The organism is Actinorhabdospora filicis, assembly GCF_030269765.1.
GTDB lineage: Bacteria > Actinomycetota > Actinomycetes > Mycobacteriales > Micromonosporaceae > Actinorhabdospora > Actinorhabdospora filicis.
Window position 1 is genome coordinate 736,018 of the sequence record NZ_BSTX01000003.1, and the last position, 57,671, is coordinate 793,688.

48 protein-coding genes and 1 pseudogene (2 of these 49 only partly in view) are annotated in these 57,671 nt (G+C 71.9%); 31 read left to right on the plus strand and 18 right to left on the minus strand.

The annotated features are described in order from the left end of the window. On the minus strand, nt 1-321 hold the 5' portion of the coding sequence (nadA, locus tag QSK10_RS23715) for a quinolinate synthase NadA (RefSeq protein ID WP_285665143.1). 849 nt of this gene lie to the left of the window's left edge; 321 of the gene's 1,170 nt are visible here — the first part of the coding sequence; it begins with the start codon at nt 319-321; its stop codon lies off the left edge, out of view. A gap of 104 nt (nt 322-425) precedes the next feature. On the opposite strand from nadA, the gene QSK10_RS23720 reads away from it, so the two are divergent. From QSK10_RS23720 to QSK10_RS23730, 3 genes are all read left to right on the plus strand, one after another. Beyond that, nucleotides 426-1,535, plus strand: coding sequence for a glycerate kinase family protein (locus QSK10_RS23720; RefSeq protein WP_285665144.1), 1,110 nt, complete (start codon nt 426-428; stop codon nt 1,533-1,535). 132 nt (nt 1,536-1,667) lie between these two features. Next, complete coding sequence (gene erpA, locus QSK10_RS23725; RefSeq protein WP_285665145.1) at nt 1,668-2,042, plus strand: iron-sulfur cluster insertion protein ErpA; 375 nt, start codon at nt 1,668-1,670, stop codon at nt 2,040-2,042. Nucleotides 2,043-2,367: 325 nt separating this feature from the next. Next, nucleotides 2,368-3,345, plus strand: coding sequence for a carbohydrate kinase family protein (locus QSK10_RS23730; protein WP_285665146.1), 978 nt, complete (start codon nt 2,368-2,370; stop codon nt 3,343-3,345). Nucleotides 3,346-3,415: 70 nt separating this feature from the next. Here QSK10_RS23730 and QSK10_RS23735 read toward each other — a convergent pair whose 3' ends face one another. Continuing rightward, nucleotides 3,416-3,631 carry a sulfurtransferase TusA family protein gene (locus tag QSK10_RS23735; RefSeq protein WP_285665147.1) on the minus strand — a complete coding sequence of 72 codons (216 nt, stop codon included), beginning with the start codon at nt 3,629-3,631 and terminating at the stop codon, nt 3,416-3,418. Between the two features lie 182 nt (nt 3,632-3,813). Between QSK10_RS23735 and QSK10_RS23740 the strand changes: the two genes are divergently transcribed. The 9 genes from QSK10_RS23740 to QSK10_RS23780 all read left to right on the plus strand — a co-directional run bounded on the left by QSK10_RS23740 (nt 3,814) and on the right by QSK10_RS23780 (nt 21,494). Beyond that, entirely contained in the window at nt 3,814-5,448 is a 1,635-nt protein-coding gene (locus QSK10_RS23740) for a peptide ABC transporter substrate-binding protein (RefSeq protein ID WP_285665148.1), read from the plus strand. A gap of 92 nt (nt 5,449-5,540) precedes the next feature. Then, nucleotides 5,541-6,548, plus strand: a complete 1,008-nt coding sequence (locus tag QSK10_RS23745) for an ABC transporter permease (protein WP_285665149.1) — start codon at nt 5,541-5,543, stop codon at nt 6,546-6,548. Beyond that, on the plus strand, nt 6,541-7,458 hold the full coding sequence (locus tag QSK10_RS23750) for an ABC transporter permease (protein ID WP_285665150.1): 918 nt from the start codon (nt 6,541-6,543) through the stop codon (nt 7,456-7,458). The genes QSK10_RS23745 and QSK10_RS23750 overlap by 8 nt, the downstream gene beginning before the upstream one ends. A 2-nt stretch (nt 7,459-7,460) precedes the next feature. Further along, nucleotides 7,461-8,495 (plus strand): ABC transporter ATP-binding protein, encoded by a 1,035-nt coding sequence (locus QSK10_RS23755; RefSeq protein WP_285665151.1) that lies wholly within the window; start codon nt 7,461-7,463, stop codon nt 8,493-8,495. Beyond that, complete coding sequence (locus QSK10_RS23760) at nt 8,488-9,531, plus strand: ABC transporter ATP-binding protein (protein WP_285665152.1); 1,044 nt, start codon at nt 8,488-8,490, stop codon at nt 9,529-9,531. The genes QSK10_RS23755 and QSK10_RS23760 overlap by 8 nt, the downstream gene beginning before the upstream one ends. A gap of 115 nt (nt 9,532-9,646) precedes the next feature. Then, a complete protein-coding gene (locus tag QSK10_RS23765; protein ID WP_285665153.1) occupies nt 9,647-12,616 on the plus strand; it encodes an AfsR/SARP family transcriptional regulator in 2,970 nt (989 codons plus the stop codon). Continuing rightward, complete coding sequence (locus QSK10_RS23770) at nt 12,613-15,594, plus strand: AfsR/SARP family transcriptional regulator (protein WP_285665154.1); 2,982 nt, start codon at nt 12,613-12,615, stop codon at nt 15,592-15,594. The genes QSK10_RS23765 and QSK10_RS23770 overlap by 4 nt, the downstream gene beginning before the upstream one ends. A 9-nt stretch (nt 15,595-15,603) precedes the next feature. Then, entirely contained in the window at nt 15,604-18,540 is a 2,937-nt protein-coding gene (locus QSK10_RS23775; protein ID WP_285665155.1) for an AfsR/SARP family transcriptional regulator, read from the plus strand. Nucleotides 18,541-18,575: 35 nt separating this feature from the next. Further along, nucleotides 18,576-21,494: an AfsR/SARP family transcriptional regulator gene (locus QSK10_RS23780; protein WP_285665156.1), complete on the plus strand. Its 2,919-nt coding sequence runs from the start codon at nt 18,576-18,578 to the stop codon at nt 21,492-21,494. Nucleotides 21,495-21,738: 244 nt separating this feature from the next. On the opposite strand, the gene QSK10_RS23785 is transcribed toward QSK10_RS23780, so the two are convergent. Continuing rightward, nucleotides 21,739-22,866 (minus strand): cysteine desulfurase family protein, encoded by a 1,128-nt coding sequence (locus tag QSK10_RS23785; RefSeq protein ID WP_285665157.1) that lies wholly within the window; start codon nt 22,864-22,866, stop codon nt 21,739-21,741. Nucleotides 22,867-23,036: 170 nt separating this feature from the next. Between QSK10_RS23785 and ctaC the strand changes: the two genes are divergently transcribed. From ctaC to QSK10_RS23810, 5 genes are all read left to right on the plus strand, one after another. Beyond that, nucleotides 23,037-23,927 (plus strand): aa3-type cytochrome oxidase subunit II, encoded by an 891-nt coding sequence (gene ctaC, locus QSK10_RS23790; protein WP_285665158.1) that lies wholly within the window; start codon nt 23,037-23,039, stop codon nt 23,925-23,927. Nucleotides 23,928-23,938: 11 nt separating this feature from the next. After that, the gene (locus QSK10_RS23795; RefSeq protein ID WP_285665159.1) at nt 23,939-24,364 is read left to right on the plus strand and encodes a cytochrome c oxidase subunit 4; all 426 of its coding nucleotides are present in this window, start codon (nt 23,939-23,941) and stop codon (nt 24,362-24,364) included. A gap of 21 nt (nt 24,365-24,385) precedes the next feature. Further along, complete coding sequence (locus QSK10_RS23800) at nt 24,386-25,249, plus strand: DMT family transporter (protein WP_285665160.1); 864 nt, start codon at nt 24,386-24,388, stop codon at nt 25,247-25,249. Between the two features lie 51 nt (nt 25,250-25,300). After that, the gene (locus tag QSK10_RS23805) at nt 25,301-26,140 is read left to right on the plus strand and encodes a hypothetical protein (protein WP_285665161.1); all 840 of its coding nucleotides are present in this window, start codon (nt 25,301-25,303) and stop codon (nt 26,138-26,140) included. Nucleotides 26,141-26,325: 185 nt separating this feature from the next. Further along, on the plus strand, nt 26,326-26,799 hold the full coding sequence (locus QSK10_RS23810) for an Rv0361 family membrane protein (RefSeq protein WP_285665162.1): 474 nt from the start codon (nt 26,326-26,328) through the stop codon (nt 26,797-26,799). Between the two features lie 2 nt (nt 26,800-26,801). Here QSK10_RS23810 and QSK10_RS23815 read toward each other — a convergent pair whose 3' ends face one another. The 5 genes and pseudogenes from QSK10_RS23815 to QSK10_RS23835 form a co-directional block, all read right to left on the minus strand. Next, nucleotides 26,802-27,086 carry an Lrp/AsnC family transcriptional regulator gene (locus QSK10_RS23815; protein WP_285665163.1) on the minus strand — a complete coding sequence of 95 codons (285 nt, stop codon included), beginning with the start codon at nt 27,084-27,086 and terminating at the stop codon, nt 26,802-26,804. 20 nt (nt 27,087-27,106) lie between these two features. After that, nucleotides 27,107-27,736: pseudogene (locus QSK10_RS23820) on the minus strand (nucleotidyltransferase family protein); the annotation flags it as partial. After that, nucleotides 27,729-28,250: an NUDIX hydrolase gene (locus QSK10_RS23825; protein ID WP_285665164.1), complete on the minus strand. Its 522-nt coding sequence runs from the start codon at nt 28,248-28,250 to the stop codon at nt 27,729-27,731. The gene QSK10_RS23825 and the pseudogene QSK10_RS23820, both read right to left, overlap by 8 nt. 32 nt (nt 28,251-28,282) lie before the next feature. Next, nucleotides 28,283-29,338 (minus strand): anthranilate phosphoribosyltransferase, encoded by a 1,056-nt coding sequence (gene trpD / locus QSK10_RS23830; RefSeq protein ID WP_285665165.1) that lies wholly within the window; start codon nt 29,336-29,338, stop codon nt 28,283-28,285. Nucleotides 29,339-29,352: 14 nt separating this feature from the next. Continuing rightward, the gene (locus QSK10_RS23835) at nt 29,353-29,754 is read right to left on the minus strand and encodes a response regulator (RefSeq protein WP_285665166.1); all 402 of its coding nucleotides are present in this window, start codon (nt 29,752-29,754) and stop codon (nt 29,353-29,355) included. Nucleotides 29,755-31,422: 1,668 nt separating this feature from the next. Between QSK10_RS23835 and ctaE the strand changes: the two genes are divergently transcribed. From ctaE to QSK10_RS23860, 5 genes are all read left to right on the plus strand, one after another. Beyond that, the gene (ctaE, locus tag QSK10_RS23840; RefSeq protein WP_285665415.1) at nt 31,423-32,034 is read left to right on the plus strand and encodes an aa3-type cytochrome oxidase subunit III; all 612 of its coding nucleotides are present in this window, start codon (nt 31,423-31,425) and stop codon (nt 32,032-32,034) included. A gap of 8 nt (nt 32,035-32,042) precedes the next feature. Continuing rightward, nucleotides 32,043-32,849, plus strand: a complete 807-nt coding sequence (gene qcrC / locus QSK10_RS23845; protein WP_285665167.1) for a cytochrome bc1 complex diheme cytochrome c subunit — start codon at nt 32,043-32,045, stop codon at nt 32,847-32,849. Continuing rightward, the gene (gene qcrA, locus QSK10_RS23850; protein ID WP_285665168.1) at nt 32,846-33,928 is read left to right on the plus strand and encodes a cytochrome bc1 complex Rieske iron-sulfur subunit; all 1,083 of its coding nucleotides are present in this window, start codon (nt 32,846-32,848) and stop codon (nt 33,926-33,928) included. Before qcrC ends, qcrA begins: the two co-directional genes overlap by 4 nt. Next, complete coding sequence (gene qcrB / locus QSK10_RS23855; protein WP_285665169.1) at nt 33,925-35,517, plus strand: cytochrome bc1 complex cytochrome b subunit; 1,593 nt, start codon at nt 33,925-33,927, stop codon at nt 35,515-35,517. Before qcrA ends, qcrB begins: the two co-directional genes overlap by 4 nt. A 357-nt stretch (nt 35,518-35,874) precedes the next feature. Continuing rightward, nucleotides 35,875-37,602, plus strand: coding sequence for a RelA/SpoT family protein (locus QSK10_RS23860; protein ID WP_285665170.1), 1,728 nt, complete (start codon nt 35,875-35,877; stop codon nt 37,600-37,602). Between the two features lie 170 nt (nt 37,603-37,772). Here the strand turns inward: QSK10_RS23860 and QSK10_RS23865 are convergent, their stop codons facing one another. From QSK10_RS23865 to QSK10_RS23875, 3 genes are all read right to left on the minus strand, one after another. Next, entirely contained in the window at nt 37,773-39,548 is a 1,776-nt protein-coding gene (locus tag QSK10_RS23865) for a DEDD exonuclease domain-containing protein (RefSeq protein WP_285665171.1), read from the minus strand. Between the two features lie 66 nt (nt 39,549-39,614). Beyond that, on the minus strand, nt 39,615-40,157 hold the full coding sequence (locus QSK10_RS23870; protein WP_285665172.1) for a hypothetical protein: 543 nt from the start codon (nt 40,155-40,157) through the stop codon (nt 39,615-39,617). Nucleotides 40,158-40,497: 340 nt separating this feature from the next. Next, entirely contained in the window at nt 40,498-42,117 is a 1,620-nt protein-coding gene (locus QSK10_RS23875) for an NYN domain-containing protein (RefSeq protein WP_432705359.1), read from the minus strand. Here QSK10_RS23875 and QSK10_RS23880 point away from each other — a divergent pair. Together QSK10_RS23880 and QSK10_RS23885 are read left to right on the plus strand one after the other, a co-directional pair. After that, on the plus strand, nt 42,116-43,381 hold the full coding sequence (locus tag QSK10_RS23880; protein WP_285665173.1) for a M48 family metallopeptidase: 1,266 nt from the start codon (nt 42,116-42,118) through the stop codon (nt 43,379-43,381). The two genes, QSK10_RS23875 and QSK10_RS23880, sit on opposite strands and share 2 nt — an antisense overlap. Nucleotides 43,382-43,395: 14 nt before the next feature. Beyond that, nucleotides 43,396-44,520, plus strand: coding sequence for a glycosyltransferase family 4 protein (locus QSK10_RS23885; RefSeq protein WP_285665174.1), 1,125 nt, complete (start codon nt 43,396-43,398; stop codon nt 44,518-44,520). Between the two features lie 6 nt (nt 44,521-44,526). On the opposite strand, the gene QSK10_RS23890 is transcribed toward QSK10_RS23885, so the two are convergent. Then, nucleotides 44,527-46,389 (minus strand): M48 family metallopeptidase, encoded by a 1,863-nt coding sequence (locus QSK10_RS23890; protein WP_285665175.1) that lies wholly within the window; start codon nt 46,387-46,389, stop codon nt 44,527-44,529. A 640-nt stretch (nt 46,390-47,029) separates the two neighbouring features. Here QSK10_RS23890 and QSK10_RS23895 point away from each other — a divergent pair. Then, nucleotides 47,030-47,356, plus strand: a complete 327-nt coding sequence (locus QSK10_RS23895) for a hypothetical protein (RefSeq protein WP_285665176.1) — start codon at nt 47,030-47,032, stop codon at nt 47,354-47,356. 113 nt (nt 47,357-47,469) lie between these two features. Here the strand turns inward: QSK10_RS23895 and QSK10_RS23900 are convergent, their stop codons facing one another. The 3 genes from QSK10_RS23900 to QSK10_RS23910 form a co-directional block, all read right to left on the minus strand. Beyond that, nucleotides 47,470-48,108: a response regulator transcription factor gene (locus QSK10_RS23900; RefSeq protein ID WP_184787918.1), complete on the minus strand. Its 639-nt coding sequence runs from the start codon at nt 48,106-48,108 to the stop codon at nt 47,470-47,472. A 53-nt stretch (nt 48,109-48,161) separates the two neighbouring features. Further along, nucleotides 48,162-49,751 carry a sensor histidine kinase gene (locus QSK10_RS23905; RefSeq protein WP_432705366.1) on the minus strand — a complete coding sequence of 530 codons (1,590 nt, stop codon included), beginning with the start codon at nt 49,749-49,751 and terminating at the stop codon, nt 48,162-48,164. A 146-nt stretch (nt 49,752-49,897) separates the two neighbouring features. Beyond that, nucleotides 49,898-51,703, minus strand: a complete 1,806-nt coding sequence (locus tag QSK10_RS23910; protein ID WP_285665178.1) for an AMP-dependent synthetase/ligase — start codon at nt 51,701-51,703, stop codon at nt 49,898-49,900. Between the two features lie 94 nt (nt 51,704-51,797). Between QSK10_RS23910 and QSK10_RS23915 the strand changes: the two genes are divergently transcribed. Genes QSK10_RS23915 through QSK10_RS23930 form a run of 4 tightly spaced genes read left to right on the plus strand, consistent with a single transcriptional unit; the run spans nt 51,798 to nt 54,256 of the window. Then, entirely contained in the window at nt 51,798-52,190 is a 393-nt protein-coding gene (locus QSK10_RS23915; protein WP_285665179.1) for a hypothetical protein, read from the plus strand. Between the two features lie 11 nt (nt 52,191-52,201). Further along, complete coding sequence (locus tag QSK10_RS23920; RefSeq protein WP_285665180.1) at nt 52,202-52,648, plus strand: SRPBCC family protein; 447 nt, start codon at nt 52,202-52,204, stop codon at nt 52,646-52,648. Nucleotides 52,649-52,652: 4 nt separating this feature from the next. Further along, nucleotides 52,653-53,597 (plus strand): ROK family glucokinase, encoded by a 945-nt coding sequence (locus QSK10_RS23925; protein WP_285665181.1) that lies wholly within the window; start codon nt 52,653-52,655, stop codon nt 53,595-53,597. Between the two features lie 56 nt (nt 53,598-53,653). Continuing rightward, on the plus strand, nt 53,654-54,256 hold the full coding sequence (locus tag QSK10_RS23930; protein WP_285665182.1) for a hypothetical protein: 603 nt from the start codon (nt 53,654-53,656) through the stop codon (nt 54,254-54,256). Here QSK10_RS23930 and QSK10_RS23935 read toward each other — a convergent pair. The 3 genes from QSK10_RS23935 to QSK10_RS23945 are packed head-to-tail and all read right to left on the minus strand — an operon-like array spanning nt 54,253 to nt 56,443. Beyond that, nucleotides 54,253-54,627 (minus strand): VOC family protein, encoded by a 375-nt coding sequence (locus QSK10_RS23935; protein WP_285665183.1) that lies wholly within the window; start codon nt 54,625-54,627, stop codon nt 54,253-54,255. The genes QSK10_RS23930 and QSK10_RS23935 overlap by 4 nt on opposite strands. Beyond that, nucleotides 54,624-55,214 carry a TetR/AcrR family transcriptional regulator gene (locus tag QSK10_RS23940; protein ID WP_285665184.1) on the minus strand — a complete coding sequence of 197 codons (591 nt, stop codon included), beginning with the start codon at nt 55,212-55,214 and terminating at the stop codon, nt 54,624-54,626. Before QSK10_RS23940 ends, QSK10_RS23935 begins: the two co-directional genes overlap by 4 nt. A gap of 32 nt (nt 55,215-55,246) precedes the next feature. After that, a complete protein-coding gene (locus tag QSK10_RS23945; protein WP_285665185.1) occupies nt 55,247-56,443 on the minus strand; it encodes an FAD-dependent monooxygenase in 1,197 nt (398 codons plus the stop codon). A gap of 113 nt (nt 56,444-56,556) precedes the next feature. On the opposite strand from QSK10_RS23945, the gene QSK10_RS23950 reads away from it, so the two are divergent. Together QSK10_RS23950 and QSK10_RS23955 are read left to right on the plus strand one after the other, a co-directional pair. Continuing rightward, entirely contained in the window at nt 56,557-57,264 is a 708-nt protein-coding gene (locus QSK10_RS23950) for a TetR/AcrR family transcriptional regulator (protein ID WP_285665186.1), read from the plus strand. Between the two features lie 295 nt (nt 57,265-57,559). Next, nucleotides 57,560-57,671, plus strand: partial view of an iron-dependent transcriptional repressor DtxR gene (locus QSK10_RS23955; protein ID WP_285665187.1) — the 5' portion only. It continues 572 nt past the right edge of the window; only the first 112 of its 684 coding nucleotides appear in the window; the start codon lies at nt 57,560-57,562; its stop codon lies beyond the right edge, outside the window.

Consider the following 57,671-nt stretch of genomic DNA (forward strand, 5'->3'; position numbering starts at 1 on the left):
CTCGGCCATGAAGTGCACGCCGCAGAACACGATGTGCTCGGCGTCGGGCCGCGCCGCGGCCTGCTGCGCCAGCTTGAAGGAGTCGCCGGTCACGTCGGCGAACTGGATGACCTCGTCGCGCTGGTAGTGGTGGCCGAGGATGAAGACGGAGGAACCGAGCTTCTCCTTCGCCACGCGGGCCCGCTCGACCAGGTCGGGGTCACTCGCCTCGGGCAGCTCGCCGGGGCAGTCGACGCCCTTTTCCGAACCCGCGTCGGTTCCCCGCCCGAGCAGCAGCAACGCCGTCGCGGTGGGGCCCGGCTCGGCCCAGGTGTCGCTCATCGCCTGTCAGCTCCGATCGGTAGGCACATGACAACCGCAATAATGCTGCCACCCGGACCGGGGTGGCGGGCCGTGCTTCTCACCTCACGCGTAGCCTGCGCCACATGCGCGTGCTGATCTGCCCCGACAAGTTCGCAGGTACCTTGACCGCCCCGCAGGTGGCCCGGGAGGTGGCCGCCGGATGGCTGGCCGGTTCGCCTGAGAGTGAGATCACCCTGCGTCCCCTCGCCGACGGCGGGCCCGGGTTCGTGGAGGTCCTGGCGACGGCCCTGGGCGGGCGGCGCATCCCCGTGCCGACCGTCGACCCGCTCGGGCGGCCGGTGACCGGCGAGGTCCTGCTCGTGGGCGACACCGCCTACGTGGAGAGCGCGCAGGCCTGCGGGCTGCACCTGGTCGCCGCCGGTGAGCGGGACGTGCGCCGGGCGACGTCCTACGGGCTCGGCGTGCTGATCACCGCCGCGGTGGAGGCGGGCGCGCGGACCGTCGTCGTCGGCCTCGGCGGCTCGGCGACCAACGACGGCGGCGCGGGCATGCTCACCGCGCTCGGCGTGACACCGGTCGCCGGGGACGGGCAGGTCCTGCCCTACGGCGGCATCGCGCTGGCCTCGTGCGAGCGGGTCACCGGGACCGCGCAGCTGCGCGGGGCGGCCCTGGTCGCCGCCACCGACGTGGACAACCCGCTGCTCGGGCTGCATGGGGCGTCCAGCGTGTTCGGGCCGCAGAAGGGCGCCGACCGCGCCGACGTCCTGGCCCTCGACGCGGCCCTGGAGACCTTCGCCGGCGCGCTGGAACGCGACCTGGGCGTCGCGGTCCGCGACCTGCCGGGCGCGGGGGCCGCCGGGGGGATCGGCGCGGCGATGTTCGCGCTGGGGGCGCGACGGGAGTCCGGCATCGACCTCGTGCGCGCCGCCACCGGCCTGGACGCCGCCCTGGACGCCGCCGACCTCGTCATCACCGGCGAGGGCTCCTTCGACTTCCAGAGCCTGCGCGGCAAGCTCGTCTCCGGCGTCGCCGAGGCCGCCGCCGAGCGGGGCGTGCCCTGCGTCGTGGTCGCCGGTCAGGTCGCCGTCGGGCGCCGCGAGGCCGCCGCCGTCGGCGTCCAGGAGACCCACTCGCTCGTGGAGCACTTCGGCTCGGTGGACAAGGCCATGGCCGAGCCCGCCGAGGGCCTGCGCGCCATCGCCGAACGGCTCGCCCGGCAGTGGGCGCGCTGACCGCGTTCCCCCAGCTCGTGACCCACCACACACCCGGGGCGGTCATCCGTGCCACCCCAGGCGGGAATGTGGCCACCCCCGCCGGTGGTTCGTTACGGTGGGACATAGCAACCGTCGACAGGGAGCAACCACGTGACTAGTACAGAGACCACGCCGACCGAGGCCACCGAGGCCCCGGTCGCGACCGGCGCCGCCCTCACCGCGAACGCCGCCGAGAAGGTGAAGAACCTGCTCGCGCAGGAAGAGCGCGACGATCTGCGCCTGCGCGTGGCCGTCCAGCCCGGCGGATGCTCGGGCATGCGGTACCAGCTCTTCTTCGACGAGCGCTCCCTCGACGGAGATGTTGTGACCGCCTACGACGGCTTCGAGCTGGTCGTGGACCGCATGAGCGTGCCCTACCTCCTGGGCGCGTCCATCGACTTCGTGGACCGCATCGACGCGCAGGGCTTCACCATCGACAACCCCAACGCGCAGGGCTCCTGCGCGTGCGGCGACTCCTTCCACTAGGAAGGGCCTCCCTCCACTAAAGGGGGAGTCTCCGCCGAGTCGACCGGCTTGGGCGCACGCGCGGTGCGAACCGTTCGTCCGCGCGGCGCCGCGAAGTGCACGCAGGTGACAGGCCCCACCCGGGCGACCGGGTGGGGCCTGTCCGCGTTCGGGTGACCCTCCGACACCCCGTGCCGGGTCGATGACCCGGGGGTCGCCGGCGGCTATATTGTTCGGCGGCTTCGGTACCACCAGTACCGGCGCGCTCACCCGGAAAACCGGGTGGCCCGACACCGTCCGACCCGTGCCGTCCCATCAGCCGTCTCCTCCGTTTGGACCTCCCTTCATGAAGATCGCCGTCACCGGCTCGATCGCCACCGACCACCTGATGCACTTCCCCGGACGGTTCTCCGGCCAGCTCATCGCCGACAAGCTCGACAAGGTCTCGCTGTCCTTCCTCGTCGACGACCTCGTCCTGCGGCGCGGCGGCATCGCGGCCAACATCTGCTACGGCATGGCGCAGCTGGGCCTCAGCCCCGTGCTGGTCGGCGCGGTCGGCGCCGACTTCGACGAGTACCGCGCCCACCTCAAGGGCCACGGCGTCGACTGCGACTCCGTCTACGTCAGCGACACCGCCCACACCGCCCGCTTCGTCTGCACCACCGACGAGGACATGTGCCAGATCGCGTCCTTCTACGCCGGCGCGATGGCCGAGGCCGGCAACATCGAGCTCGCGCCCATCCACGAGCGCGCCGGCGGCCTCGACCTGGTCCTGGTGTGCGCCAACGACCCCGCCGCGATGCTCCGGCACAGCGCCGAGTGCCGCGACCTGGGCCTGCGCTTCGCCGCCGACCCCTCCCAGCAGCTCGCCCGCCTCGACGGGCAGGGCGTGGTCGACATGATCACCGGCGCGGAGTTCCTGCTCACCAACGAGTACGAGCGCGAGCTCCTGGAGTCCAAGACCGGGCTGAGCGACACCGACGTCCTGGACCTGGTGCGCGTCCGCGTCACCACCCTCGGCAAGGACGGCGTGGAGATCACCGGCCGCGGCATGGACCCGATCCACGTCCCCGTCGCCCGCGAGATCAAGGCCTACGACCCCACCGGCGTCGGCGACGGCTTCCGCGCCGGGTTCTTCGCCGCCCTGTCGTGGGGAATGCCGCTGCGCCGGGCCGCCGAGGTCGGCAGCCTGCTGGCCACCCTCGTCCTGGAGACCGTCGGGACGCAGGAGTACGCCGTCGACCGCGCCGACTTCGTCAAGCGGCTCGCCGAGTCCTACGGCCCGGCCAGCGCCGCCGAGACCGCCGGATACCTCGGCGTGTGACGCCCTAGACCGTCCACAAAGGACGCCACGGCCTTGTGCCGGGGCGTCCTTTTTTCACGCCCTGAAGAGGTCAAACCCGCACGTCGAAGGCCGGTACACCGTCCACTTCGGACGCCCCCACGAACTCCTTGCCGCGCATCCGGCACCACGCCGGGATGTCCACCGCCGCCGCCGGATCCTCCGCCAGCACGCGGACCACCGAGCCCGCCTTCGCCGAACGGCTCCACTTCGCCAGCTCGATCACCGGGATCGGGCAGCGCTTCCCCCGGCAGTCAAGGATCTCCACGCCACCACTCTAAGCGAACCGAACGGAATCGCCTGTCCGGGCACGACTTGATCTCTCATACATAACGGTCCGGTGAAACATCTTCCAATCTGGAACGCACTCCGCCACTGTGTGGTCACGGCCATAGTCCACCCAGGACCATGCCGACCGTGCCGCTGACCAACCAAATAGGAGGCTTGAGGATGCGCATCAGGCGTGTCATGGCACTCGCCGTGGCCACCGCGCTGGCGACCACTGCCTGTTCGACAGGCGGAGGCTCCGACAGCGAAGGTGCCACCGACGGCACCATTAACCTCGCCCAGGGCACCGACCCGGCCCACATGATCACCACCGACGCGACCGAGACGGTCAGCTCCTCGGTGCTCCGGATGATGTACGACGGGCTCTTCAGCTACAGCAACACCGGTGACCTCGTGCCGGTGCTGGCCGAGGCCGTGCCCACCAGCACCGACAACATCCACTGGACCATCAAGGTCAAGCAGGGCACCAAGTTCCAGAACGGCGAGGCCGTCGACGCCAACGCCTTCGTGCGCGCCTGGAACTACGGCGCCTACGGCCCCCACGCCCAGGGCGGCGCGTCGTTCTTCTCCCGCATCAAGGGATACGACGACGTCAAGGCCACCGAGGACCCCGACGGCGACGGCCCGAACAAGGCGCCCGACCCCAAGGCCAAGGAGCTGTCCGGCCTCAAGGCCACCGACGCCAGCACCATCAGCGTCGAGCTGACCGCGCCGTTCGCGGGCTTCCCGACGATGCTCGGCTACACCGTCTTCTGGCCGATGGCCGACGAGTGCATGCAGAAGATCGACGCCTGCAAGGAGAAGCCGATCGGCAACGGGCCGTTCGCTCTCAAGGAATGGCAGCACGACATCGCCCTCACCATCGAGCGGTGGGACGCCTACCAGGGGAACAAGCCCGCCTACAAGACCATCAAGTGGCGGATCTTCCCCGACGGCGCGCCGACCTGGACCGACTTCGAGGCGAACCAGCTCGACATCGACGCGCCCCCGACCGAGCAGTACCAGGACGCCAAGGCCAAGTACGGCGAGCGGATGCTTGAGGTCAAGTCGCCGTCCCTGAGCTACATCGGCCTCCCGCTCTACGACCCCACCTTCGCCAAGAAGGAGATCCGTCAGGCGCTGTCCCTGGCGATCGACCGGGACCTGCTCAACCAGGCCCTCTACCAGGGCCGCTACACCCCGGCCGACTCCTTCGCCCCGCCCGGGATCATCTTCGGCGCCACGGCCGGCACCTGCGCCTACTGCAAGCTGGACGTCGCCAAGGCCAAGGAACTGCTGGCCAAGGCCGGCGGCTGGCCCGCGGGCAAGAAGCTCCAGCTGTGGATCAACACCGCGGCCTCCGGCGCCAACGAGAAGTGGGTCAAGGCCGTCGGTGACCAGATCAAGCAGAACCTGGGCATCGAGTACGAGTACCACCTGGAGGAGTGGAACAAGATCCTCCAGCTGACCCAGGACCACAAGATCGACGGCCCGTTCCGCATGGGCTGGTCTCCGGACTACAACTACGTCGAGAACTACCTGGTCCCGATCTACGGCGGCGGCGCCAAGGTCACCCGCACCGGCTACGAGAGCGAGGCCTTCACCAAGGCCGTCGCCGAGGCCGACGCGGCCCCGAACCTGCAGGACTCCGTCGCGAAGTACCAGGCGGCCGAGCGGATCCTCGGTGAGGACATGCCGGGCATCCCGGTCTTCTTCTCCAAGTCCGCCACCGTCTACAGCGACCGGTTCGACCCGGCCAGCGTCGTGGTCAACCCGGTCATGGGCGCCATCGACCTGCGCCTGGTCAAGCTCAAGTAGTCCCCCCACGGACGATTCCGCTCTGACGCGACGGTGACCGGTGGCCACGCCGCCGGTCACCGTCGCGCGACATCATTAGGAAAGGAGCGACCGTGGGGCGTTACGTCATCCGCCGCCTGCTCCAGGCGGTGCTGACCATCTTTCTCGCGCTGTTCCTGCTGCACTACCTGACCTCACTGTCCATCCAGATCAACGGCAACCCCGCCTACGCCTTCTTCGGCGGCCAGATCACGCCGACCCAGGAGCAGCTGCGGGTGGTGGCCGAGCGCTACCACACCGACCACCCCTGCCTGAAGCGCGTCGGCGACCCCTGCCTGTCCAACTTCATGGACACCCTCGGCCGCTACGCCAACGGCGACTTCGGCCAGGACCTGCGCTTCCGCCCGGTCAGCGACCAGGTGGTGATGCGCGTCCCCAATACCTTGAGAGTCTTCGCGATCAACATCGCCACCTGGGCCATCGCCGGCATCGGGCTGGGCATGCTCGCGGCGGTCCGCCGGGAGAAGTTCTCCGACTACCTGATCCGGGCCGGGACGATCATCTCCGGCGCGGTCCCGACGTTCTTGTTCGTGCTCGCCTTGAAATATCTGGCCGGGGTGTGGATCGGCGGCTGGCTGCGCGACCACCTCGGCGACGACAACGTGCTGTCCATCATCTTCCGCCCGTCCTGGGACGAGGCGCATCCCTGGCTGACGGTGATCCTGCCCGGCATCGCGCTCGCCGTGATCGGCACCGCGGGCATCACCCGCCTCATGCGCACGAGCATGCTGGAGAACATCCGGTCCGACCACGTCAGGACCGCCAAGGCGAAGGGCCTCACCGGCGGGCGCGTCCTGCTCGCGCACACCCTGCGCAACTCCCTGATCCCCGTGGTGACGCTCATCGGCCTGTCCCTGGGCGGCGCCCTCGGCGGCGCGGTCATCACCGAGGGACTGTGGAACATCCGCGGCGTCGGCCAGTTCGTGTTCAACGCGGTACGGCAGAACGACACCCCCATCGTCGTCGGCGTGGTCTCGCTGGTCGTCATCTGCTACCTGCTCTTCAGCCTGCTGATCGACCTTCTCTACGCCGTCCTGGACCCGAGGATCCGCTATGAGTGACACCCAGACCATCGAGGCGACCCCGCCGACGGCGCCGGTGAAGGCCGGGCCGGAGAAGGTCCGCGGCCTGTGGAGCGACGCCTTCCACGACCTGCGCAAGCGCCCGCAGGTACTGGTCTGCTCGGCCGTCATCCTGCTGCTCATCCTGATCGCGGCGTTCCCGAGCCTGTTCACCGGCAAGGACCCGCGCGACTGCCAGCTGGAGCGGTTCTTCGGCGCCCCGTCGGCCGACGCCTGGTTCGGCTACGACCAGTACGGCTGCGACTACTTCGCGATGACGATCTACGGCGCGCGGCCGTCCATCGTGGTCGGTCTGCTGGCCACCGCCACCACCTTCATCCTGGGCGCGGTCATCGGCTCCATCGCCGGCTACTTCGGCGGCTGGGTCGACGCGGTCATCTCCCGCACCATCGACGTGTTCAACAGCATCCCGTTCGTCCTGGGCGCCATCCTGATCCTGGCGATCTGGCGCTCGGCCGGTGACACGGTCTGGCCGCTGATCCTGGCGCTGACGGTGTTCGGCTGGACCGGCGGCGCCCGCATCCTCCGCGGCAGCTTCATCGAGGCGCGGGGACTGGACTACGTGAAGGCCGCGAAGTCCCTGGGCGCCTCCGACTCCCGGGTGATGTTCCGGCACATCTTCCCCAACGCGATGGCCCCGATCGTCTCGCTGGTGCCGCTGGCCATCGGCGCCTACATCGAGGCCGAGGCCTCGCTCTCGTTCCTCGGTCTCGGCCTGAAGCCGCCCGCGGTGACCTGGGGCAGCATGATCTCGAACAACGTGCCGGAGGTGCTCGCCGGGCATCCGCGGCTGCTGATCATCCCCGCCCTGTTCCTGCTGTCGGCGACGATCTCCTTCGCCCTCCTCGGCGACGCCGTGCGCGACGCCCTCGACCCGAAGCTGAAGTGACCATGGCGACCAAGGTGCAGACGAGATCGAACATCCTCGACGGGCTGGACACCTCCCGCCCGCTGCTGGAGGTCCGCGACCTCCAGGTGGAGTTCCACACCCGTGACGGCGTCGCCAAGGCCGTCAACGGCGCCAACTTCTCCGTCGAGCGGGGCGAGACCCTGGCGATCGTGGGCGAGTCGGGTTGCGGCAAGTCGGTGACCTCGCAGGCGATCATGGGCATCCTGGAGACGCCGCCGGCGAAGGTGGCCGGTGGCCAGGTGTTCTTCCACGGCGTGGATCTGCTGACCCTGCCCAAGGACACCCGCCGCCGCACCCGCGCCAATCACGTGGCGATGGTGTTCCAGGACGCGCTCTCGGCCCTCAACCCCGTGTGGACGATCGGCTACCAGCTCGGTGAGCTGTTCCGCAAGCACCGGGGCATGTCCAAGGCCGAGGCGAAGAAGAAGTCGCTGGAACTGCTGGACCTGGTGAAGATCCCGGCGGCGAAGCAGCGCATCGACGAGTACCCGCACCAGTTCTCCGGCGGTATGCGCCAGCGCGTCATGATCGCCATGGCGCTGGCGCTCGACCCGGACCTGCTGATCGCCGACGAGCCCACCACCGCGCTCGACGTGACCGTCCAGGCCCAGATCATGCGGCTGCTGGCCGAGATCCAGGCCGAGCGGCAGATGGGGCTCATCCTCATCACCCACGACCTGGGCGTCGTGGCGGACGTGGCCGACAAGATCTCGGTCATGTACGCCGGCCGCATCGTCGAGCAGGCCGGTGTCCTGGACATCTTCGCCCGTCCGGCGCATCCCTACACCCAGGCGCTCCTGCGCTCCATTCCCCGCGTCGACGGCAAGGGGCGCAAGCTTGAGGTCATCGAGGGCCTGCCGCCGGTGCTGACGCGCATCCCGCCGGGCTGCGCGTTCGCTCCCCGCTGCCATTACGCGAAACCGGCCTGCCGCGAGCGGGTCCCGTCCCTGGAGGTCGTGGAGAACGGCCGCCGGGCGGCCTGCCTCTACACCGCGGAGGTGCTGGCCAATGACTGACCACAATGGATTCGCGGCGGGCGGGCACGGCGCGCCCGCGCTAGAGGTGACCGACCTGGTCAAGCACTTCCCGATCAGGCAGGGCATCGTCTTCAAGTCCACCGTCGGCCAGGTCAAGGCCGTCGACGGCGTCAGCCTCACCCTCCGCAAGGGCGAGACCCTCGGCGTGGTCGGCGAGTCCGGTTGCGGCAAGTCCACATTGGCCAAACTCCTGGTCGGCCTGGAGACGCCCACCTCGGGCGGCATCTCCGTGCGCGGCGAGGACGTGACCCGCCTCGGCCGGTCCGGGATGCGGCGGCTGCGGCGGAACGTGCAGATGGTCTTCCAGGACCCCTACACCTCCCTGAACCCCCGCATGACGGTCGGCGACATCGTCGGCGAGCCCTTCGCGATCCACCCCGACGTGGTCCCCTCCGGAGGACGGCGCAAGGCGGTCCAGGACCTCCTCGACGTCGTGGGCCTCAACCCCGACCACATCAACCGCTACCCGCACCAGTTCTCCGGCGGCCAGCGCCAGCGCATCGGCATCGCCCGCGCGCTCGCGCTCAAACCGGAGATCCTGATCTGCGACGAACCCGTGTCGGCGCTGGACGTGTCGATCCAGGGCCAGGTCATCAACCTCCTGGAGCAGCTCCAGGACGAGCTCGGCCTGTCCTACATCTTCATCGCCCACGACCTGTCGGTCGTGCGCCACATCGCCGACCGCGTCGCGGTCATGTACCTCGGCAAGGTCGTCGAGATCGGCACCGAGACCGAGATCTACGACTCGCCGATGCACCCCTACACCCAGGCGCTGCTCTCGGCCGTCCCCGTCCCGGACCCGACCCTGCGCGGTCACCGCGACGAGATCACGCTCGAAGGCGACGTACCCTCACCCGCCAACCCGCCCTCCGGCTGCCGGTTCCGCACCCGCTGCTGGAAGGCCACCGACCGGTGCGCGTCGGAGGAGCCGCTGCTGCAGATCCGGCACGGCGCCCAGCACGCCAACGCGTGCCACTTCGCCGCGCCGCGCGACGTCGTCCACGCCGTCGACTGACCGGTCACCGTCCCGTTGCGCCATATGAAGAGCCCGCCCGATGGCGGGCTCTTCTGGTACCCGGGGGTAGCGCTTATGCTCGATGCCCGCGCCCGTGCCATGTGAAGGTCCCGCCATGCCCCGCGTCCACCTCCTCGGCCCCGTCGCCCTCACCCACGACGACATCCCGGCCGACCTCGGCGGCTCCCGCTCCCGCGCGGTCTTCGCCGTTCTCGCGCTGCACGCCGGACGCGCGGTGCAGCGCCACGAGCTCATCGACGCCGTGTGGGGCGCCGACGCGCCGAAGACCGCGGCGAACCAGTTGCAGATCGCCGTGCACCGGGTCCGGGCGGCTCTGGGCGAGGCGGGGCACCGGCTGCTGCGTCTGGAACCGGGTGGTTACGTGCTCGATCTCGCCGACACCGATCTCGCCGTGTTCCGCCGGTACGCCGCCGAGGGGGCCGCCGCCGCGCGGCACGGCGACTGGCCGGGGGCGAGGGAGTGCTTCCACGCGGCGCTGGCGGGGTGGCGGGGTGCGCTGGCCGCCGATGTGGACGCGCCGGGGCTCGTGGCGGCCAGGGCCGCGGTGGACGAGGAGCGGCTCACCGTCCTCGAACACCGCATGGTCGCCGACCTGGTCACCGGCCACGCGGCCCCGGTCCTGGCCGGCACCGCCGCTCCGGGGCTGCGGGAACGGCTGTGGCACCTGCGGGTGCTGGCCGTGGCGATGGAGTCGGGGACGGCCGCCGCCCGCGACGAGCACGCGCGCGCCACCGCCGTCCTCACCGGGGCCACGGGGCTGGATCCGGGGCACGGTTTCCGGGCACTGGGTGAGAGCCTGGGCGATACCACGAGGGCCGTCGGCGCCGTGCGCTCCTGGATCGTGGGGGACGCCGCCGCGTTGCGGCCGCGGCCGATGGAGCTCCCGGCCGGGATCCGCGACTTCGTCGGGCGGCGCGACGAGCTGGCGCGGCTGGCGGAGGTTCTCGCCGAGGGCGGGACGGCCGTCGTGGTCGGCATGGGCGGCGCGGGCAAGACCTCGCTGGCGGTGCGGGCGGCGCGGGAGGCCGCCGCGCTGTACCCGGACGGCTGCCTGTTCACCGACCTGCGCGGCGCCGACGACGAGCCGCGCGAGCCGCACGCCGTCCTCGGGTCGTTCCTGCGGTCCCTGGGCGTCCCGAACGACGCGATCCCGGCGACGCTCGCCGAACGCGCCGCCCTGTACCGCTCGATGGCGGCGCGGCGGCGGCTGCTGGTGGTCCTGGACAACGCGCTGAACGCCGCGCAGCTCACCGATCTCCTCCCCGGCACCGCCGTGATCGTCACCAGCCGCAACGCCCTCGACGTCGGCGGTACCTCCCTGACCCTCGGGATGCTCTCCGAGGGCGAGGCCGCCGACCTCGTCGGCCGCTTCGTCGAGGACGCCGGTTCGGCCGCCGACGTCGGCGCGCTGGTCGCCTTCACCGGGCGGCTGCCGCTCGCGCTGCGCATCGTCGCCGTCCGCATGTCGCGCCGCCGCGACCTGGGCGTCTCGCGGATGCTGGCGCGCCTGGCCGACGAGAGCAGCCGCCTCGACGAGCTCGCCGACGGCGACCGGCAGGTCCGCTCCTGCATCGCCATCGGCTACCGGCGGCTGTCGGAGCCCGCGCGGGCGATGCTGCGCGCGGCGGGCCGCCTGCCGGTGGGGGAGTTCTCCCTTGGCGTCCTCATGGGACTCACCGGCCTCCCGCTGACCTTGGCCGCCGACGTGGCCGGCGAGCTGGAGGCGGCGCAGCTGCTCGGGTGCGCCACCGACGAACCCGGGGTGACGCGCCGGTTCGTCCTGCACGACCTGGTGAAGGTCTTCGCGCGTGAGGAGAGCGGCGACGGCGAGCGCCGCGCGGTCCTCACGCGGGGGCTGCGCGCGCTGCACGCCGCCGCGGTGTGCGCCAACGAGGCCCTGGCCTACTGGAAGTACTTCCCGCAGCCCGCTCGGGACGCCCCCGACCCCGACATCGGCGACTCGGTGAGCGCGGCGCCGGACGCCTGGTTCGCCGCGCACCGCGAGCTGCTGGTGACGGCGGTGGGGGTCGCGGCCGAACTCGGCGAGGCCGAACTGGCATGGGGACTCACCGGGGCCACCACCAGCCACCTCGACAAGACCGCCGCACTGGAGGACCGGCGCGCGATGGTCGCGGCGGCGCTGCCGCTGCGGTCGCGGCTGACCGGCGTCCGCCTCGCCGACGCACTGCTGATCAGCGCGAAGGCGCTCGTGGGCACCGAACGCGAGGCCGAGGCGCGAGCGCTGCTGCGCCGCGCCCGGATCGGCTTCCGCGATGCCGGGGACCGGCTGCGCGCGGCCTCGGTGGCCTGCGAGATCGCGTTCCTGGAGCGGCGGCTCACCCGGCAGCGCGTGGCCCGCGCGGCGGCGGAGTGGGGGCTGGCGCGGCTGGACGGCGGTGCCCGCCATGTCCGGGGCGCGCGGGGCTGGCTGCTGCTCACCCTCGCCGACATCTCCTACCTGGACCGGCCCGAGCGGGGCTTCGACCTCGCCGAGGGCGCGATCGCCGAGATGATCTCCTCCGGCGACCGTGTCGGGCGGGCCATGGCCATGACCATCAAGGGCATGGCCGAGGTGTGGATGCGACGTCATGACGACGCCGTGGCGGACCTGACCGGGGCGGCCGAGCGCCACCTCGCCGAAGGCGATCTCTCCGGCTGGATGACCGCGCGTCGCGGCACCGGCGACGCCCTGGCCAACGCCGGGCGCTTCGATGAGGCCATCGCCGTCCTGTCCCGCCTGGTCACCGACGCCGCGGCGGTCGGCGCGAAGGAGCAGGAGCTGCGGGCCAAGCGCCTCATCGCCAGCGTTCAGATCGTGATGGGACACCATCAGGACGCCCTCCCGCTCGCCGAGGAGGCCCTCGCGGGAATGCGCGACCGGACCGCCCCGCTGCTCACCGTCCTATGCCTGCGCACCGTCGCCCGCGCCGCCCTCGGCCTCGGCGACCTCGCCCGCGTCCGTTCCGCCCACGCCGAGGCCATGACCCTCATGCCGCACGACCACCCTTACGCCGACCAGATGCGCGCCCTCCTCACTGAGGCCGACGCCGGGGAGCCCGCTTGATCCGCGCCGAACTTCTCGGACCCGTCCGCCTCCTCACCGGGGACACCCCCGTCGACATCGGGGGAGTCCGCGCCCGCGCGGTCTTCGCCGTGCTCGCCGTCCACAGCGGACGCCCCGTCGCCCGCGACCAGCTCATCGACGCCGTCTGGGGCGCCCACACCCCGAAGACCGTCGCCAACCAGCTCCAGATCGCCGTGCACCGGGTGCGCGCCGCCCTGGGCGGGGACGGCCACCGCCTGCTGCGCCTGGAGCCCGCCGGTTACGTCCTCGGCCTGCCGCGCACCGACCTGGCCGACTTCCGGCGGCACGCCGCCGAGGGCACCGCCGCCGCCCGGCGCGGCGACTGGCACGGCGCGCGCGAATCCTTCCACGCCGCCGCCGCGCTGTGGCGGGGCCCGCTCGCCGGCGACCTGGACGCGCCCGGCCTCGACGACGTCCGCGCCACGGTGGACGAGGAACGCCTCACCGTCCTGGAACACCGCATGGTCACCGACATCGCCGCCGGGCACCCGTCGCCCGTCATCGCCGAGACCACCGGGCTACTGGGCCGGTACCCGTTACGCGAGCGCCTGTGGCACCTGCGGGTCCTCGCGCTGGCCATGGCGGGCCGCACCGCCGAGGCCGCCGCCGGGCACGCCCTCGCGGTGCGGACCCTCGCCGAGGCGACCGGACTCGACCCCGGCCGCGAGCTGCGCGACCTCGGCACCGCCCTCGGCACGGACCTCGCCCCCGCCATCGACGGCGTCCGCGCCTGGCTGGCGGGAACACGGCGCCGCGCGCGGCCCATGGAACTGCCCGCCGAGATCCGTGACTTCGTCGGCCGCGAGCGCGAACTGGCAGCGCTCGCCGCGGCCCTGCGCGGCGGCGGCGTCGTGACCGTCACCGGGCTCGGCGGCATCGGCAAGACCGCCCTCGCCGCCCGCGCGGCCCGGACGGTGCTGGACGCGTTCCCCGACGGCTGCCTGTTCACCGACCTGCGCGGCGCCGACGATGAGCCCCGCGACCCGCACGGCGTCCTCGGCGCGTTCCTGCGCTCCCTGGGCGTCTCCGCCGACGCGGTGCCCGCCGGCCTCGACGACCGCGTCGCCCTCTACCGTTCCGTCCTGGCCGGGCGGCGCGTGCTGGTCGTCCTCGACAACGCCGTCGACGCCGCACACGTCACCCCGTTGCTGCCGGGCTCCGGGACGGTGCTGGTGACCAGCCGCAACTCCCTCGCCGGGCTCGACGCCGCCGACCACGTCCTCGGGTCGCTCACCGACGCCGAGGCGGCCGCCCTCGTCACCCGCCTCTCGGGCCGCGTGGCCGACTCCGGCGACATCGCCACCCTCGTCGAACTCACCGGGCGGCTGCCGCTGGCCGTCCGCATCGTCGCCGCGCGCATGTCCCGCCGCCGCGACCTCGACGTCCGGCGCATGCTCGCTCGCCTCGCCGACGAGCAGGGCCGCCTCGACGAACTCGCCGACGGCGACCGCCGCGTCCGTTCCTGCATCGACATCGGCTACCGGCGCCTCGGTGAGGACGCCCGCCGCATGCTGCGGGCCGCGGCGTGGCTGCCGGTCGGCGAGTTCTCCCTGGGCACGCTCATGGGCTTCACCGGCCTGCCGCTGGCCGCCGCCGAGCGGGTGGCGGGCGAACTGGAGGACGCCCAGTTCCTGACCCACGCCGCGCCCGGCGGGGCGACCGCCGCGCGCTACGCCGTCCACGACCTCGTGCGGCTCTTCGCGCGCGGTGAACCCGCCGACGAGGCCGCCCGGGTGCGAGGTTTCCGGGCGCTGCTGGCCTCGGTCATCGCCGCCGACGGGCGACGCACGTCCTGGCAGTTCCTTCCGCCCGACGTGCCACCCGGGCTGCCGGAACCCGATGAGGCCGCCGCGGGCGATCCGCGGGGCTGGTACGACGCGCAGCGCGAGCTGATCGCCGCCGCGCCCGGGGAGATGTGCCGCATCGGTGAGGTGGACGCGGCGTGGCGGCTGGTGGGATTCGCGCTGGACTACTTCGACCGCGCCTACCTGGTGAGCGAGCTGGCGTCCATGAGCGCCCGGCTACAGGCCGCCGGGGACCGGGCCGACGCCTACTCGCGCGTGAACATCGACCACATCCGGGGCACCGTGCTGCGCTTCGAGGTGCGGTTCGCCGAGGCCGTGCCCCTCCTGCGGGCCGCGCGCGCCGGATTCCGCCGCCACGGCGAGCCGCTCCGTGCGCTCGGCACCTGCTTCGAACTCGCCACGACCTACAAGCACCTCGGGAAGGGACGCCTGGCCGAGGCGACCTCGGACTGGGCCGACGCCGTTCTGGCGGGCCTGGAGCCCTCTCCCGTGACGGTGGCGCTGGCGGGCTGGACGGCCCTGGCCCGCGCCAACCGGATGCTCGGCGATCCGGAGCGCGAGTACGCTTTCGCCGGCCGGGCGCTGGCCGCCTTCACCGAGTCCGGGGACCTCGCCGGGCGCGCCAACGCGCTGGCCGGCTGTGGCGCCGGCAACCTCAAACTCGGCCGCTTCGACGCCGCCATCGACCTGTACCTCCAGGCCCAGGACGCCCACGCCGCCATCGGCGAGTGGTACGGCGTCGCCTACTGCTCGATGCTGCTGGCCAACGCGCGGTACCTGTCCGGCGACCTCGACGCCGCCGAGGCCGCGGTGCGCGAGATCCTCGACGAGACGCGCGAGGTGGTGGCGATGCGGGAGCTGCGGCTGCAGGCGATGCGGATCGGCTCGAACGTGATGCGCGCACGCGGCCGCCTCGACGAGGCTTACGCCCAGGCCGAGGAGGCCCTGGCGCTGGCGCGGGAATGGGACCTGCCCCTGCGCGTCCTGGACCTGCTCCTCGTCCTGGGCAAGACCGCGCTCCTGGCCGCCGACTTCGAGCGCGCCCGCTTCCACACGGCCGCCGGGCTGGCGCAGCTGGCCCGCGGCGACCGCGCCGACCGCCGCTTCGGTGAGCTGCTCGCCGCCATCGAGAAGGCCGAGGCTGAAGCCTAGGATTCCCGCATGCCGCGCGCCCTCGTACTCGGCCCCGCCGTCCTCCTCGCCCACGGAGCCCCCGTCGACCTCGGCGGCACCCGCCCCCGCGCGGTCTTCGCCGCCCTCGCCGAACGCGCCGGAACCCCCGTGCCCGCCACCGACCTCATCGCCCACGTCTGGGGCCAGGACCCGCCCAGGACCGTGGCCAACCAGCTGCAGATCGCCGTCCACCGCGTCCGCGCCGCCCTCGGTGCGGACGGTCACCGGCTGCTGCGCCTGGAGCCGGGCGGGTACGTGCTGGAGGTGGGGGAGAGCGACCTGGGGGACTTTCGCCGCCTCACCGCCGAGGGCGAGCGCGCGGCGCGCGCCGGGAACTGGCCCGCCGCCCGCACCGCCTTCCACACGGCCGCCGCCCTCTGGCGCGGCCCGGTGGCGGGGCTGGAGGAGGAACGGCTCGCCGGTATCGAGCGGCGCATGATCGCCGACCTGGTGACGGGCGACCCGCTCGCCGTCCTCGGCCACGCGGACACCGTCACGGAGGTGACCCCGCCGCACGAGCGCCTCTGGTACCTCTACATCCTCGCGCTCGCGCTCAGCGGTGATGAGAAGGGCGCCGAACGCGCCCACGCGCGGATCCGGCGCGAACTCGCCGACACCCTCGGCCTCGATCCGGGACGCGACCTGCGCGACCTCGCCGGGCACCTCGCCCGGCGGGATCCGGCCGCCGCCCTCGCGCCGATCACGGGATGGGTCACCGGGGGAGGACCCGCCAGGCCCCGCCCGATGGAGCTGCCCGCCGAGATCCGCGACTTCGTGGGCCGCGGCGAGGAGCACGCCCATGCGCGCGCACTGCTCACGCCCGGCGCCGTGGTGGCGATCGTCGGGCTGGGCGGCGTCGGCAAGACCGCCCTGGCGTCCCGCGTCGCGCGCGACGCGGGGGAGGACTTCCCCGACGGATGCCTCTTCATCGACCTGCGCGGCGTGGACGAGACGCCCCGCGAGCCGCACGCCGTCCTCGGTACCTTCCTGCGCTCCCTCGGCATCCCCGACGACGTCGTTCCCGACGACCGCGACGCCCGTCTCGCGCTCTACCGGACCCTGACCGCCGAGCGGCGGCTCCTGGTCGTACTGGACAACGCCTATGACGCCGCTCAGGTCCGTGACCTCCTGCCCGCCGGTGACGGATGCGCGGTGATCGTCACCGCCCGCACTGCGCTGCCCGGCCTGGACGCCTCCCGCGTCCCGCTGTCCTCGCTGCCCGCCGGGGACGCCGTGGAGCTGCTGCGGCGGCTCACCGGCGCCGGGGACGACACCCCCGACGTCCACCGCCTCGCCGAACTCGCCGGGCGCCTCCCGCTCGCGCTGCGCATCGTCGGCGCCCGCGTCGCCCGCCGCCGCGACCTCGGCTTCGCCCGCATGGTGGCCCGCCTCACCGACGAACACGCCCGCCTGGATCAGCTCGCCGAGGGCGACCGCATGGTCCGCTCGTGCGTGGAGATCGGTTACCGGCGGCTGAGCGGTGAAGCGGCGGCCGCGCTGCGGGCGGTGGTGTGGCTGCCGGTGGCGGAGTTCACCCTGGAGGTGCTGGCGGGCTTCACCACTGTGAACTCGGCGCGCGTCCGGGAGATCATCGAGGAGCTGGCCGACGCCCAGCTGCTCGTCCTCACCCGGGACACCGGCGACTCTCTGGCCGCATACGTCGCCCACGACCTGGTGCGCCTGTGCATCCGGGACATCGACGAGGACGAAGAGACCCGGAACCTCACCCTGGCGCGTGGCTACCGAGTGCTCCTCACGAAGGCCGTCCGGGCGGCGAACGACCTTCCGTTCACGCAGTTCCCGGTGCTCGATCCGGAGCCCGCCGTCGCCGTCGCCGACCCGCAGGCATGGTTCGCCGCACATCGCGAGCTTCTCGTCGCTGCCCCAGGAGCGGCACAGGCGATCGGGGAGGTGGACACGGCCTGGCGGATCGGTGTTTCCACCGTCGCCCACCTGGATCACACCAGCCGCTGGGACGAACTCGACGTCATCGCGAGCGTGCTCGAAACAGCGGTGGCGAACCTGCCACCTCTGGGGCGGGCAATGACGTGGCACATTCGCGCCAAATGCCTCCGCGAAAGCGGTCGGTACCGTGACGCCATTCGCCACATGCGCCTGGCCCGAGTCGAGTACAGGCGCGTGGGCGACGCCCTGCGTGAGGCGTCGGGGTTGTTCGAGCTAGCGGTCGTGACACGTCACGCGAATCAGCGGAGTCTCGCGGTGGCTGCGACGGACAGGGCACTCACTCTCCTTTCCGGTATCGAGACCGCTGGGCGAAGTGCCGGCGTGCTCGGTTGGGTGCACCTCGTCCGCGCCAACACGCTGGATCCGGCGCCGGAAATGCTGGACCAGGCCGAGCGGGCACTCACCTGCTTCGAGTCGGCCGGCGACCCGGCGGGGGTTGCCAACGCACACGGTGTCCTGGGTGTGGTCCTGCAGAGACGAGGGGAGTTCGACCGTGCGTTCCGCCATTTGGAACACGCGGCCCACGCACACCGTGCCATCGGCGAGGTCAACGGCGCGATCTTCGCCCTATACATGGCCGCCGACGTTCATATCAGCGCCGGAGCCTACGATCGGGCCGCCTACCTGGTCGCCGAGGTGATCGCGGAGGCCGAACGGCTGCAGATGCGCGAGCTGCACGCCCGCGCGGTTCGCTCCATGGCAGTGATCCGCCGCCTTCAGGGTGATCTGGACGGCGCTCTCGAAATCGCCTACACCGCGCTCGCCATGGTCGGAGAGCTGGACGTACCGACCGTGAAGGCGAATGTCCTGCGCACCCTCGCCCAGGTCGCCGCCGACCGCGGCGACCACGACCTCCGCCGCCGCGCCGCGCGCGAAGGACTGGCCCTCGTGCCCGACGACCACCCCTTCGCCGCGACCTTCCACGCCCTCATGGCCATCGACGAGGCCGACGCCGGATAGGCTCACCCCCTCCCCCTACCCCGAGGTCCACCGTCATGCCCGTCCGCGTCATCGTGCTCGGTCCCACCGAGCTCCACCGCGACGGCGTCCCCATCGACCTCGGGGGCACCCGCCCGCGTGCCGTCCTCACCGTTCTCGCGCGCAGCGCCGGGCGGGTCGTGGGCCGCGACGAGATCATCGCCCACACGTGGGGCCACGCTCCGCCCAGGACCGCCGTGAACCAGGTCCAGATCGCCGTGCACCGGCTGCGCAAGGCGCTCACCGCGGCGGGCCTGGACGCCGCCACGGCGCTGCGGAGGCAGGGCGGGGGCTACGTCCTGGACGTCGGCACCGACCTCGCCGAGTTCCGCGCGCACCTGGGCGCCGGGCGCGCCGCCGCCGCAAGGTGCCAGTGGCGGGCCGCCAGGGACGCCTTCGACGCCGCCGCCGGACTGTGGCGCCCGGGCGGGGAGCTCGCCGAGGACCACTTCACCGCGCGGCTGCACCGCATGGTCGCCGCGCTGCACACCGGCGGCCACGCCGAGACGGCCCGAGAGGCCGCCGCGCTGCTCGACGGGCATCCGCTTCGCGAACGCGTGTGGTACCTGCTGGTCCTCGCCCACATCGCCGCGGGGGAGCACGGGCGGGCCGCCGAGGCGCTGCGGCGGGCGCGGGCCACCCTCGCCGAGGCCCTCGGCATCGACCCCGGACGCGAGCTGCGCTCACTCGACGGCCTCACCGAGCCCGCCGCCGGGCTCGCACACGCCGCCACCTGGATCACCGGGGCACCCGCCGCGCCCGTCGCGCGCCCCATGGGGCTGCCCGCCGAGCCGCGCGAGTTCGTCGGGCGCGACGGCGAGCTGCGCGAGATCCTCGCCGCCCTCGGCGAGCACGGGGCCGTGGCCGTGACGGGGCTCGGCGGCGTCGGCAAGACCGCGCTGGCCACCCGCGCCGCGAGGGCCGCCGACGCCCCCGGCGGATGCCTGTTCACCGACCTGCGCGGCGCCGACGACCAACCGCGCGCCGCCCACGACGTCATGGGCTCGCTGCTGCGCTCGCTGGGGATCACCGACGGCGCGGTCCCCGACGACCCGCCCGCCCGCGCCGAGCTCTACCACCGGGCCCTCACCGGACGCGGCGTCCTGCTGGTCCTGGACAACGCCGCCGGGCCCGAGCAGATCGAGCCGCTGCTGTCGCGCGAGGTCCCCGTCATCGTCACCGCCCGCCGCGCCCTCACCGGCCTGCCGCACGTCCACCTCGACGCGCTCCCCGCCGACGACGCCACCACGCTCCTCTCCCGCCTCTCCGGACGCCCGCAGGACGACGACCTGCGTGACCTCGCCGCCCTCGCCGGGCGTCTCCCGCTCGCCCTGCGCGTCGTCGGCGCGCGCCTGGCGCTGCGGCGCGGCCTCGACCCCGGGCGCATGGTCGCCCGCCTCACCGACGAACACGCCCGCCTGGACGCCCTCAGCGACGGCGACCGGCGCGTCCGTTCCTGCATCGAGTTCGGCTACCGCCTCCTCAGTCCCAGCGCCGCCGCCGCGCTGCGCGCCGTCGCCCGGCTGCCCGTCGCCGAATTCGGCCACTGGGTCCTCACCGCCCTCGCCGGGGACGCCACGCCCGCCATCACCGCCGAACTCACCGCCGCGCAACTCCTCCGCCCCGCCCCGCCCACACGCGGCGGAGGCCCCCGCCACCGCCTCCACGACCTCGTCCGCGTCTACGCCGCCACCGAACCCGACCCGGACGCCACCGGACGCCTCCACGCCGTCTGCGCCGCCCTCCTCTCCCTCGCCCACGCCGCCGACGACCACCTCCCCTACGCCCGCCACGCCACACCCGAACGCCCACCCGGCCTGCCCGCCCCCGACCCCGGCGCCCTCACGGCCCTCGCCGCCGACCCCATGGGCTGGTTCGCCGCCGAACGCGACCTCCTCCTCACCGCCCCCGGCATCGCCGCCGAGATCGGCGACGCCGACCTGACCCGCCGCCTGGCCACCGTCGTCACCAACTACCTCGAACTCCACGGCCACGGCGACGCCCTCGACACCGTCCTCGCCCACGCCCGCCGCCTCGCCCACGACGCCGAAGGCGACGCCGCCCTGCGCTTCACCACCACCAAACGGCTCCGCCTCGACGGGCGCTTCACCGAGACCGTCCCCGTCCTGCGCGCCCTCCGCCGCGACCACCTCCGCCTCGGCGACCCCCTGCGCGCCGCCGCGGCCGCCACCGACCTCGCCGTCGCCCTCCGCCAGGCCGGCGCGCCCCAAGCCGTCCGCGAAGCCCACCTGCGCTGGGCCCTCACCACCCTCGACGGGCTCCCCGGCGAACTCGCCCGCGCCCAGCGCGGCTGGACCACGATCATCCTCGGCAACACCATCGCCCCCACCGACCCCGCCGGCTCCGAACGCGCCTACGCCACCGCCCTGCGCGTCTTCCGCGCCGGACGCGACCGCGTCGGCGAGGCCACCGCGCTGGCCATGCTCGGCGCCGTCCACCACCGCCGCGGCGACCACGACCGCGCCATCGCCCTCTATCAGCGCGCCCACGACCTGCACGCCGCCCTCGAAGACGACCCGGGACGCCGCTTCGCCGCCCTCTACATCGTCACCGGCCTCCTCGCCGCCGGGCGCCTCGTCGAAGCCGCCACCCGCGCCGACGCGCTCCTGGCCGAACTCGTCACCGCCCCCATGCCCGCCCTGGACGCCGGGGCGCTGCGCGTACGCGGCGCCATCCACCTGCGCGCCGGGGAGCTCGCCGCCGCCACCGGCCCGCTGACCCGGTCCCTGGCCCTGTCGGCGGGCATGCCGGACGTCGAGGCGCGCACCGCCCGCGTGCTGCTCGCCGTCCACGAGGCCGCCGGGGACGCCGAGGCCGCCCGGGCCGTCCGCGACCGGCTTTACGCACTGGTCCCCGAAGGCCATCCGCTGCGGTCCCGCGAAGGCCTCGACATGGCCCTTGACGTGGTGTTCTAGTCCCGAAAGCGGCTATAAAGCCCGCGTAAAGCGAGCCCTCTTAACGTTCACCGAGTCACGAAGCCACGAGAGGGCCGACCACCCGGTCGCCGGACCCGAGAGGGACCGGCGCGGCACGGGGGCCGTACACGGTCCACTGGGGACGGGTTCGTGACCGCCGGACCCGGTTATGACGGGCCGAGTCCGGGAACAGGTGGCCGCCGGTCAGGACTAGTGCCCGGGTTCTGACCGGCCGGCCGCCCGCTCACAGGCCCGTCACCCCCGCCTCCTCGCGCAGGCGCTCCACCGTCTCCGGCAGCACCGCCAGGAACCGCTCCACGTCCTCCTCCTCGACGTCGCGGTGCAGCGACACCCGCACGTTCCCGTGCGAGAGCACCCCCATCGCCTCCAGCACGTGCGAGGGCCGCAGCGTCGAGGACGTGCACGACGAACCCGAGGACACCGCGAAACCCGCCCGGTCCAGCGCCGTCAGGATCGCCTCCCCGTCGACGTACAGGCACGAAAAGGTCACCAGGTGCGGCAGCCGGACCTCCGGGTCGCCCACCACCTCCACGTCGGCCACCAGCGCCGGAACCCGCTCGCGGATCCGCGCGGTCAGCCCCCGCAGCCGCGGCCCCAGCTCCGCCGCCTCACCCACCGCCGCCCGCAGCCCCGCCGCCGCGGCGACCACGCCAGGCAGGTTCACCGCCGCGCCCTCGGCCGCCGGCCACGGCGACTCCCAGCGCGTACCCCGCCGCACCCCCAGCACGCCCACCCCGGGCGGCCCGCCCCACTTGCGCGAGGACAGCGCCAGCAGCGACCAGCCCGGCGCCACCGGACCCCACGCCACCGACTGCGCGGCGTCCACCAGCAGCGGGACGCCCGCCGCCGCGCACGCCGCGGCCACCTCCTCCACCGGCTGCGCCGTCCCCACCTCGTGACTCGCCGAGATCAGCGCCGCCAGCGCCACCCCGGGCCCGGCCACCGCCTCGGCGAACGCCCCTGCGTCCACCCGCCCGGACCGGTCCACACCCACCGCGACCGCCCGGCCGCCCTCGCGCTCGTGCGCCTCGGCCGCGTGCAGCACCGACGAATGCTCGATCGCCGAATGCACCAGCACGTCACCCGCCCGCCGCCGCCCCAGCAGCCCGCCCAGGACGCCCTCGTGCACCGCACGCGTCCCGCTCGCCGTGAAATGGATCTCGTCGGCCCGCGCACCGACCACATCGGCCACCGCCTCCTTGGAGGCGTCCAGCAGCTGGCGGGCACGCCGGGCGTTACCGTACAACTTGGACGGATCGGCCCACCCGTCGGACAGCGCCGCCCCCAGCGCCTGCCGTGCGGCCGGGTGCAGGGGAAACGCGCTCGCGGAGTCGAAATAGGAGGAGGACACGATCTCCAATATTCCACCCCGTGGTGTGGAGGGGGCGTTTGGTCCAGTAGTCTGCCGTCGTTGGTGCCCAGAAGCCAGATTCGATCCGGCGTAGAACTTCTCCGCACCGCGTTGAGAGCACTCCATGTTCGTCAACTGAGCCAATGAGCTTTGAGGAAGGGTAGGAGCAGGTGGCCGCGAGCCCATCGTCCCCAGCTTCCCGGCGGATCCGCCGGCTGATCGGTCTCAGCGTCACCGGGGCGGCCCTGGTCACCGTGCTGACCGGTTGTTCCATCGACGACGCCTTCTACTTCGGATGGCCTCGCACCCAGCCCAGCCCGCAGTCGCGGCAGATGTTCGACATGTGGATCGGCTCGGCCATCGCCGCGCTGGCCGTCGGCGTCTTCGTCTGGGGCCTGATCTTCTGGTGCGTCATCCGGTACCGGAAGAAGGGCGAGGACCTCCCGCCGCAGACCCGGTACAACCTGCCGATGGAGCTGCTGTTCACGGTCGGCCCGTTCGTGGCGATCGCGATCCTCTTCTACTACACCGCGATCATCCAGGCGAACGTCACCAGGGTCGACCCGAACCCCGACCTCGACGTCACCGTCACCGCGTTCAAGTGGAACTGGAAGTTCTCCTACCCGGAGACCGGCAGTGACCCCAAGATCCGCGACGACAAGGACGTCTACACCGTCGGCGACAGTGACGTGATCCCGATCCTGGTCGTGCCGACCGGCAAGAACATCCGCATCACCGAGCTGAGCGCCGACGTCATCCACTCCTTCTGGGTCCCCGACCTGCTGTTCAAGCGCGACGTGGTCCCGGGCGTGGAGAACCAGTTCCAGGTCACCATCGACCAGGAAGGCGCCTACGTCGGCCGCTGCGCCGAGCTGTGCGGCACCTACCACTCGATGATGAACTTCGAGGTCCGCGCGGTGAGCCCGGAGAAGTACGACCAGTACATCCAGGCCCGCGTCCAGGGCAAGACGACCCAGGAGGCACTGACCCTCATCGGTCAGGAGCCCTACGCGATCAAGACCAAGCCGTTCGACACCGACCGCCAGGCCGAGCGCGGCTAAAGGGAGTCGTCGTGAAAACCGAAGCCAAGATCTTCCACGTCATCTGGCTGACGCTCGTCGCCTTCGTCGTCGGCTACATCGTCTGGTCGAAGCACGAGAACGGCCACATCGAGTGGGTCGGGACGGTCGCGCTGGTCCTGTCGGCCTGCCTGATCGCGATGTGCGGTTTCTACTTCTCCTTCGTGGCGCGGCGCATCGACGCCCGCCCGGAGGACCGGGAGGACGGCGAGATCGCCGACGCCGCCGGTGAGGTCGGGTTCTTCAGCCCCGGCTCCTACTGGCCCTTCGGCATCGCCCTCACCGCCAGCATCGCCGGTATCGGCGTGGTGTTCTGGTACCCGTGGCTCATCGCGGTCGGCCTGATCTCGGTCCTGGTGACCGTGGGCGGACTGCTGTTCGAGTACTACACCGGCACCCGCCGGCTCGGGCCCGAATAAGCCCCGGCCGCTTCCGTCCCGATGCCACCCCTCGCTGTCGGGCTGGTCGTGTGCGCCGCGATCGCACACGCCAGTTGGAACCTGTACGCGAAGCGGGCCTCCACCGGAGGCCCCGTCTTCGTCTGGCTGTCCTGCGCGGCCTCCACGGTGCTGTACGCGCCGGTGGTGCTCGGCGTGGTGATGGCGCTGGACGTCCGGATCACGCCGCAGCTGCTCACCGGCGTCGGCGTCAGCGGGCTTTTACACCTGAGCTACATCCTGTTCCTGCAGCGCGGGTACGCCAAGGGAGATCTCTCCGTGGTGTACCCGCTCGCGCGTGGGACGGGCCCGCTCCTGTCGGTCATCGCCGCGGTCGCCTTCATCGGCGAGCGGCCGAGCATCCTGGCACTGCTCGGCACGCTCATCGTCGTCGTCGGGATCCTCGTCATCGGCCTCGGCAGCTCCAGCGGGGAGCGCATGAAGGCCATGACCGGGGTCATGTACGGCCTGGTCGCCGGCACGATGATCGCCGGTTACACCCTCTGGGACAACCACTCGGTGAAGGCTCTGGCCATCACCCCGCTGGTCATGCAGTGGGGGACGGGGCTCACCCGGACGCTGGCGCTGGCGCCCTACGCGCTGCCGCGCCTGGGCGAGCTGCGCAAGGTGTGGGCCGAGCACAAGAAGCCCGTGCTCGTCGTGGGCGTCCTGGAGCCGCTGGCCTACCTGCTGGTGCTGTTCGCGATGAAGTACGCCGACGTGAGCCTGGTGGCCCCCTCGCGCGAGCTGTCCATCGTGGTCGGCGCGTTCTTCGGCTGGCTGCTGCTGGGGGAGTCCCAGGCCGCCAGACGCATCGCCGGGGCGTTGATCGTGCTGGGAGGCATCGTCGCGCTGACCGCGTCTTAGCGGGCGGCGACTAGGATTCCCCGTGAGCATCAACGCTTTGGAAGGACCAAGGTGACCTACCCCCCTCAGGGCCAGCCCTACGATCCGTCGCAGCAGCCCGCGCAACCGGATCCGTACGCGCCGTACCCGCCCGCCCAGCCGGACAACGCCGCCCAGAGCCCGTACCCGCCGGGTGCCCCCGTGCCCCCGCAGGAGCCGCTCGGCGGTCAGTACGGCCCGACGTCGGCCCCGCCCGCCCAAGACCCCTACGCCCAGACCTCGGCACCGCCGAACCCCTACGCCCAGCCCGCGGCCCCACCGGACCCGTACGCGCAGACCTCGGCGCCTCCGGCGGCCTACCCGGCCGCGCCGTACCCACCGGCGCAGCCCCAGTACGACCCGTACGCGCAGACCTCGGCGCCGCCCGCGCCGCAGGTGGACGCCTACGGCAACCCGATCACCCAGGCCTGGCAGGCCCCGATGTACACCGCGCCGCAGCCGCCGAAGTCCAAGGCGCCGCTGTTCGCCGCCATCGGCGGTGGCGCGGCCCTGTTCGTGGTGGCCCTGATCGTCATCATCGTGCTGGTCAGCGGCGGCGGTCCCACGGGCACCGTCGAGGACTGGCTGGCGGCGGTCAAGGACAAGGACATCACCGAGGCCAACAGCCTCGTCTGCGACACCGACGACCCGTACATCGACACCGATGACCTGGACTCCACCGACGAGCAGGCCGAGTTCGACAAGATGGTGGCCGACCTGTCGTGGGAGGTCGTCTCCGAGCACGAGGCCGGTGACCAGGCCACGGTCCGCATGAAGCTCATCAGCTCCGGCCCGATGAGCGGCGAGGTGGACTTCGAGCTGGTCAAGCGCGGCGGCGACTGGTTCATCTGCGGCGTCGACTCCGTTGGCTAGTCGGGCCGACGCGGGTTAGATCCGCCGGCGGAGGTGGCGGGGCAGCGCCACTCCGTCAACTCGCGCGTGGTCAATCCGTGCGTGGTCAATCCGCGCGCGCCCGTTTCGGCCGCGCGGTCGACTATCGTGCTTGAGCGGCGCCTCAGCGCGTCCCTGTGCCCGTCACCGACCCGAGGAGACCGAGCGTGAGCGATGACGAGACGACTCCCGAGGAGGAGCCGGAGCAGCGTCCCAGGGGGCGCCTCTTCGGGCTGCTGGGACTGGTCGCCGCCGTCGTGGCCCTCGGCGTGGTCCTGTACGTGTTCGTCTTCAGCTCATCGGGGAGTCCCACCGATGTCGTCGACGACTATTTTCAGGCCCTCAAGGACGGTGACGTCGCCACCGCGCGCGACCTGACGTGCGCGGCGGCGGCCGACGATCTGGGCGCGGTCGATCCCGACGGCGGCGCCAGCGCCGACCTCCAGCAGGTGTTCGGGGACATCACCTGGAAGGTCACCGGCGAGACCGTGACCGGTGACCGCGCCGTGGTGACCGTGGACATGAGCGGCCTGGGCGGCGACACCACCGAGGGCGCGCCCATCGACCTGATCAAGGAGAAGGGGGACTGGAAGGTCTGCGGCGACGCCACCGACCCGTCCCCGGAGGTCTCGGCGTCCTAGGCCTATTCGGTGTCGAAGCCGATCGCGAAGGTCTCCTCCAGGTCGTGCTTGGAGTAGGCGCGGAACGCGATGTGGGTTTCGGTGTCCGACACGCCGTCCACCTTGTTGATGCTGTCGGCGATGACGTCGGCGATGTGCTCGAACTCCCGCACCCGCACCATCGCGATGAGATCGACGTGCCCGGCGGTGGAGTACACCTCGCTGACGCCCGGCAGGTCGGCGATCTTCTGCGCGACCTCGGGGATGGACTCGGTGGCGCACTGGATGAGGACGATGGCGGTGATCACGGCCGGTTACCTTTCGTGGAAGCCGCGTGCCGGTCGGCGGCGGCGAGGCGCTGCGGTGTCCCGCAGTCGATGAACACTCCGTCATGGGTGACGACCTGGAGTTCCCCGGCGGCCTCGGCGGGCCGCCACACCGTGCGGACCAGCTCGCCGGGGACCACCGGCAGGGCCGACACGCGCGACCAGGGCAGCAGGGACGCGCCCGCGAAGGCGTGCCCGGAGAACAGGTGCGGTTCGCCGGGCGCGAGGACGCCCAGGAGCCGCACGGTCTGGCCGTCCCACCCGTCGAGCATCTTGCGCAGGGACGCCTCGCCCTCGGCGAGGTAGGCGTCGGCGTTGCACACCAGGACGCCGCGCCCGCCGATCCAGTCGCGCAGGTTCGCCACGCCGCCGGAGGTGCCCAGCGCGGGCGGCTCCTCGACCGACAGGCGCGCGCGGTCGCCGACGGCGTCCACGATCTGGGCGGCGAGGTAGCAGGCGTTCACCGCCACGTCGGCGGGCCCGGACAGGCCGACGGCCGCCAGGCGCGCCAGCGTCCGGTCCAGCAGGCTCACGCCGCCCACCGGCAGCAGCGGCTTGGGCGTGGTGAGGGTCAGCGGGCGCAGCCGCGTCCCCTCACCGGCGGCCAGGACCACCGCGCACACGTCAGTCATGGACGGGCTCCCCGAGCGCCTCGGAGTAGGGGCCGATGCCGTAGTGGGACAGCAGCTTCGCGCTGGCCGGGGTCAGCGGCGGCAGATCGTCGAGGCGGTGCCAGCGGGCGTCGAGGACCTCGGCGCCGTCCACGCTCGGCTCGTGCGTCTCGGCGTCGACGCGCGCGGTGAAGACCATGTCCACCCATCGGCCGCCGACGTGCACGACCGCGCTCGGGTTCGCCGGCTTGAGCTCCACGCTCAGGCCGGTCTCCTCGCGCAGCTCGCGGACGGCGGCGTGCGCGGGCGCCTCACCGCGGTCGATGAGCCCGGCCGGCAGCCCCCACCCGAAGCCGGGCGGCTGGCGGAGCATCAGCAGGCGCTCACCGTCGGCGTCGAACAGCAGGATCACCGCGCCCAGGATGTACTTCGGCGAGACCCGCCGGGCCAGGAACCGCTGCATCTTGCGCGGAAGCCGGTAGAAGACGCGGTAAACGGTGCCGCGCAGGAGCCCGGCTCGACGTCGAGTGACCATGACCGCTTACCTTACGCAGAACCGCCGGGGCCCTACGCGGCCGCCACTTCGACCCAGCGCGCCAGCGTCCGCTCGGCCGCCCCGGAGTCGATCGCGGTCGCCGCCCGCTCCAGGCCGCGCGCCATCGCCTCGGGCAGCCGCGAGGGCCAGTCGAGGGACTCCTCACCCAGGCCCTCCTGGGCGGCGAAGGCCGCGGCGGCGTTCAGCAGGACCGCGTCGCGCACCGGACCCGTGGCACCCGCCAGGACCTCCCGCGCCACCCGCGAGTTGAAGGCCGCGTCGTCACCGCGCAGGGCCTCCGGAGCCGCGCGGGCGATGCCCAGGTCGGCGGCGTCGATGACGGACTCGGTGACCACACCCCGGTGCGCCAGCCACACCCGCGTGGGCGCGGTGACGGTGAACTCGTCGAGGCCGTCCTCGCCGCGCAGCACCAGCGCGCACGCGCCCCGCTGCGCCATGACCCCCGCCATCACCGGCGCCATGACCACGTCGGCGCACCCGATCGCGCCGATCAGCGGCCGCGCCGGGTTCGTCAGCGGGCCGAGGAAGTTGAAGAAGGTCGGGATGCCCATCTCCCGGCGCGGACCCGAGGCGTGCCGCATCCCGGAGTGGAACCGCCCGGCGAAGCAGAAGCCGATACCGGCCTCGTGGACGCAGCGCGCCACCGCCGCCGGACTCAGGTCCAGCGGGATCCCCAGCGCCTCGATCAGGTCCGCCGAACCGCACTTCGAGGACGCCGCCCGGTTCCCGTGCTTCACCACCGGCACACCGCCACCGGCGACGACCATCGCCGCCATCGTGGAGATGTTCACAGTGTGGGCCTGGTCTCCGCCCGTCCCGACGACATCGGCGGCGACCGGCAGCTCACCCGGCAGCGGAACGGCGGCCGCGATCATCGCCGCGGCCAGGCCGTCCAGCTCCTCGGGCGTGACCCCCTTGGCGCGCAGGGCGACGGCGAACCCGGCGATCTGCGCCGGAGTCGCCTCCCCGGCCATGATCTCCTCCATGGCCCACGCCACGTCCTCCCAGGACAACCGCGTGCCGGACAGGACGGTGGACAGCAGATGCGGCCAGGTACGCGCGCCCATGGGGGCCTCTCTCGTTACTTGACGACGGGGGTGCGGCGCCGCTGGAGAAGCTCGACGACCTTCACGGCCGTGGTCACCGGGTCCAGCGGGTGGGTCAGCGTGGCGTCGGCGCGCGACCAGGCGCCCAGCCACTCGTCGGCCGACCGGGCCAGGACCACGCACGAGGTGGGCGGGTCCTCCAGCTCGTCGCGCAGCTGACGGGCGACACCCAGGCCACCGGCGGGCTGCGCCTCGCCGTCCAGCAGGACCAGATCCACCTCGTAGGTGTCGATCAGCCGGACGGTCTCGTCGTAGTCGGCGGACTCGACGTACTCGATCTCGACACCCGCCGCCGGGCGATCGCCGATGGCCGAGCGCATGGCCTTGCGCACCGCCGGGTTGTGGCTGTACAGAAGGACGGTGTACTCGGTGCTCATTGGTGCGCTCCGGATGGGTCGGGTTCTTTTGGGGGTGCTCCACGGTGGGGCGGTGGGGCACACAGCGGATCGTACTCGCCGGGGGATGGGGGAGGGGGAGGAGTGGGGCGGGTTGGGGTGGGCTTCGGGCCCGGCCCCGGCTCCACGCCCGTCTCGCTTCTTGTCTTCCCCTGCGGATCGGCCGCTTTCTCTTCCCCGGGTTGGCGCTGGTTGTTCCTCACCCTCTGGACAGGGGTGTCACCCCTAGGACCCGACCAGGGGTGCGGCCCCTGGACGCCGGACCTCTCTCGGGAGGCTCCACCCCCGTTCGGCTTTGAGGACGGTGAACGCAGAACCTGGGGGTGTCAAGACGGAAGGGCGTGTCTTGACACCCCCAGAACCTGCGTTCTATGACCCGTCGGCCGACCGAGGGAGGATCCTCTCCTATCCCGAGACAGCTTCAGCGGATCTGGTCACGGGGTCGCGGTTTGTTTGCGGGCTGCGGGCCGTCTCGTTGGGGCTCTAAAACAACAGGCTCCCGTCCCCACCCGGGTTCTGACCCCGTAGCAAGCCAGTCACCTTGCCCGGCTCTAAAACAACGAGCTCCGTCTGTTGCCCGGGTCTTGACCCCGTTGCCGGCCAGTCACTGTCCCCGGCTTCAAGCCGCGTGGTGCTGCGCATCGCACCCGGCTCGGTTGTGCGGCTTGCTCTCGCCTTCGGGCGGGCTTCGGACTCGGGCTTGCGTGCCCGCCCGGGTCTTGCCTTCGTGGCCGGCCGGTCACTTCGCCCGGTTCAGCCCTCGTGCACAGGCTGCGCATCGCACCCAGGTCTGTTCCGCGTCTTGCTCTCACCTTCGGGTGGCCTTCGTGCACGGGCTCGCGTGCCTGCGTGTGCCTTGCCTCCGTAGCCGGCGGCTCGGCTTGCCCGGCCCGGGTCAGTTCTCGCGCATCCGGCTACGCACCGCACCTGGCTAGGCATCGCATCCGGCCACCCATCGCACCCGGCCACCCATCGCACCCGGCTCTGTCCGGCGTCTCACCCTCATCGTTGCGTGGGCCTGACCCACGAGCTTTCGCGTGGCCGGGTCTTGCCGTTGTTGCCCACTGGTCGCCACGTCGCCTCCCTCCCCACGGGCTGCACGCCGCACTCGGCCCGGGTCTTTCGTCGCAGGCTTGTCCTCGGGCGGCTCTGGGTGGCCATCGTGCGGTGGGTTCGTCCACGCTGGCCCCTCCCCGCCCGGCCCGCGCTGTGCCCGCCCACGGTTCGCCTCGGCCGCCTCGCCCTCGGCTCCGCCCGCCCCGCCCGTCTCACTGCGCCCGCCCCGCCCGCATCGCCCCGCGCGCCTCCGCCTCGTGGCCCGCCCAGCCTCCGTGGCCCGGCCCGGCCCTGCCCCCGCTCGCATCGCCCCGCGCGCCTCCGCCCCCGTGGCCCGGCCCTGCCCCCCGCCCCCCGCCGTCGTCCCCCCGTCGTCCCCGGCGGGGTCCTCGGGGTGCTTCAGCGGGTCACTCGGTGCTCGTCCTCCTCGCCGTCGGAGTGCGTCCGCTCACTCCGGTGGGCGTGTCGTGGGCGTGTCGGGTGGGGGTCGGCGGGTCGGTGTTCGTGCTGCTCATGCCCTATCCCCTACATGAGACACGCGCGGATTCCGCACCCCTCTACATTCCGTCGACGATCAACGGTAATAATGACCGCGTGACAGCCGCCCAAGCCACCATCGACAAGAGCCGAATTCACTCTCTGACCCGTCCCAACATGGTCAGCGTCGGCACGATCGTTTGGCTATCCAGCGAACTGATGTTCTTCGCGGCGCTGTTCGCCGCCTTCTTCTCCATCCGGGCGCACTCGCCCGAGCTGTGGGCGGAGAGGTCCGAGGAACTGAACGTGCCGTACGCGCTGACGTTCACCGTGATCCTGGTGGCGTCTTCCATCACCTGTCAGCTCGGTGTGTTCGCAGCCGAGAAGGGTGACGTGTACGGCGTGCGTCGCTGGTTCACCATCACGTTCGTGATGGGCCTGATCTTCGTGCTCGGCCAGGCCAACGAGTATCGCACTCTGGTCTCCGAGGGCGTCAAGATCAACAGCGACGGCTACGGGACGATGTTCTACCTGACCACGGGTTTCCACGGTCTGCACGTGACCGGTGGTCTGGTGGCGTTCATCTTCTACATGATCCGCACGACGATGGGCCGCTTCACACCGGCGCAGGCGACCTCCGCGATCGTGGTGTCCTATTACTGGCACTTCGTCGACATCGTGTGGATCGGGCTGTTCGGCATGATCTACATTCTTCCGTTCCTGAAGTAAAGGTGAGGATGACCGTGGCTGCTACCAGCAGACCTCCACGCCGTCGGTTCCGTCGCCTCGGCAAGGTGCTGCGATTCATCGCCGCCCTTTCCCTCGTCGGCGCCATCTACACGGCTTTCGCGCCCGGCATCTACGCCGACGAGCCCAAGGGCTTCACCGCCGAGGACATCGCCAAGGGCAAGGCGATCTTCGACCAGAGCTGCATCACCTGCCACGGCAACAACGCGCAGGGCGTCGACGACCGCGGTCCCAGCCTCATCGGCGTCGGCCCGGCGGCGGTGGAGTTCCAGGTGAACACCGGTCGCATGCCGATGGCGCGCCAAGAGGCGCAGGCGGAGCGCAAGACGCCCATGTTCACGCCCGAGGAGGCCTACTTCCTCGCGGCGTACATCGACTCCCTCGGCGGTGGCCCGGCGGTTCCCAAGGGCGTCGACCTGAACGACCTCTCGAACGCCGACGTCGCCACCGGCGGCACGCTGTTCCGGGTCAACTGCTCCAGCTGCCACGCGTTCTCCACCGGCGGTGGAGCGCTGTCCTCGGGCAAGTACGCCCCGTCGCTGTTCCCGGCCACGCCGACCGAGATCTACCAGGCGATGCTGACCGGGCCGCAGAACATGCCGGTGTTCGCCGACAACCAGCTCACGCCCGAGCAGAAGCGCGACCTGATCGCCTACATCAAGTACATCCAGAACGACCAGGCGCAGGGCGGCTGGGATCTGGGCGCGTTCGGCCCCAGCACCGAGGGCCTCGCGATCTTCCTGGTCGGAATCGTCGCGCTCGCCGTCGCGACGCTGTGGATTGCGGGTAAGTCATGAGCAAGGAAGCGACGCCGGGCGACGCCGAGCCGATCGACGTCATGGACCCCAAGACCACTCAGTACGAGCTGGTCAAAGAGGCGCTGCGCCGCGATGGCATCGAGATCCTCCACTACGAGCCGCGCTATGAGCCCGGCTCGAAGGAGGAGAAGCGCGTCGAGCGGACCATCGCGTTCTTCTTCGCCCTCACCGGCCTGGGCGCCCTCGGCTTCATCGTCACCTACATCTGGTGGCCCTACGAGTACGAGTTCGGCGGCGCCGACGTCATGTCCAAGTGGTACACGCCGATGCTCGGCCTGTGCCTCGGCGTGGCCCTCGCCGGTCTCGGCCTCGGCGTCCTGACCTGGGCGAAGAAGCTCCTCCCCAAGGAGGAGATGATCCAGGAACGTCACGACGGCGCCTCGGAGCCCGAGGACCGCAAGCTGGCCGGCGCGGTGCTGGCCGGCGTCGGCGGCGACATCGGCATCCACCGGCGGCCGCTGCTCAAGCGCGCGCTGCTGTTCGGTGCCGCGCCGCTGGGCCTGGCCGCGCTCATGCCCATCGGCGGGCTGATCAAGGACCCGAAGAACGACCTCTTCGAGACCGGCTTCAATAAGAAGTTCAACAACGGCAAGCCCGTGCGCCTCATGCGCGAGGACGGCACCCTGGTCCGGCCCGAGGACGTCTCGGTCGGCGGCCAGATCACCGTCTTCCCGGCCATCCCGGGCGGCGCGAGCCTGAAGCACGCCGACTCGCCGACCCTGCTCATCCACCTGCGCGAAGCCGACGCCGAAGAGGCCCGGAAGAACGCCTACGTGATGAACCAGGGCTCGCAGTGGCAGAACTTCATCGCCTACTCCAAGATCTGCACGCACGTCGGCTGCCCCGCCAGCCTCTACGAGCAGCAGACGAACCGGCTGCTGTGCCCGTGCCACCAGTCGCAGTTCCACATCACCGACAACGCCAAGCCGATCTTCGGTCCGGCCACGCGCTCGCTGCCGCAGCTGCCGCTCGACGTGGACGAAGAGGGCTACCTCTACGCGACCGAGGACTACAAGGTCGCCATCGGCCCGGCCTTCTGGGAGCGTGAGAAGAAGTGAAGCGTCGCAAACTCGACGTCAAACAGCTCCCGGCCAAGGCGGCGGGGGAGCTCGACGACAGATTCCAGCTCGCCTCACCGGTCCGGAAGCTGCTGACCAAGGTCTTCCCCGACCACTGGTCCTTCCTGCTCGGCGAGATCGCGCTGTTCTCGTTCATCGTGCTGCTGCTGACCGGTACGTTCCTCGCGCTGTTCTTCGACCCGTCGATGACCGAGGTCCACTACGACGGCTCTTACGCCCCGCTCAAGGGCATCGAGATGTCGAAGGCGTACGAGTCGAGCCTGAGCCTGTCCTTCGACGTGCGGGGCGGCCTGATCCTGCGCCAGATGCACCACTGGGCGGCGCTGCTGTTCATGGCCGCGATCGTGGTGCACATGGGCCGGACGTTCTTCACCGGCGCGTTCCGCAAGCCGCGTGAGACCAACTGGATCATCGGCGTCCTGCTGTTCTGGCTGGGCTTCGGCGAGGGCTTCATCGGCTACTCGCTCCCCGACGACGCGCTGTCGGGCACCGGTTTGCGCATCGCCTCCGGCATCACCGAGTCGGTCCCGCTGATCGGTTCGTGGGCCTCGTTCGCGCTGTTCGGCGGGGAGTTCCCGGGCGACTCGGTGATCCCGATGTTCTACATCCTGCACGTCTTCCTGCTGCCGGGCATCCTGCTGTCCCTGATCGGCGTCCACGTCGGCCTGGTCTTCATGCAGAAGCACACCCAGTGGCCGGGGCCGCACCGGACCGAACACAACGTGGTCGGCTTCCGGATGTTCCCGAACTACGTCAGCAAGCAGGGCGGCTTCTTCATGCTCGTCTTCGCGGTCATCGCGCTGATGGGCGGCCTGTTCCAGATCAACCCGGTCTGGATGTTCGGGCCCTACAAGGCCGAGGTCGTGTCGGCGGGCTCCCAGCCCGACTGGTACGTCATGTTCCTGGACGGCCTGGTCCGGCTCTTCCCGGCCTGGGAGATCCGCGAGTTCGGCTTCACGATCCCGGCGGTCTTCTGGCCCGGCGTGGTGGGCATGGGCATCTTCACGATGCTGCCCCTGCTCTACCCGTTCATCGAGCGGCGGCTCACCAAGGACAAGGGGCACCACAACCTGCTCCAGCGTCCGCGTGACATGCCGGCCCGTACCGGCGTGGGCGTGATGTCCCTGGCGTTCTTCGTCATCTGCACGCTCTCGGGCGCCAACGACATCATCGCCGACAAGTTCAGCATCAGCCTGAACGCGATGACCTGGGCCGGCCGCATCGGCCTGCTGGTCATCCCGCCGCTGGCGTACCTGGCGACCTACCGGATCTGCCTGGGCCTCCAGCAGCACGACCGCGAGGTCCTGGCGCACGGCGTCGAGACCGGCATCATCAAGCGGGACGCCGAAGGCCGCTTCTACGAGGTGCACCAGCCGCTCGCCGAGCCCGACGAGCACGGCCACACCCACCTTGAGTACAACGGCTGGACCGTGCCGAAGAAGATGAACCGCCTGGGCGCCCTCGCGCCGACTCTCAAGGGCTTCTTCAAGCCCATCGAGAAGCCGGCCGAGAAGCCCGCGGTGGAGCCCGGCGAGGACCGCGAGGAGATCACCGCGGGCAAGAACTAGCCCGCGCGAATTCCGCGAAAGACCCCGCTGTCCGATAACGGACAGCGGGGTCTTCCATTTCCGGCTACGGGCGCGCGGAAAGGCCCCCGGGCATAGGCTGAAAGTCCGCAGTGGACGGTCCGCTTGATCGTCCTGTGTAGACGCTGAGTGCCACCTGGGGAGCGCCCCGCCGTCGGATATTGACGAAGGTCACTCTCGGTCGCACACCCGGTGCGACAGGGGCCTTTAGTACCACTGATTCGTCCGATCGGATGACCGACACTTCGCCGACGATCACTAGGTTCTGTCCTCATGTCCGATTAGGATCGCCCAAGACGCGAGATGCGGCCGAGGAGGTGCGAAATGCTACGTGCGTTCATGACGCGATCGTCATCACCCGTGGACGTCCACGGACTGTCCGCGCTGGTCGACTCGCTCGTGCGCACGCACCGCGCGCAGTACGCCTCCGCCGACATCCCGCTGCTGCGCAAGGCCTACCGCATCGGCGAGCAGATGCACCGCGGCCAGATGCGCAAGAGCGGCGAGCCCTACATCACGCATCCCCTCGCGGTCACCCAGATCCTCGCCGAGCTCGGCATGGACACCACCACGCTGGCCGCCGGTCTCCTCCACGACACCGTCGAGGACACCAGCTACACCCTGGAGCAGCTGCGGGCCGACTTCGGCACCGAGGTCGCCTGGATGGTCGACGGCGTGACCAAGCTCGACAAGGTCTCCTTCGGGGACGTCGCCGAGGCCGAGACGATCCGCAAGCTGATCGTGGCCGCCGGGCGCGACGTCCGGGTGATGGTCATCAAGCTCGCCGACCGCCTCCACAACATGCAGACCCTCGGCTTCAAGTCGCGGCCCTCGCAGGTGCGTATCGCCAAGGGCACCCAGGACGTCCTCATCCCCCTCGCCGACCGGCTGGGCCTCTACGCGCTCAAGAGCGAGCTGGAGGACCTCGTCCTGGGCATCATGGAACCGGAGATGTACGCCGAGATCGGCGAGTACCTCGACGGCCGGGGCGACCGGGAGGCGAGAGTGGAGGCGGCGCGGCGCAAGCTCGCGCCGCAGTTGCGCGAGGTCCGGGTCGCCGCCGAGGTCGTGGACCGTCCCCGGCACCACTACTCGGTCTACCGGGAACGCTCGGCGGGCCGTCCCGCCGGCAGGCACGACCCGCTGCGGCTGGTGCTGATGGTGGACGGCTCGGAGACCGACTGCTACGCCGCCCTGGGCGCCGTCCACAACACGTGGCGGCCGATCCCGGGGCGCTTCAAGGACTTCATCGCCTCCCCGAAGTTCAATATGTACCAGTCGCTGCACACGACCGTCTTCGGCCCGGATCACGAGCCGATGGACGTCATGGTGCGCACCTCGCAGATGAACCGGATCGCCGAGTTCGGCATCATCGCCCAGCTCGGTCCCGCCGGGCAGCGCGCGCACAAGGGCCCCGACAAGCTGCTGTGGCTGACGCGGCTGCTGGACTGGCAGCGCGAGACCAACGACTCGGCGAAGTTCCTGGAGTCCCTGCGCTGCGACCTGGCCGACGAGCAGATCCTGGTCTTCACCTCCCAGGGCCGCCAGGTCCTCCTCCCGCTGGCCGCCACGCCCGTGGACCTCGCCTACAGCGTCGACACGCGCCTGGGCGACCGCCTCATCGGCGCCTACGTCAACGGGCGCCTGGTACCCCTCTCCCGGGGCCTGGCCGACGGCGACCTCGTGGAGATCATCACCGCCGAAGGCGGCGACTATCCCGGCCCCTCGCAGGAGTGGCTGCTGACCGCCAAGACGCCCCAGGCGCAGCTCCAGATCAGCCAGTGGTTCGCCGGGCACCGCGACGACCGGGGCGAGAAGGCCCTCGCCGACCGCATCACGGCCGGCCGCACCGCCCTCAAGGCCGCCCTGCACCAGCGCGACCGGGGCCTGTCCACCGACGAGCCGCTCATGCGCCTCGGCCGCGACCTGGGCTACCGGGACGTCGACGCGCTCTGCCTGGCCGTCTCCGACGGCAAGCTGGACGCCGGGCAGCTCGCCGACCGGCTCATCGACATGGTCGACCGGGTGCCGTTAACGCCGTGGCACGCGGTGGCCGAGTCGGCCTGAGCTCCGGAAAGCGCCGCCGCCGGGACGAAAGACGGATGAATCCCTCTCGGCCGACGCGGGCCGCGTATCGCCTTCGAGGCCGAACGGCGCCGGACGAGGGACACGCGTACGCCGACCCCCGAGGGTGCCCATCTTTCTCCCCGCGAGCGGAGCCCGGATCCCCGGTCCCCTCACCGCCGGTTGCGCCGGTCGCCGACCTTCCCGAGTAAGGCCGGGGTCTCCTCCGCCTTCGCCAGCAGCGGGCGATGCCGCGCCGCGCCGCGCGCGGGTGAGGACCAGCCGTCGCTGGTGTGCACCAGCCGCGTGTCGGGATGCTCCAGCCAGTTCAGGATCTTCTCCGTCTCGGCCGCGTAGGCCGCCGGGAGCGTCCCCACGACGGTCTCGGCGGTCGCCAGGGCCGCCTCGATCGACGGCATCGGGCTCACCCCGGGCGCCGAGTGCGCCGCCGACACCAGGCGGCCGTGCCGGACGACGGCGATGTCCCAGCCGCGGTCGGCCGCTCGGCGGGCGGCGGTCAGTTCGCCGATGCGGGTCAGCCCCGCCAGCCGCTGGGTGCGGATCGCGGCCCGCAGGAACGCCGCCAGGCGCTCCCGGACGACGGCGGCGTCCTCGAACCGCTCCATGTCCGCCAGGGCGCCGATGCGGTCCAGCAGCGGCCGCACGACGCCGTCGGGATCGCCGGTCATGGTCTCGGCGACGGTGGTGACGAGCTCGCCGTAGGCGTCGGCGGAGATCTCGTGGCGGCACGGCGCCGGGCACTTGCCGAGCTCGGCCAGCGCGCACGCCGGGCTGAGCGTGCGCAGGGACAGCCGGGGCGTGCACTGCCGCAGCGGGACGGCCTCCACGATGGCCTGCGCGGTCGCCTCGGCCGAGCCGCGCGAACTGAACGGCCCCAGCCAGTGGGAGTCCTTCTCGCTCAGCCGGTGCACCACCGACAGGCGCGGGTACGGCTCGCTGGTCAGCTTCAGCCACACCGCGCCCTCGGGGTGCTTGGAGCGGCGGTTGAACGGCGGCTTGTGGGCGGCGATCATCCGCAGCTCGCGCACCTCGGCCTCCAGCCCGTGCGCGCACTCCACGGTCTCGATGCGGAAGGTGCGCCGCACCATCTCGCGCATCTGCCGCCGCGTCTCACCGGCGGTGAAGTACGAGCGGACGCGCGAGGCCATGTTGATCGAGGTGCCGACGTAGAGGGGCTGGTCGTCGGCGTCGCGGAAGATGTACACGCCGGGGGAGTCGGGGACCCGCTCGGCCAGCTTGCGCTTGGCGCGCAGCTCCGGCGGCACCTGGCGGCCGAACTCGGCGAGTTCCTCGTAGGTGTGGACGCCGTGCCCGCCGAGGCGTTCGAACAGCGCGTGCAGGACGTCGACGGTCGCGCGAGCGTCGGCCAGCGCGCGGTGGTTGGGGGAGACGGTGGCGCGGAAGTAGCGCGCCAGGGTCCCCAGGCGCTTGTTCGGGACCTCGTCGCGGTCCACGAGGCGGCGGGCCAGGACCACGGTGTCCACGACCCGGGGCTTGGGCCAGGCGTAGCCGCAGCGGTCGGCGGCGGCCTTGAGGAAGCCGACGTCGAAGGGCGCGTTGTGGGCGACCAGGACGGTTCCGGCGGCGAACTCCAGGAACGCCGGGAGGACCTCGGCGATGCGCGGTGCGGAGGCGACCATGTCGTCGCTGATGCCGGTCAGCATCGTGATGCGCGCGTCGATGGGTTCGCCGGGGTTGACGAGGGTGGCGAACTCGCCGAGGATCTCGCCGCCCCGGACCTTGATCGCCCCGATCTCGGTGATCTGGGCGGAGTCGGCGGCCACGCCGGTGGTCTCCAGGTCGACCACCACGAAGGTGATCTCGGAGAGGGGCTCGCCGCGGTCGAGGAGCGAGGGCTGGACGGCCTTGCGCCGCCCGTTCGCCGGGGACGTCCCCGGGGTTCCCGCCGTGTTCTCCGTGTCGACCACGGACGGGACCATACCCGCCGCCCCTGACAGGGGACGGCGGGGATGTCGCGCGTCTGTACTAACCCGCTACTTGACGTCGCCGGAGAGGACGGCGGTCTTGGGCAGCTTGGTGATGTCGTCGCCGTAGTTCGGCGAGATCTCCACCTGGAGGGTCTTGTCGGAGGTGGGCATCGCGCAGCCGAACTTGCCCGTGGCCTTCTTGCCGGCCTGGACGGTGCCGGTCAGCTGTGCCCCGACGCCCTCATCGAAGATCTCCTCGGAGGCCTTGCCGTCGGTGCCGGTCTTGCAGGCGATGCTGAACAGGGTCAGCTCGACATCCTTGCCGGTGCCGTTCTCCACCTGGATGGTGAACTCGACGTAGTCGGTGTTGCCCGGCGAGGCGGTGTCGGAGGACTTCTTGCGCTCGAAGCCGGTGAGGGTGGCCACGAAGCCGTCCTCCCACTTGTAGGGCGCGTCCAGGGCGTTGCCCGCGGGCTTCTTGTCGTCCTTGGGAGTGTCCTGGCTCTTGTTCGTGTCCGACTTCGGGGAGGCGGGCTTGTCGTCGGCGCCGCAGGCGGCGAGGAGTCCGAGGGAGAGGACGGCGGTGACGGCGAGCACGGTCTTCTTCATGGGGGCGCTTGTTCCTTCGGGTCGACAGTTCTAGTGGGCGGGACTGCCGGTGTCCCTGATGATCACAAGTCTGCGGGCGGTCGCGATCGACGGAGTCCCGGATTCGTGCCAGATGATCTTGCTTACTCCGGAAGGACGGCGCGGGCGCCCCCGATTGCCGGTCCGCGCCGTTCCCTCCGGTGCCGCTTGCTCGCCGTGACCTCTCCGGCGAGCAGGGTGTGTCGAGAGCTTAGAGAACGAACTCGCCGAATCGCTTACGGATCCATGCCGAAGTGGTGCATCGCACGAAAGAAACGTAAGTAACGATCCGGACTCGGATTAGATTCTTCGGCCGCGTGGGCTAGGAGCGGCCGAGCCGCCGCAGCAGCGTGTCCGACGACAAGGGGTACGCGCCGTGCCTGCGCGTCCCGTCGGCGACCTCCTTGTCGGAGGAGATCACCACGATCACGCGCCCGTCGGGCTCGTTGCGGACCAGCTCCCGGATCACCGAGTCGGCGGTGACGCCCTTCTTGGAGAACAGGACGCGCACGCCGCGCGGCGCCGGTGGCAGCCCGTGGATGCGCTCGGCGCCGTCGAAGACGATCGTGGTCTCCGCGCCGGTCTGCGCGGCCAGCCCGCCCAGCCCGCGGATGAGCCGGGCGCGCTGCTGCTCCAGCGACAGCTCCTTGTAGCCGCGCATCGTCACGTTGTACCCGTCGACGACCAGGTGCGCCTTCGGCAGCGACAGCAGGTCGTCCAGGCGCGCCGGATCGTCGGCCTCCAGCCCGCGCGCGGCGGCCTGCCCGGCCGCGCCCGGCAACTCGGCGAGCGCCCCGGCGACCAGGTCGGCGGGGGTCCGCTCGGCCGGTTCCAGCGCCAGCTCCCGGCGCAGGCCCTGCGCGGCGCCGCCGATGGTCTCCAGCAGCAGCCACAGCCGCGCGTCGTTGAGGGCGCGCGCGTCGCGGGCGCCGTGCCGGGCGGCCTCCAGGGCCTTGGAGGACTGCTCCAGCTCGGCGCGCAGCCGCCGCACCTCGACCTTGTGGTCCTCACCGGCCTTCGCCAGGCGTCCCCGCTCGGCGGCCAGGGAGTCGGTGGCCTTGTCGGCGCGGCGGGTCGCCTCGCGCAGGTCCTTGGACATCGTCCGGGACTGCGAGCGCAGCTCGTTGACCTCGTCGCGCAGCTCGGCCAGCTCCACCCGCAGCTTCTCCGCCTCGCGCTCGGCGAGGGCCTTGTCGTGCTCGGCGTGCGCGACGGCCTGCTGCGCGCGCGCCAGCCGCGCGGTGACCTCGGCGTCCTCGTCCATGCTGCGCACCGCGGCACCGGCCGAACCCAGCAGGTCCAGCCAGCCTTCGGGACGCGTCAGATACGCCAGGGCCGCCACCTCGACCGGGTCGGCCGCCGCCGGGGGAGCGCCCGCCGACACCGCCGCGCCCAGTTCACCGGCCTCGTCGGTGGCGCGGGTGGCGATGGCGGCGCGGAAGTCGGGATCGACCGCCAGCTGCGCGGCGATCTTCGAACCGCCCAGGCGCGCGCGGCGGCGCGGCTCCCACTTCGCCACCGGCCACAACGGACGCGGCAGCTCATCGCGCCGCAACGTCGGCATGGAATGCGCCGCGAGCTGGATCACCCGCAACCGGACCGCCTCGGGCAGCTCCGGCTCGGCCGCGTCGGGCTCGGTGGCGTCCGGCTCATTGGCGTCGAGCTCGGCGGCGCCATCGGCTTCGGTGGGGTGGAACTCCCCGGACTCGGCCGGGTCCTCACCCGGCCGCGCGTTCACGTCTCGGCCGGTACGGGAAAAAAGAGCGCAGCGTGCCCCCACAACACGACAGGCCGCGACGTGCGGCGCGCTGGGGTCCGTACCGACATGCGTCAAGTGTGTCACTTGGCCGAGCGCTTCGCGCGCGGCAGCCCGCTCTTCACCCGGCCGATTCCCCGAGATCTGCGACACCACGCGATCCCGCCGCCCGATACGGTACCTCATGGCCCTGTCCCAGGCGCTGCGCCAGCCGGCGTCCTACGCGCTCCTCGCGCTGCTCGCCGCCCTCATCATCGCCGCGATCGTCCTGGTGCCCTGGACCGATCCGCCCGCGCCGCCGCGTGAGGCCGTCGACGCCGCCGTGGCGTCCCTGCCCGCCGGGACCGTCGCCGCCGGGAAGTCCCTGTCGGGCGACCTGCGTCCCGGCGCGTTCCTGTCGATGGCCGCCGGACTCCTCGCCGCGCTCGCCCTGGGCCTGACGCCGCTGGGCGCGCGCATCGTCGCCGCATGCGGGCGGCCCTTCGGGGGCGCGTGGCTCGCCGAGGCGCTGCTGGGCGGCCTGGCCGTCCTGCTGCTGGGGCAGCTGGCCACCCTGCCGTTCGGGGCGTGGCGGCACGCCGTCCTGGTCCGGCACGGACTGTCCACACAGGGCTGGGGCGGATGGGCGGTGGACGTGGCCAAGTCCTACGCCGTCAGCGCGGTCCTGGGCCTGGTCGTGCTGGGCGCCTTCTACACACTCACACGCCTCGCGCCGCGCCTGTGGTGGGCGATCGCGGCCGCCGGGGCGGCGCTGCTGGTGGTCTTGATGTCGATGCTGTACCCGCTGGTCATCGAGCCGGTGTTCAACAAGTTCGACCCGCTGCCCGACTCGCCGCTGCGCACCGAGCTGCTGGACCTCGCCGCGCGCGACGGCGTCCCCGTCGGCGACGTCCTGGTCGCCGACGCCTCCCGCCGCACCAACGCGGTCAACGCCTACGTCTCCGGCATCGGGCCCACCCGCCGCATCGTCGTCTACGACACCCTCCTGCGCGAGGCCACCCCCGACGAGGTCGTCTCCGTCGTCGCCCACGAACTCGGCCACGCCAAGGACGGCGACGTGTTCACCGGCACCGTCCTGGGCGCCCTCGGCGCGGCCGCGGCGGTGTGCGGGCTGGCCGTCCTGGGGTCCTGGACGGGGCTCCTGCGCCGCGTGGGAGCCGAGAGCGTCACCAGCCCCCGCGCGCTCGCGCTGATCCTGGCCGTCTTCGCCGTCGTCGGCCTGCTGTCGGCGCCCTTGCAGAACCTGGTCTCGCGGCGCATGGAGGCGCGCGCCGACCAGCACGCCCTCGACCTCACCGGCGACGCCGAGGGCTTCGCCGCGATGCAGGCCCGGCTGGCCGCCGCCAACCACTCCGACGTCGATCCGCCCTGGATCGTCCAGCTGATCTTCGGCAGCCACCCCACCACCGCCGAGCGCATCGCCGCCGCCGGGGAGCACCGGAGCCGCTGATAACGTCTGGGGCCATGCGGCGCACCCTGCTCGTGACCAACGACTTCCCGCCCCGCCCCGGCGGCATCCAGTCCTTCGTGCACAACCTGGCCCTGCGCCGCCCGCCCGGCTCCCTCGTCGTCTACTGCTCCACCTGGCGCGACCCGTCGTCCTTCGACGCCGAGCAGCCCTACCCCGTGATCCGCGAGAACACCGGCGTCCTGCTGCCCACGCCCCGGGTGTCGCGCCGCGCGGTCGCGCTGGCCCGCGAGCACGACTGCGACACCGTCTGGTTCGGCGCCGCCGCGCCCCTCGGGCTCCTCGCCCCCGCGCTGCGCGAGAAGGCCGGGATCACCCGCGCCATCGGCATCACCCACGGCCACGAGATCGGCTGGGCGGCCCTGCCGGGCGCCCGCGCGCTGCTGCGCCGCATCGCCCGCCACACCGACGTCCTGACCTACCTCACCGAGTACCAGCGCACCCGCCTGGCGCCCTCCCTCGGCGAGCTCACCGACCTCCAGCACCTCGCCCCCGGCGTCGACGTCGACGCGTTCCACCCCGGCGTCGACGGCACCGAGGTCCGCGAGCGCCACGGCCTCACCGGCAAGCCCGTCATCGTGTGCGTGTCGCGGCTGGTGCCCCGCAAGGGCCAGGACACCCTCATCCGCGCGCTGCCCGCCGTCCGCAAGCGCGTCCCCGACGCCACGCTCCTGCTGGTCTCCGGCGGACCCCACCGCGACAAGCTCAAGGCCCTGGCCGCCGCCGAGGGCGTCACCGACGCCGTCGTCTTCACCGGCTCGGTGCCCTACGCCGAACTCCCCGCCCACTACGCCGCCGGGGACGTCTTCGCCATGCCCTGCCGCACCCGCAACGGCGGCCTCGACGTCGAAGGCCTCGGCATCGTCTACCTGGAGGCCAGCGCCGTCGGGCTGCCCGTCATCGCCGGCGACTCCGGCGGGGCCCCCGACGCCGTCATCGAGGGCCAGACCGGCCACGTGGTCGGCGGCACCGACGTCCCCGCCCTCGCCGACCGGCTCGTCGAGCTGCTCACCGACCGCGCGCTGGCCGCCAAGCTCGGCGCGGCCGGACGCGAATGGGTGTGCCGGGAGTGGACGTGGGACCGCCAGGCGGCGCGGCTGTCGGAGCTGCTGGACGCGTGAGGCGCCTCAGCGCCCGCCGCGCTGCGCGAACTCGGTGAGCATCGCCCGCAGCGCCTTCTCCGAGTCGCCCAGCGCGTCGCCCGTCCACGATTCGGCGATCTCCACGTCGGCGCCGGAGTGCAGCCGCAGGACCGCCCGGACCGGGACCGCCTTGCGGATCTCGGCCCCGGCGACCTCCTCGTAGGGCAGCCACCACGCGTTCGGCCACGTCATCAGCGCCCGCACGCCCTGCGGGTGCGACACCAGCCGCGCCAGGCGCTCCTCACCGTCGTCGGTGGACGACGGGCACGGCAGGAACAGCACACCCTCGTCGGTCAGCAGGGCGTCGTAGTGGACGCCGTTGACCTGGACGTTGGCCACCGCCGCGCCGATGCGCGTCGGCTCGGCGGCCCGCGTCCCGCCCTTCGCCAGGGCCATGTCGAGGCCGAGGTCGGCCAGCAGGATCCGCGCGGCCTCCGGGTCGGTCTCGATGGCCTCGACGATGGTCTTCAGGTCGAACTCCTCGCCGTCGACGCGGTGGACCCGCAGCGGCCCGTCCCAGCGCAGCTCCACCCGCAGGACACCGGAGTCGGCACCGGCGGCCACGACCATCGCGGCGAAGGCGCCCTCGGGGAAGTTCGCGCGCCGCAGCGCCTCCAGCGCCGCAGGGCCCTCAGTCTCGATCCGCTCCAAGATCTCGGCCAGGGTGGTCACCCGGAACGCCCGGCCCGCGGCCCGGTAGCCCGCGTCGGCGGTCAGATGCGCCTGCGCGACGAAGGACCGCGCGATGTAGTCGGGCCAGTCGAGGACCTCGCGGTCGCCCATGTCGAAGGTGAAGGACTCCACCCGCGCGGCCACCGCCGCGAAGTCGCCCAGCAGCGCCCGCGCCGGACGCGGGTCGCTCACCTCGCCGCGCTCGGGGGCGTCGGCCAGCGCCGCCACCCGCACCGGGATGGGCGGGTGGCTGTCCCATAGCGACTTCGGCTGCTCCGGCAGCTCCTCGCGCAGCTTCCGCAGCGCCTCGCCGCGCCCGTCCAGCAGCATCCCGAAGCCCGCGTAGACGCCCCTCGGGGCCAGCCCGGCGCCCAGGCCCATCGAGACGTAGTCGTCCATGTAGAAGTCCCAGGCCCGGTCCAGCACGATCAGCTCGGTCAGCGCCGCGCGCATCGGCTCCCGGCCCGCGATGCGGCCGGCGACGCGGTCGGCCTCGAACTCCTGGCTGCGGCTCACCGCCGACTGCACCAGGCCGTAGAGGACCGCGTAGCCCCGGAAGATCCAGGTCAGCGGGTTGAACCGCCGCCCGGCGAACTGCGCCAGCATGTGCCCGATCGCGATGTGCCCCCGGTAGGCGATCGCGCCCAGCCGCGTGTGCGAGTGGCTGTAGTGGCCCAGCTCGTGCGCGATGACACCGCGGAACGCGTCGGTGCTCAGGGCGGCCAGCAGCGGCAGGCCCACCATCATGTACCGGCGTCCCCCGACCAGGCCGAGCAGCTTCGTGCGCTCCACCACGGCGGCGTTGATCTCGGGGATCACCCAGATCTCGTCGGGCACCCGCGTCCCGACCCGCCGCGCGGTGTCGGCGGTCAGCGCCCACAGCTCCGGCTCGGCCTCGGGCGTGAGTCGCAGGCCGTGCGGGACGAACGGCGGCGTCCGCAGCGAACGCCACAGCGCGATCACGATCGCGGCGGTGATGCCGAGCCCGATCGCGAGGATCTTGAACGCCCCCGCGCTCTGGCTCCGGGTGGTGACCCAGATGGACAGACCGAGGACGCCGAGGGCCGCGGCGGCCGCGATCAGATAGAAGCCGAGGAGCAGGAAGAGGGAGAGGGCCGCGCGCAGAGAGGTCGCGGCACGAGAGGGGCGGTGGGGGAGGGGTTCCGTAGTGGGCACAAGCAGAAGAGGGTAACGCCGGAAGGTGAGACCACGGTCACGGCGGAGTTGCGGGAGGGTTGCGAAGGCCGCCGGAGGATCGGGCGGTGTGCCGGGGACGTGGGCCGCGCACGGGAAGGACGCGCGCTCGCCGGGGAGCCTTCCGGCGGGCGGGCCGGAAGCCCGTCCCGAGCCGGGGCGGTTCGGCGCCGCACGGGACGCACCCGGTTCTCTCGCGGACGATGCCGCGCTCGCCGGGCACCGCCCGCCAGGTGGGCTGCTCAGGCCGGATTCCGCACCGGCGGCGGTTCTTCCGTGCCACAGGGGACGCACGTGGCGTGGCTTCCGTGGACGATGCCGCGCTCTCACACCCGTGGCGGTGTTGGAAGACCACCGCGTCGGTGAAGCCGGACGGCCGCTTCGGCTCGCCGTCGAGGGCCACGCGACCGTGGGCCACGAGGTGAGGTCCGGGCGGTACCCGGTCGAGAGGCCGCCGATCTCGCTGATGCCCCACCGGTCCACCGGCCCGCCCCCGGCACGGGCTCACGACCGGTGCGGGCCACAGGCTCGCCGCGGCGCGACAGTCGCCCGTCGAGGCCGATCGCGCGGGGCGAGGAAATCGGGGGTGGGACGCGAAGCCGACATGGCCTACCGTGGCCCCATGGGGCTGCGCAAGTACGTACCGGCCGGGCTGGCGGGGATCGCGGTCATCGGGGCCGGCATCGCGCTGGTACTGGCGGCGAGGAGCCGGAGGCTCGACCCGGGCGGCTCATCATGGGTGCGGCACACCGTCGTCGGCGACGTGGCCGCCTGGGCGGGGAAGGTGTTCTCCCGCGATGACCGGTACGAGGCGGCCTGGTCCGACGACAGCGGTGTCCTCCCCGACCGGTCCGGCCACGACCTGTACCGGGGTCGGCGTGAGACCGGCGATTTCGGCTGGTCCGGCGGCGGTTCCTCGTCCGGCGATGGCGGCTTCGGCGGCGAATGACGCCCCACGGAATCGAGCCCGCCCCCGAGCGAGCTCGCCGTCTATCCCACCATCATGTGCGTTTCGGCCCGCCCCGGTTCGCTCCCCACCGGAGCGGGCAGGCCGCTTCGCCTTTAGAACTTCGGCGCGTCCGGCGCTTCGAGCAGCCCGAGGCGCAGGGCGGTCATCAGGGCCTGGGCCCGGTTGCCGGCGCCGAGCTTCTCGTACAGCTTCGAGATGTGCGTCTTGGCCGTGGACTCCGACACGTAGAGCTGCTTGGCGATCCCGGCGACGCTCATGCCGTCGGCGAGCAGCTTCAGGACCTGCGACTCGCGCGGCGACAGCTGCGGGCCGGTCGGGGTCAGGCGGCGCTTCATGGCCTCGGCGAGGTCGCCGGCGGTGAACGCGTTGGGGGTCGCGGCGGCGTGCCGGGCGGCCGACACGACGTCGTCGGCGGGGGCGCTCTTGGGGACGAAGGCGCTGGCCCCGGCCTCCAGGGCGCCGAAGAGCTGGTCGTCGCCGGCGTACATGGTCAAGACCACGATGCCCATGGACGGGTGGGCCTTGCGGAGCTTGCGGGTGGCCTCCAGGCCACTGCCGTCGGGGAGCCGCAGGTCCATGATCACCACGCTCGGCTGGAGCGCGGCGGCCTTGCGGAGTGCCTCGGCGACGCTGCCGGCCTCGCCGGTGACCTCGAACTGGGGATCGCGCTCGAACGCGTGCCGCAGACCCTTGCGGATCAGATCGTGGTCGTCAACTAGCAGGATCGTCATCCGGTTGCCGCCCGGCACGGGGTTGTTCGTCGCTGAAGTCATGGTCGATTCTCTCAATTCTCATCTGCCGTGTGTACGCTACCGCGTGCTGTGGGCGCGGCGAGGATCACGGCAACCGTAGTGCCGTGTGGTTCACGTGGCCGGATCTCCAGGGAGGCCCGGATGCGTTCGGCCCGCTCGGACATGATCGTCAGCCCGTACCGGCCGTCGGCGCCGGCGCCGCTGATGCCGCGCCCGTCGTCGCTGACCTCGATGCGGGCGTAGGGCGGGTCGACTTCGCAGGTCACCCACAGGTTGTCCGCCCGCGCGTGCTTGCGGGCGTTGGTGATGGACTCCTGCGCGATCCGCAGCAGCTCGGCCTCGGTGGCGGCGGGCAGCCGCGCGGTCGACTCGTCCAGGGACAGGTGGACGCGCAGTCCCGCCGAGGCCCCGACGGTGCGGGCGTAGTCGGCGATGGCCGCGGTGAGCCCGCCGTGCCGGTCGACCTCGCTGCGCAGCTCGAACAGCGACAGCCGCAGCTCGGTGATCAGCCGGGTCACCTCGGTGCGCAGGTCGCGCAGCTCCTCGGCGGCCTCACCGGCCTGCGGGGGCAGCAGCCCCAGCGCGTTGTCGATGCCGTAGCCGACCATCGCCAGCTCCTGCGCGACGCCGTCGTGGATCTCGCGCGCCAGCCGCTGCCGCTCCTCGGTGGTCGCCAGCGAGCGGACCTCGTCGAACAGCAGGGCCGTCTCCAGCCGCAGCGCGCCGGCCGCGGCCGCGTCGGCGACCTCGCCGATGACCTCGGGCGTGTAGGCGCCGCCCTGGTCGGTCTCCATCACGATCAGCCCGACCGTGCGGACACCCGCCACCAGCGGCACCACCAGCACCGACACCGGCCCCAGCGCCGCCGAGCGGCTGCGCGACAGCGAACGCGAGGACGTCTGCGGCTGCTGGCCCGCCCACGCGTCGGCGAGGGCGGAGTCGTTCTCCAGCGAGGTCTCCCAGTCGACCCGGTCGGGCGCGTTCTGCGCCAGGATCACCAGGCGGTTGCCGCCACCGCCGGTCAGGACCGCCGAGCGCTCCGCCGCGGCGTGCCCGCGGACCTCGTCCAGCAGGTGCGTGGCGATGCCGCCCGGGTCGAGCGTCCCGCCGGGCAGCTGCCGGGCGACCGCGCGCAACTGTGTCAGCAGCGCGGTGGCCTCCTCATAGGGCTGCGGACCGGGTGTCGCGCTCGCCTGGAGGGCCCGGCGCAGCCAGCTCGCGGTGAGCGCGAACAGCACCGCCAGCGCGATCCACTCCACCGCGATGATGGCGAAGTCGGCGCCGCCGCGCGGGATCAGCGTGGCCAGCCCGCCCGCGGCGAGCACCGCCAGCCCCGCCGCCTCGATGAGGCCCTCGCGGATCTTCGCGCCGCCGAACAGCGCGGCACCGCCCAGCGGCACGGTCAGGTACGGCAGCATCCAGCCGTCCAGGTCACCGGCCGAGGCGGTGCCCAGGACGACCACGGCGACCTCCGCGACCCGCCCGAGCCGCCCGATGACGGGATGCGCCGGGGCGAGCGTGCCGGGGATCGTGGCCGCCGCCAGCAGCGCGCACCAGGTCAGCGCGTGCCACCAGCCGGTCGCGGTCAGGCCCAGACCGGCGACGATGACGAACACCGACAGCCGCAGGAGCAGCGTCGGCAGCCGCCACCGCTCCCGGGGCCACGGCCAGGCCCGGTCGTTCATGCGGTCGGCTCCAACTGGGTCATGACCCCCCTCGTACGCGGCGGGCGCGTGGCCCGCCGCTCATCGTCCCCTCGCAGGGGGCGTTACCTCTTCACGCCTCCGTAGATGGCGTCGATCTCCCCCGCGTACTTTGCCATCACCACGTTACGTTTCACGCTCTGTTTCGGCGTCACCTCCCCGGTGGCTTCGGTGAGGTCGGCGGGGAGGATGCGGTAGGCCTTGATCGCCTCGGCCTTGGAGACGGTGGCGTTGGCGGCGTCGATGGCGGCCTTGACCTCGGCGTTCAGCTCCGGATCGTCGCGCAGCTCGGTGATGGGCGTCCCGGCGGTCTTCCCGGCCCGCTCCAGCCACCCGGGCAGCGCCTCGCCGTCGATGGCCACCAGGCACGCCACGAACGGCTGCGCGTCACCGATGACCACGGCCTGGCTGATCAGCGGGTGCGCGCGGATCACGTCCTCCATCGGGCCGGGGGCGATGTTCTTGCCGCCGGCGGTCACCAGGATCTCCTTCTTGCGCCCGGTGATGGTCAGGAAGCCGTCGGCGTCGATGCTGGCCAGGTCGCCGGTGTGCAGCCACCCGTCCTTGACCGACTCGTCGGTGGCCTCCTGGTTGCGCCAGTAACCGGCGAAGACCTGGTCGCCCTTGATGAGCAGCTCGTTGTCGTCGGCGATCTTGGCGGTGGTGTTGGGGACGGGCCGCCCCACGGTGCCGATCTTGGCGGCGGAGTCCAGGTTCAGCGAGATCACCGGCGAGGACTCGGTCAGCCCGTAGCCCTCGTAGATGGTGACGCCCACGCCCCGGAAGAAGTGGCCCAGGCGCTCGCCGAGGGGCGCGCCGCCGGAGATGGCGCGGTCGCAGCGGCCGCCGAGGGCCGCGCGCAGCTTGGAGTAGACGAGCTTGTCGTAGAACGAGTGGCGCACCCGCAGCCCGAGACCGACGCCGTTGGTGTCGAGGGCCCTGCTGTAGGCGATGGCGACGTTGGCGGCGCGCTCGAAGAGCTTGCCCTTGAGGCTGCCGCCGTCGGCCGCCTTCTGCCGCGCGCCGTTGAAGACCTTCTCGAACACGCGCGGGACGGCCAGGAGGAAGGTCGGGCGGAACTCCGGGAGCACCTTGGCCACCGTCCCCAGGTCGGGGTGGTGGCCCATGCGGACGCGGGCCTCCATCGCGCCGAGCTGGATGATGCGCGCGAAGGAGTGCGCCAGCGGCAGGAACAGCAGGGTGGTGGCGTTGTCGTGGAACAGCGAGCGGACCCCGGTGATGGTGTTGGAGATGTCGCTGTACATGTTGCGGTGGGTCAGCATGCAGCCCTTGGGGCGGCCGGTGGTGCCCGAGGTGTAGATGATCGTGGCGAGGTCGTCGGCCCCGGCCGACTTCCGCAGCGCCTCGACGTCGGCGTCGGTGTCGCGCCCGGCGGTGCGCAGTTCGTCGAGCCCGCCGCCGTCGATGCTCCAGGTGAGCTTCAATTCGGGCAGATCATCGCGAATACCGGCGAGGATCTCTTCGTGCGCGTCCTTCTCCACGAAACACGCCACCGATTGCGAATCGGACAGGATCCAGCGGACCTGATCGGCGCTGGACGACTCGAATACCGGCACGCTGACCGCTCCGGCGACCCAGATCGCGTAGTCGATCAGGGTCCATTCATAACGGGTGGCGGCCATGAGCCCGATCCGGTCGCCGGGCTTGATCCCGGACGCGGCCAGGCCGCGGGCCAGCTCGATGACCTCGTCCCGGAAACGCGCGGAGGTGACGTCGGTCCAGACGCCCTCGCCCTCGCGCTTGGCGAACACCACCGAGTCGGGGTACTGCTCGGCGTTGACCCACAGGGGATCGGTCAGATTGGCGTCGTCAGGGACCGTCACGGCTCGCGGCACTGAAAACTCGCGCACGGTTGTCTCCAAATTTCCGGGGCGTTCCGGGGTGGTTAAAGGAACGCTACCGCCTGGTAGGCGCGGGTCGGAAGACCCGGGCGACAATACGGTGGTGCCTGCGCTCGATCTCGTCGACGACTCATACGTGGCGTGCCGTCCCGAGGACCTCGCGCCGATGGTCGCCGCACCCGGCTTCGCGTCCGCGCTGTGGCCCGGCTGGATTCTGACGGTCACCGAGGAGAGGGGATGTGAGGGAGTGCGATGGTCGGTGGGGGGACCGGTGACCGGCAGTGCCGAGGTATGGCTAGAACGGTACCGCGACCGCGGCTGTTACCTGCACGTATTCGCCCGTGTCGATCCAGTTGACCGAATCTGGACGCCCAAAGCGGCCCGCCGTAACACCGATCGCGTCCGCCGCCGCGTCAAGCGGGCCGTCTGGGACCTGAAGGACCGCGCCGAGGCGACCCATGGGGAGGAGACGTGGCGGGCCGGGCCCGTCGAGTAACCTTCCTCCACATGACGGACACGTCCAGGCAGTCGATCGACGTGGCGGCCGATGTCGCGAGCATCGCCGCCGTGATCGGCGACTTCGCCGCCTACCCCGAGTGGGCCGGCGCCATCAAGTCCGCCGAGGTCAAGGAGACCGACGCCGACGGCCGCGCGGTCCTGGTCGGCTTCGCCCTCGACGCGGGTGTGCTGACCGACGAGTACGACCTGCGCTACGACTACGCGCCCGACGGCGCCGCCATCAGCTGGACCCTCGCCTCGGCCTCGACTCTGCAGAAGTCCCAGGAAGGCTCCTACGAGATCACCGACAATGGCGACGGGACATCGACCGTCACCTACACGCTGGCGATCGACCTCAAGGTGCCGATGCTCGGGATGTTCCGCCGCAAGGCCGAGAAGATGATCATGGATACCGCGCTGAAGGAGCTCAAGCGGCGCGTCGAGTCGAGGGGATAGCGCCATGTCTTTGGCGATCGGGGTGGACATCGGCGGCACCAAGGTGCTGGCCGCCGTCGTCGACGACGAGGGCCGCGTCCTGGCCGAAGCCCGCCGCGACACCCCCGCCGACGACGTCGTGGGCGTCCACGGGCGCATCATCGAGGTCATCGGCGAGCTCGTGCGCGACCACCGGGTCGACTCCATCGGCGTCGGCGCCGCCGGCTGGATCGACGCCGCCCGCTCCACCGTCATGTTCGCGCCCAACCTCGCCTGGCGCGACGAGCCCCTCCGCGACAAGATCGCCGCCGACGTCGACGTCCCCGTCGTCGTCGAGAACGACGCCAACGTCGCCGCCTGGGCCGAGTTCCGCTACGGCGCCGCGCGCGGCACCGAATCGGCGCTCCTCTTCACCGTCGGCACCGGCATCGGCGGCGGCGCGATCATCGAGGGACGCCTCCTGCGCGGCAAGCACGGCGTGGCCGCCGAGTTCGGCCACATGCTCGCCGTCCCCGGCGGCCACGTCTGCGGCTGCGGACGCCACGGCTGCCTGGAGCAGTACGCCAGCGGCAACGCCCTCGTCCGCTTCGCCCGCGAGATGGCCGCCGAGAACGACACCGCCGCCGGGACGCTCCTCGCGCTCGCCGGTGGCGACGCCAAGGCGATCAACGGCCCCATGGTCACCGAGGCCGCCCGCGAGGGCGACCCGGTCGCCATCGCCGCCTTCAACCGCGTCGGCGGGTACCTCGGCGAGGGCCTGGCCGACATGGCGCAGGCCTTCGACCCGGAGACCTTCGTGATCGGCGGCGGCGTCATCGAGGCCGGCGAGCTGCTGCTGGCGCCCGCCCGGGCGTCCTACGAGAAGGCCCTCGCGGCCCGTTCCCGCATCCCCGTCGCCGACGTGCGCGCCGCCTCCCTGGGCGTTCACGCCGGGGTGATCGGGGCCGCCGACCTGTCCCGCACCCGCTAATCTGGCGTCGGAGTCTTCCGCCACTCCCCGGTGGCGACCCCTGAGGAGAAGAGACAGTGTCGCTAGGCGCACGCAGGGCCGTCGTGGCCGCCGCGCTGATCGCCGTCCTGGCCACCGCCGCCGCGTGCGGCGACAAGGGCGGCGAGGCCGGAGCACCCACCCCGTCGGCGTCCTCGTCCGGCCCGGTCCTGGAGTCCTCCCCGCAGGAGCCCGGTGAGTCCGGCGAGAAGCCGAAGGGCGCCTGCGAGTACCTCGACGTCAAGGCCGTCAACGCGGCCGTCGGCGTCGACTTCAAGGTCGTCGAACCCGCCGAGGCCGAGAACGCCCAGGTCTGCGTCATGCAGACCACGAAGGGCTCGTTCCCCGACTTCACCCTCGCCACCGCGGCCACCAAGGCCGACAAGGAGAGCTTCCAGGCGACGATGATGCCCGAGGACGCCGACGACGTCGGCAAGCTCGGCAAGGCCGCCTACAAGGTCCTGCTCAAAGCGGGGGAGAAGAGCGGGCCGGTCGCCGAGATCGGCTGGCTGTCGGCCAAGGGCCGCATCTTCACCATCCGCTTCACCTCGGCCGAGGGCGTGAAGAAGGACGACGTGGAGAAGGTCCTCGACCCGCTGATCGCGCTCTCGAAGGACATCGAGAAGCAGGTCGCGGGCTAGCGCCCGGCGTCCATCACCTCGTACAGGTGCCCCGAGGCGTCCCGGAAGAAGAAGCCCCTCGCGCATAGCGGATGGTCGGTGCGCTCGTTCGCCCAGTCGTAGGGACGGCTGCCGAAGGCCACTCCGCGCTCCCGCACGCGCGCCAGGATCGCGTCGAAGGCCGCGGTGTCCACCTCGAAGGCCAGGTGGACCGGCGCGGGCTCGTCGACCGTCATGAACTCCAGGGTCAGCGTGTCGTTGACCCGCACCGGCGCGAAGTGGCCGTCCATCCCGTCCGGCGGCAGCACCTCCAGCCCAAGGATCCCGGCCAGGAAACCCGCGGCCTCGTCATTGTCGAGGGCCGGGACGATCGTGTGGTTCAGCGTGATCACTTGCGGGCTCCGTTCAGGAAGACGTCGACGACGGTGGCGATGTCCGGCCCGCTCACCCCGGACGGGAGCGGACGGGCGAAGGACAGCCGCGTGAACAGCTCGGCCAGCTGCTCCGGGGGCAGCCGCAGCTGCTCCCGCTCCGGCTCGAACAACCCCGCGAGGGCCTCGATCGTGCGGCGGACGGACTCCTCGCGCCCGGCGCCGTCGCGCTCGCCGGGTTCGGGACGCGGGCCGCCCCCGGTGGCCTGGAGTGCGCCGATGAGGACGCCCATGCGCTCCAGGTAGGCACGCATGCAGTCGGCGGCCTCGGCGAGGCGGTCGGCGAGGGGCTGGTCGAGGGGGATCGCGGCGATCTCGGCGAGCACGTGCTCGGGGGAGAAGGCGCGGGCCAGGCAGGCGCGGACGAGTTCGTCCTTGTCGGCGAAGGCGCGGAACACGGTGGCCTCGCCGATGCCCGCGGCGCGGGCGATGGAGGCGGTCGTGACGGCCGCGCCGTGCTCGGCGATGAGCGGCAGCGCGGCGTCGACGATCATCTTGCGGCGTTCCCCGGGACTCATCCCGGGCGCCCGTTTGCGTGTGTCGGTCATGCCCACAGCCTACGGAGTGAGTACTCACTCCGTCAAGCGATCGGGTATCCGGGCAGGTCGATGCCGTTGGAGGCGGCGCGAATGGGCTTCATGATGGGTTCCATCATCGCCTTCTTGAAGGGCATGATCCGCACGTAGCGCATCATCAGGCGGCCCAGGAAGGCGCCGAAGGCGGTGGACGGGACCAGCTTCCCGGCGATGTCGCGGCCGAGTTTCTGGTTCATCGCCACGTACTCGCGCATCACCTTCTCGTAGTTGGCGAAGGCGGTGACGTGGTCGGGCGCGGTGGCCAGCTCGCCGGCCAGGACGTAGGCGCCGACCAGGGCCAGCCCGGTGCCCTGCCCGGAGGCGGGGGAGGGGCAGTAGGCGGCGTCGCCGACCAGCGCGGTCCGGCCGCGCGACCAGGCGTCCATCTCGATCTGGGCGAGGTCGTCGTAGTAGAGGTCGGCCGAGGACGGCATCGCCTGGAGCAGGCGCGGCGTCTCCCAGCCCTGCCCGGCGAAGGCGGCGCGGACGGCGCGCTCCTGCTCGTCGCGCCCGGCGCGGGCCAGGCTCACCTCGGGGCTGGAGAAGAACAGCTGGACGGTCAGCGGCGCCGACGGGGACAGGCCGTAGGCGGCGGCGACGCGCCCGGGGGTGCTGCAGGAGACCTCCCAGCGGTCGTAGCCGAGGTGGTTGGGCGCGTCGAAGACGGCCACGCTCAGCCCGATCGGGCGGGAGAAGCGCTCCTCGGGCCCGAAGGCCAGGGCGCGGACGCCGGAGTGCAGCCCGTCGGCGCCGATCACCACGTCGAAGCGGCGGGAGGGGTGGCGGCCGAAGTCGACGTGGACGCCCGTGGCGTCCTCGTGCATCGCGGTGATCACGTCGCCGTAGATGTACTCGGTCCCGTGGGTCTGGGCCCGCACGATCTCGGCGAGGTCGCCGCGCAGGATCTCCAGGTCGCCCGGGTCGCGGAAGCCGATGAGGTCGGGGCCCAGGGTGACGATGGACTTGCCCTTCTCGCTCATCCACTGGCCGCCGCGGATGGCGGTGGCCCGCTCGCGGACGGCGCGGCCGACGCCCATCAGGTCGACGACGCGCACGGCCACGCCGCGCAGGTCGACCTTGTAGCCGCCGGGGCGCGGCGCGGGGGCCTTCTCAATGACGGTGACCTGCCAGCCGGCCCGGCGCAGCCAGAGCGCGAGGGCGGGACCGGCGACCGAGGAACCGGAGATCAGAACGGACTTCATGGCGTTACTCCTGGATGAAGGGGTTAGCGTAAGGCTTACACGAAACTGTGTAAGCCTTAAACCTGTCTGCGTATGCTATACACAGTCTGGAGATCGACGCAAGAGGAGGGTCCATGGAAGACCGCAAGCCCGGGCTGCCGCACAGCCTCGAAGCCGCGTGGGGGCTGCGCACCCGCCCCGGATACGGGCCCAAGCCCGGCCTCTCCCTGGAGAAGGTCGTGGACGCCGCGGTCGCCCTGGCCGGGGCCGACGGGCTGGTGGCGGTGTCGATGGTCAAGGTCGCCAAGGCGCTCGGCGTGTCGACCATGGCGCTGTACCGCTACGTCGCCGCCAAGGACGAGCTGCTGGAGCTGATGATCGACCGGGCCATCGGCGAGGCGCCGCCGGTGGAGGAGGGCATCGACTGGCGCGAGGGGATGTCCCGGTGGGCGCGCGCCTACCTGGTCGTCCTGCGCCGCCACCGCTGGATCATCGAGGTCCCCATAGCCGGTCCGCCGATCGCGCCCAACCAGCTCGGCTGGCTGGAGCTGGGGCTGCGCTACCTGGCGCAGACCGGCCTGAGCGGGCGCGCGAAGCTGTCGGCGGTGATGATGATCGCCGCCTTCGTCCGGACCGTGGTGATCTACGAGGTACAGGCGCGCGCGCCGCGCTACGACTACGCCGCCGAGCTGTCCCGCGTCGTGGACCGCGAGAAGTACCGCGAGATCGTGTCCCTGATGATCGAAGGCGCCATCGACGACGAGGTGGACAATTACGCCGACGAGTTCAGCTTCGAGCTCGGCATCATCCTCGACGGGGTGGCGGCCCTCATGGCGCGGTGACCGCCGGCGGCGGGACTGTTCCGGCCGTTCCCGGTGTTGCATCCCGAGTGGGCGGCGTCCGAGACGAGCCGCCGTGGCGGGATGTCGCACCCGCCGCATATCCTCGCTCGGGAACCGTCACGGGAGACGCCAGACTCCCGGCTAGACTTGATCCGTTCCAGAAAAGCCCAGATAGACAAGTAAGACAACCGCCCGGTCCCAACGTCCCGGACGACAGCGACCCGGCGCCGCCGCCGTCGGCCCGCCCGGCATCGCCGCAGGTAGCATCGTCGCAACGGGAGATAAGGCAGCACTGATGACAACTGACCTGGTCGACACCACCGAGATGTACCTGCGCACCATCCTTGAGCTCGAAGAGGAGGGCGTGACCCCCCTGCGCGCCCGCATCGCCGAGCGACTGCACCAGA

Excerpts from the sequence above, each read along its gene's own strand:
- QSK10_RS23720 (WP_285665144.1), top strand. The coding sequence starts at position 426 with ATGCGCGTGCTGATCTGCCCCGACAAGTTCGCAGGTACCTTGACCGCC.
- QSK10_RS23730 (WP_285665146.1), top strand. The coding sequence starts at position 2,368 with ATGAAGATCGCCGTCACCGGCTCGATCGCCACCGACCACCTGATGCAC.
- QSK10_RS23740 (WP_285665148.1), top strand. The coding sequence starts at position 3,814 with ATGCGCATCAGGCGTGTCATGGCACTCGCCGTGGCCACCGCGCTGGCG.
- QSK10_RS23750 (WP_285665150.1), top strand. The coding sequence starts at position 6,541 with ATGAGTGACACCCAGACCATCGAGGCGACCCCGCCGACGGCGCCGGTG.
- QSK10_RS23755 (WP_285665151.1), top strand. The coding sequence starts at position 7,461 with ATGGCGACCAAGGTGCAGACGAGATCGAACATCCTCGACGGGCTGGAC.
- QSK10_RS23760 (WP_285665152.1), top strand. The coding sequence starts at position 8,488 with ATGACTGACCACAATGGATTCGCGGCGGGCGGGCACGGCGCGCCCGCG.
- QSK10_RS23765 (WP_285665153.1), top strand. The coding sequence starts at position 9,647 with ATGCCCCGCGTCCACCTCCTCGGCCCCGTCGCCCTCACCCACGACGAC.
- QSK10_RS23775 (WP_285665155.1), top strand. The coding sequence starts at position 15,604 with ATGCCGCGCGCCCTCGTACTCGGCCCCGCCGTCCTCCTCGCCCACGGA.
- QSK10_RS23780 (WP_285665156.1), top strand. The coding sequence starts at position 18,576 with ATGCCCGTCCGCGTCATCGTGCTCGGTCCCACCGAGCTCCACCGCGAC.
- QSK10_RS23800 (WP_285665160.1), top strand. The coding sequence starts at position 24,386 with ATGCCACCCCTCGCTGTCGGGCTGGTCGTGTGCGCCGCGATCGCACAC.
- QSK10_RS23825 (WP_285665164.1), bottom strand. The coding sequence starts at position 28,250 with ATGGTCACTCGACGTCGAGCCGGGCTCCTGCGCGGCACCGTTTACCGC.
- trpD (WP_285665165.1), bottom strand. The coding sequence starts at position 29,338 with ATGGGCGCGCGTACCTGGCCGCATCTGCTGTCCACCGTCCTGTCCGGC.
- QSK10_RS23835 (WP_285665166.1), bottom strand. The coding sequence starts at position 29,754 with ATGAGCACCGAGTACACCGTCCTTCTGTACAGCCACAACCCGGCGGTG.
- qcrC (WP_285665167.1), top strand. The coding sequence starts at position 32,043 with ATGACCGTGGCTGCTACCAGCAGACCTCCACGCCGTCGGTTCCGTCGC.
- qcrA (WP_285665168.1), top strand. The coding sequence starts at position 32,846 with ATGAGCAAGGAAGCGACGCCGGGCGACGCCGAGCCGATCGACGTCATG.
- QSK10_RS23860 (WP_285665170.1), top strand. The coding sequence starts at position 35,875 with ATGACGCGATCGTCATCACCCGTGGACGTCCACGGACTGTCCGCGCTG.
- QSK10_RS23870 (WP_285665172.1), bottom strand. The coding sequence starts at position 40,157 with ATGAAGAAGACCGTGCTCGCCGTCACCGCCGTCCTCTCCCTCGGACTC.
- QSK10_RS23880 (WP_285665173.1), top strand. The coding sequence starts at position 42,116 with ATGGCCCTGTCCCAGGCGCTGCGCCAGCCGGCGTCCTACGCGCTCCTC.
- QSK10_RS23875 (WP_432705359.1), bottom strand. The coding sequence starts at position 42,117 with ATGAGGTACCGTATCGGGCGGCGGGATCGCGTGGTGTCGCAGATCTCG.
- QSK10_RS23885 (WP_285665174.1), top strand. The coding sequence starts at position 43,396 with ATGCGGCGCACCCTGCTCGTGACCAACGACTTCCCGCCCCGCCCCGGC.
- QSK10_RS23895 (WP_285665176.1), top strand. The coding sequence starts at position 47,030 with ATGGGGCTGCGCAAGTACGTACCGGCCGGGCTGGCGGGGATCGCGGTC.
- QSK10_RS23900 (WP_184787918.1), bottom strand. The coding sequence starts at position 48,108 with ATGACGATCCTGCTAGTTGACGACCACGATCTGATCCGCAAGGGTCTG.
- QSK10_RS23920 (WP_285665180.1), top strand. The coding sequence starts at position 52,202 with ATGACGGACACGTCCAGGCAGTCGATCGACGTGGCGGCCGATGTCGCG.
- QSK10_RS23925 (WP_285665181.1), top strand. The coding sequence starts at position 52,653 with ATGTCTTTGGCGATCGGGGTGGACATCGGCGGCACCAAGGTGCTGGCC.
- QSK10_RS23940 (WP_285665184.1), bottom strand. The coding sequence starts at position 55,214 with ATGACCGACACACGCAAACGGGCGCCCGGGATGAGTCCCGGGGAACGC.
- QSK10_RS23945 (WP_285665185.1), bottom strand. The coding sequence starts at position 56,443 with ATGAAGTCCGTTCTGATCTCCGGTTCCTCGGTCGCCGGTCCCGCCCTC.
- QSK10_RS23950 (WP_285665186.1), top strand. The coding sequence starts at position 56,557 with ATGGAAGACCGCAAGCCCGGGCTGCCGCACAGCCTCGAAGCCGCGTGG.